General features: G+C 51.0%; 55 protein-coding genes, 1 tRNA gene and 1 pseudogene (1 of these 57 running past the window's edge). 14 read left to right on the forward strand and 43 right to left on the reverse strand.

The window, feature by feature from the left end; all coding sequences use genetic code 11:
* A pseudogene (locus tag I2H39_RS23990) lies at positions 1-338 on the reverse strand (transposase); the annotation flags it as partial.
* 412 nt (positions 339-750) lie between these two features.
* Here I2H39_RS23990 and I2H39_RS23995 point away from each other — a divergent pair.
* Positions 751-822: transfer RNA gene (locus I2H39_RS23995), tRNA-Gly, on the forward strand.
* 187 nt (positions 823-1,009) lie between these two features.
* On the opposite strand, the gene I2H39_RS24000 is transcribed toward I2H39_RS23995, so the two are convergent.
* The 6 genes from I2H39_RS24000 to I2H39_RS24025 form a co-directional block, all read right to left on the reverse strand.
* The gene (locus tag I2H39_RS24000) at positions 1,010-1,723 is read right to left on the reverse strand and encodes an N-acetylmuramoyl-L-alanine amidase (RefSeq protein ID WP_138306387.1); all 714 of its coding nucleotides are present in this window, start codon (positions 1,721-1,723) and stop codon (positions 1,010-1,012) included.
* Positions 1,724-1,789: 66 nt separating this feature from the next.
* Positions 1,790-3,262, reverse strand: coding sequence for a metallophosphoesterase (locus I2H39_RS24005; protein WP_138306386.1), 1,473 nt, complete (start codon positions 3,260-3,262; stop codon positions 1,790-1,792).
* A gap of 28 nt (positions 3,263-3,290) precedes the next feature.
* Positions 3,291-4,973 (reverse strand): glycosyl hydrolase family 18 protein, encoded by a 1,683-nt coding sequence (locus I2H39_RS24010; RefSeq protein ID WP_195627693.1) that lies wholly within the window; start codon positions 4,971-4,973, stop codon positions 3,291-3,293.
* Positions 4,974-5,208: 235 nt separating this feature from the next.
* On the reverse strand, positions 5,209-5,481 hold the full coding sequence (locus I2H39_RS24015; protein ID WP_138306384.1) for a hypothetical protein: 273 nt from the start codon (positions 5,479-5,481) through the stop codon (positions 5,209-5,211).
* Between the two features lie 104 nt (positions 5,482-5,585).
* Positions 5,586-6,212 (reverse strand): hypothetical protein, encoded by a 627-nt coding sequence (locus I2H39_RS24020; protein WP_227147406.1) that lies wholly within the window; start codon positions 6,210-6,212, stop codon positions 5,586-5,588.
* Complete coding sequence (locus tag I2H39_RS24025; protein WP_227147404.1) at positions 6,113-7,660, reverse strand: serine/threonine-protein kinase; 1,548 nt, start codon at positions 7,658-7,660, stop codon at positions 6,113-6,115. Before I2H39_RS24025 ends, I2H39_RS24020 begins: the two co-directional genes overlap by 100 nt.
* Positions 7,661-7,926: 266 nt before the next feature.
* Between I2H39_RS24025 and I2H39_RS24030 the strand changes: the two genes are divergently transcribed.
* The gene (locus tag I2H39_RS24030; RefSeq protein WP_195627694.1) at positions 7,927-8,676 is read left to right on the forward strand and encodes an adaptor protein MecA; all 750 of its coding nucleotides are present in this window, start codon (positions 7,927-7,929) and stop codon (positions 8,674-8,676) included.
* A 60-nt stretch (positions 8,677-8,736) separates the two neighbouring features.
* Here the strand turns inward: I2H39_RS24030 and I2H39_RS24035 are convergent, their stop codons facing one another.
* The 4 genes from I2H39_RS24035 to I2H39_RS24050 form a co-directional block, all read right to left on the reverse strand.
* Positions 8,737-9,420, reverse strand: a complete 684-nt coding sequence (locus tag I2H39_RS24035; RefSeq protein ID WP_138306382.1) for a GntR family transcriptional regulator — start codon at positions 9,418-9,420, stop codon at positions 8,737-8,739.
* 39 nt (positions 9,421-9,459) lie between these two features.
* The gene (gene yiaK / locus I2H39_RS24040; RefSeq protein WP_240305734.1) at positions 9,460-10,494 is read right to left on the reverse strand and encodes a 3-dehydro-L-gulonate 2-dehydrogenase; all 1,035 of its coding nucleotides are present in this window, start codon (positions 10,492-10,494) and stop codon (positions 9,460-9,462) included.
* A 4-nt stretch (positions 10,495-10,498) separates the two neighbouring features.
* Positions 10,499-11,566: a mannonate dehydratase gene (gene uxuA / locus I2H39_RS24045; RefSeq protein WP_138306380.1), complete on the reverse strand. Its 1,068-nt coding sequence runs from the start codon at positions 11,564-11,566 to the stop codon at positions 10,499-10,501.
* 191 nt (positions 11,567-11,757) lie between these two features.
* Positions 11,758-11,964, reverse strand: a complete 207-nt coding sequence (locus I2H39_RS24050) for a DUF1858 domain-containing protein (protein ID WP_347563790.1) — start codon at positions 11,962-11,964, stop codon at positions 11,758-11,760.
* A 338-nt stretch (positions 11,965-12,302) separates the two neighbouring features.
* Between I2H39_RS24050 and pflB the strand changes: the two genes are divergently transcribed.
* The 5 genes from pflB to I2H39_RS24075 all read left to right on the forward strand — a co-directional run bounded on the left by pflB (position 12,303) and on the right by I2H39_RS24075 (position 16,711).
* Complete coding sequence (gene pflB / locus I2H39_RS24055; RefSeq protein WP_138306378.1) at positions 12,303-14,411, forward strand: formate C-acetyltransferase; 2,109 nt, start codon at positions 12,303-12,305, stop codon at positions 14,409-14,411.
* 37 nt (positions 14,412-14,448) lie between these two features.
* Positions 14,449-14,703 (forward strand): autonomous glycyl radical cofactor GrcA3, encoded by a 255-nt coding sequence (grcA3, locus tag I2H39_RS24060; protein ID WP_279232796.1) that lies wholly within the window; start codon positions 14,449-14,451, stop codon positions 14,701-14,703.
* Positions 14,704-14,866: 163 nt separating this feature from the next.
* Complete coding sequence (gene pflA / locus I2H39_RS24065; RefSeq protein ID WP_195627695.1) at positions 14,867-15,619, forward strand: pyruvate formate-lyase-activating protein; 753 nt, start codon at positions 14,867-14,869, stop codon at positions 15,617-15,619.
* Between the two features lie 108 nt (positions 15,620-15,727).
* The gene (locus tag I2H39_RS24070; protein ID WP_195627696.1) at positions 15,728-15,898 is read left to right on the forward strand and encodes a 4Fe-4S binding protein; all 171 of its coding nucleotides are present in this window, start codon (positions 15,728-15,730) and stop codon (positions 15,896-15,898) included.
* Positions 15,899-15,994: 96 nt separating this feature from the next.
* Complete coding sequence (locus I2H39_RS24075) at positions 15,995-16,711, forward strand: gamma-glutamyl-gamma-aminobutyrate hydrolase family protein (RefSeq protein ID WP_195627697.1); 717 nt, start codon at positions 15,995-15,997, stop codon at positions 16,709-16,711.
* Positions 16,712-16,818: 107 nt separating this feature from the next.
* On the opposite strand, the gene I2H39_RS24080 is transcribed toward I2H39_RS24075, so the two are convergent.
* Together I2H39_RS24080 and I2H39_RS24085 are read right to left on the reverse strand one after the other, a co-directional pair.
* On the reverse strand, positions 16,819-17,616 hold the full coding sequence (locus tag I2H39_RS24080) for a hypothetical protein (protein WP_138306374.1): 798 nt from the start codon (positions 17,614-17,616) through the stop codon (positions 16,819-16,821).
* Positions 17,613-18,179 carry an RNA polymerase sigma factor gene (locus tag I2H39_RS24085; protein ID WP_195627698.1) on the reverse strand — a complete coding sequence of 189 codons (567 nt, stop codon included), beginning with the start codon at positions 18,177-18,179 and terminating at the stop codon, positions 17,613-17,615. Before I2H39_RS24085 ends, I2H39_RS24080 begins: the two co-directional genes overlap by 4 nt.
* A gap of 271 nt (positions 18,180-18,450) precedes the next feature.
* On the opposite strand from I2H39_RS24085, the gene I2H39_RS24090 reads away from it, so the two are divergent.
* Positions 18,451-20,007, forward strand: coding sequence for an ABC-F family ATP-binding cassette domain-containing protein (locus I2H39_RS24090; protein ID WP_195627699.1), 1,557 nt, complete (start codon positions 18,451-18,453; stop codon positions 20,005-20,007).
* Positions 20,008-20,096: 89 nt separating this feature from the next.
* Here the strand turns inward: I2H39_RS24090 and I2H39_RS24095 are convergent, their stop codons facing one another.
* Genes I2H39_RS24095 through I2H39_RS24115 form a run of 5 tightly spaced genes read right to left on the reverse strand, consistent with a single transcriptional unit; the run spans position 20,097 to position 24,676 of the window.
* Entirely contained in the window at positions 20,097-21,368 is a 1,272-nt protein-coding gene (locus I2H39_RS24095; protein WP_138306371.1) for a Glu/Leu/Phe/Val dehydrogenase, read from the reverse strand.
* A complete protein-coding gene (locus I2H39_RS24100; RefSeq protein WP_138306370.1) occupies positions 21,365-22,135 on the reverse strand; it encodes a 5-oxoprolinase subunit PxpA in 771 nt (256 codons plus the stop codon). Before I2H39_RS24100 ends, I2H39_RS24095 begins: the two co-directional genes overlap by 4 nt.
* 51 nt (positions 22,136-22,186) lie before the next feature.
* Entirely contained in the window at positions 22,187-23,212 is a 1,026-nt protein-coding gene (locus I2H39_RS24105) for a biotin-dependent carboxyltransferase family protein (protein ID WP_195627700.1), read from the reverse strand.
* A 3-nt stretch (positions 23,213-23,215) separates the two neighbouring features.
* On the reverse strand, positions 23,216-23,935 hold the full coding sequence (locus tag I2H39_RS24110) for an allophanate hydrolase subunit 1 (RefSeq protein ID WP_195627701.1): 720 nt from the start codon (positions 23,933-23,935) through the stop codon (positions 23,216-23,218).
* A gap of 57 nt (positions 23,936-23,992) precedes the next feature.
* Complete coding sequence (locus tag I2H39_RS24115) at positions 23,993-24,676, reverse strand: RraA family protein (RefSeq protein ID WP_138306367.1); 684 nt, start codon at positions 24,674-24,676, stop codon at positions 23,993-23,995.
* A gap of 162 nt (positions 24,677-24,838) precedes the next feature.
* On the opposite strand from I2H39_RS24115, the gene I2H39_RS24120 reads away from it, so the two are divergent.
* Both I2H39_RS24120 and I2H39_RS24125 read left to right on the forward strand, forming a co-directional pair.
* Entirely contained in the window at positions 24,839-25,765 is a 927-nt protein-coding gene (locus I2H39_RS24120; protein WP_195627702.1) for a LysR family transcriptional regulator, read from the forward strand.
* Positions 25,766-25,871: 106 nt separating this feature from the next.
* On the forward strand, positions 25,872-27,050 hold the full coding sequence (locus I2H39_RS24125; RefSeq protein ID WP_138306365.1) for a pyridoxal phosphate-dependent aminotransferase: 1,179 nt from the start codon (positions 25,872-25,874) through the stop codon (positions 27,048-27,050).
* Positions 27,051-27,079: 29 nt separating this feature from the next.
* Here the strand turns inward: I2H39_RS24125 and I2H39_RS24130 are convergent, their stop codons facing one another.
* From I2H39_RS24130 to I2H39_RS24210, 17 genes are all read right to left on the reverse strand, one after another.
* Positions 27,080-27,886 carry a DeoR/GlpR family DNA-binding transcription regulator gene (locus I2H39_RS24130; RefSeq protein ID WP_138306364.1) on the reverse strand — a complete coding sequence of 269 codons (807 nt, stop codon included), beginning with the start codon at positions 27,884-27,886 and terminating at the stop codon, positions 27,080-27,082.
* 66 nt (positions 27,887-27,952) lie between these two features.
* Positions 27,953-28,780: a class II fructose-bisphosphate aldolase gene (locus I2H39_RS24135; protein ID WP_138306363.1), complete on the reverse strand. Its 828-nt coding sequence runs from the start codon at positions 28,778-28,780 to the stop codon at positions 27,953-27,955.
* A 13-nt stretch (positions 28,781-28,793) separates the two neighbouring features.
* Positions 28,794-30,161 carry an ABC transporter substrate-binding protein gene (locus I2H39_RS24140; RefSeq protein ID WP_138306362.1) on the reverse strand — a complete coding sequence of 456 codons (1,368 nt, stop codon included), beginning with the start codon at positions 30,159-30,161 and terminating at the stop codon, positions 28,794-28,796.
* A gap of 31 nt (positions 30,162-30,192) precedes the next feature.
* Positions 30,193-31,065, reverse strand: a complete 873-nt coding sequence (locus I2H39_RS24145; RefSeq protein WP_138306361.1) for a sugar phosphate isomerase/epimerase — start codon at positions 31,063-31,065, stop codon at positions 30,193-30,195.
* A gap of 12 nt (positions 31,066-31,077) precedes the next feature.
* On the reverse strand, positions 31,078-31,719 hold the full coding sequence (locus tag I2H39_RS24150; RefSeq protein ID WP_138306360.1) for a class II aldolase/adducin family protein: 642 nt from the start codon (positions 31,717-31,719) through the stop codon (positions 31,078-31,080).
* A gap of 42 nt (positions 31,720-31,761) precedes the next feature.
* On the reverse strand, positions 31,762-33,261 hold the full coding sequence (locus I2H39_RS24155; RefSeq protein WP_195627703.1) for an FGGY-family carbohydrate kinase: 1,500 nt from the start codon (positions 33,259-33,261) through the stop codon (positions 31,762-31,764).
* Between the two features lie 34 nt (positions 33,262-33,295).
* The gene (locus tag I2H39_RS24160) at positions 33,296-34,015 is read right to left on the reverse strand and encodes an ABC transporter ATP-binding protein (RefSeq protein ID WP_138306358.1); all 720 of its coding nucleotides are present in this window, start codon (positions 34,013-34,015) and stop codon (positions 33,296-33,298) included.
* A complete protein-coding gene (locus I2H39_RS24165; protein ID WP_195627704.1) occupies positions 34,008-34,739 on the reverse strand; it encodes an ABC transporter ATP-binding protein in 732 nt (243 codons plus the stop codon). Before I2H39_RS24165 ends, I2H39_RS24160 begins: the two co-directional genes overlap by 8 nt.
* Before the next feature lie 2 nt (positions 34,740-34,741).
* On the reverse strand, positions 34,742-35,755 hold the full coding sequence (locus I2H39_RS24170; protein WP_138306356.1) for a branched-chain amino acid ABC transporter permease: 1,014 nt from the start codon (positions 35,753-35,755) through the stop codon (positions 34,742-34,744).
* A 2-nt stretch (positions 35,756-35,757) separates the two neighbouring features.
* Positions 35,758-36,618 carry a branched-chain amino acid ABC transporter permease gene (locus I2H39_RS24175; protein WP_138306355.1) on the reverse strand — a complete coding sequence of 287 codons (861 nt, stop codon included), beginning with the start codon at positions 36,616-36,618 and terminating at the stop codon, positions 35,758-35,760.
* Between the two features lie 318 nt (positions 36,619-36,936).
* The gene (locus tag I2H39_RS24180; protein ID WP_138306354.1) at positions 36,937-37,698 is read right to left on the reverse strand and encodes a DeoR/GlpR family DNA-binding transcription regulator; all 762 of its coding nucleotides are present in this window, start codon (positions 37,696-37,698) and stop codon (positions 36,937-36,939) included.
* Between the two features lie 99 nt (positions 37,699-37,797).
* Entirely contained in the window at positions 37,798-38,778 is a 981-nt protein-coding gene (locus tag I2H39_RS24185; protein WP_138306353.1) for an aldo/keto reductase, read from the reverse strand.
* Between the two features lie 2 nt (positions 38,779-38,780).
* On the reverse strand, positions 38,781-39,785 hold the full coding sequence (locus I2H39_RS24190) for a sugar kinase (protein WP_330641105.1): 1,005 nt from the start codon (positions 39,783-39,785) through the stop codon (positions 38,781-38,783).
* The gene (locus I2H39_RS24195; RefSeq protein WP_138306352.1) at positions 39,775-40,629 is read right to left on the reverse strand and encodes a class II fructose-bisphosphate aldolase; all 855 of its coding nucleotides are present in this window, start codon (positions 40,627-40,629) and stop codon (positions 39,775-39,777) included. The genes I2H39_RS24190 and I2H39_RS24195 overlap by 11 nt, the downstream gene beginning before the upstream one ends.
* Before the next feature lie 35 nt (positions 40,630-40,664).
* The gene (locus I2H39_RS24200) at positions 40,665-41,708 is read right to left on the reverse strand and encodes an NAD(P)-dependent alcohol dehydrogenase (protein ID WP_138306351.1); all 1,044 of its coding nucleotides are present in this window, start codon (positions 41,706-41,708) and stop codon (positions 40,665-40,667) included.
* Positions 41,709-41,728: 20 nt separating this feature from the next.
* The gene (locus I2H39_RS24205; RefSeq protein WP_330641106.1) at positions 41,729-42,811 is read right to left on the reverse strand and encodes a zinc-binding dehydrogenase; all 1,083 of its coding nucleotides are present in this window, start codon (positions 42,809-42,811) and stop codon (positions 41,729-41,731) included.
* Positions 42,812-43,000: 189 nt separating this feature from the next.
* The gene (locus I2H39_RS24210; protein WP_138306350.1) at positions 43,001-43,984 is read right to left on the reverse strand and encodes a D-2-hydroxyacid dehydrogenase; all 984 of its coding nucleotides are present in this window, start codon (positions 43,982-43,984) and stop codon (positions 43,001-43,003) included.
* Positions 43,985-44,271: 287 nt separating this feature from the next.
* Here I2H39_RS24210 and I2H39_RS24215 point away from each other — a divergent pair, with 287 nt between their 5' ends.
* Genes I2H39_RS24215 through I2H39_RS24225 form a run of 3 tightly spaced genes read left to right on the forward strand, consistent with a single transcriptional unit; the run spans position 44,272 to position 47,407 of the window.
* Positions 44,272-45,324, forward strand: a complete 1,053-nt coding sequence (locus tag I2H39_RS24215) for an LCP family protein (protein ID WP_195627705.1) — start codon at positions 44,272-44,274, stop codon at positions 45,322-45,324.
* A gap of 11 nt (positions 45,325-45,335) precedes the next feature.
* Positions 45,336-46,079, forward strand: coding sequence for a LytTR family DNA-binding domain-containing protein (locus I2H39_RS24220; RefSeq protein ID WP_195627706.1), 744 nt, complete (start codon positions 45,336-45,338; stop codon positions 46,077-46,079).
* Positions 46,076-47,407 (forward strand): sensor histidine kinase, encoded by a 1,332-nt coding sequence (locus tag I2H39_RS24225; RefSeq protein ID WP_195627707.1) that lies wholly within the window; start codon positions 46,076-46,078, stop codon positions 47,405-47,407. The genes I2H39_RS24220 and I2H39_RS24225 overlap by 4 nt, the downstream gene beginning before the upstream one ends.
* 27 nt (positions 47,408-47,434) lie before the next feature.
* Here I2H39_RS24225 and I2H39_RS24230 read toward each other — a convergent pair whose 3' ends face one another.
* A complete protein-coding gene (locus I2H39_RS24230) occupies positions 47,435-47,806 on the reverse strand; it encodes a DUF6465 family protein (protein WP_195627708.1) in 372 nt (123 codons plus the stop codon).
* A gap of 147 nt (positions 47,807-47,953) precedes the next feature.
* Positions 47,954-48,778 (reverse strand): RluA family pseudouridine synthase, encoded by an 825-nt coding sequence (locus I2H39_RS24235; RefSeq protein WP_138306345.1) that lies wholly within the window; start codon positions 48,776-48,778, stop codon positions 47,954-47,956.
* A 256-nt stretch (positions 48,779-49,034) separates the two neighbouring features.
* On the opposite strand from I2H39_RS24235, the gene I2H39_RS24240 reads away from it, so the two are divergent.
* A complete protein-coding gene (locus I2H39_RS24240) occupies positions 49,035-49,706 on the forward strand; it encodes a hemolysin III family protein (RefSeq protein ID WP_138306344.1) in 672 nt (223 codons plus the stop codon).
* Positions 49,707-49,780: 74 nt separating this feature from the next.
* Here I2H39_RS24240 and I2H39_RS24245 read toward each other — a convergent pair whose 3' ends face one another.
* The 6 genes from I2H39_RS24245 to I2H39_RS24270 all read right to left on the reverse strand — a co-directional run.
* Complete coding sequence (locus I2H39_RS24245; RefSeq protein WP_195627709.1) at positions 49,781-51,607, reverse strand: hypothetical protein; 1,827 nt, start codon at positions 51,605-51,607, stop codon at positions 49,781-49,783.
* A gap of 135 nt (positions 51,608-51,742) precedes the next feature.
* Positions 51,743-52,378, reverse strand: coding sequence for a sortase (locus I2H39_RS24250; protein WP_195627710.1), 636 nt, complete (start codon positions 52,376-52,378; stop codon positions 51,743-51,745).
* Complete coding sequence (locus I2H39_RS24255; protein WP_195627711.1) at positions 52,368-53,444, reverse strand: Cna B-type domain-containing protein; 1,077 nt, start codon at positions 53,442-53,444, stop codon at positions 52,368-52,370. Before I2H39_RS24255 ends, I2H39_RS24250 begins: the two co-directional genes overlap by 11 nt.
* The gene (locus I2H39_RS24260; RefSeq protein WP_195627712.1) at positions 53,413-54,294 is read right to left on the reverse strand and encodes a class C sortase; all 882 of its coding nucleotides are present in this window, start codon (positions 54,292-54,294) and stop codon (positions 53,413-53,415) included. The genes I2H39_RS24255 and I2H39_RS24260 overlap by 32 nt, the downstream gene beginning before the upstream one ends.
* 173 nt (positions 54,295-54,467) lie before the next feature.
* On the reverse strand, positions 54,468-56,360 hold the full coding sequence (locus I2H39_RS24265; protein WP_195627713.1) for a SpaA isopeptide-forming pilin-related protein: 1,893 nt from the start codon (positions 56,358-56,360) through the stop codon (positions 54,468-54,470).
* An 88-nt stretch (positions 56,361-56,448) separates the two neighbouring features.
* A protein-coding gene (locus I2H39_RS24270) for a SpaA isopeptide-forming pilin-related protein (protein ID WP_195627714.1) crosses the window boundary here: on the reverse strand, positions 56,449-57,671 show its final stretch. 5,614 nt of this gene lie beyond the right edge of the window; 1,223 of the gene's 6,837 nt are visible here — the last part of the coding sequence; its start codon lies off the right edge, out of view — the gene reads right to left on this strand; the stop codon is at positions 56,449-56,451.

The raw sequence follows: 57,671 nt of genomic DNA on the forward strand, positions 1-57,671 counted from the left end.
GTTGCCGTCTGCATCAAGTCCATATATTTTTTACAGCAGAGAGCGTCGTTAAGATTTTTCAACGGAAAATAGCCCAGAAGTTTTTCGGGAGATTCCTCCGATATCTGACGCTTTTTTTCCTGGTGTTTATTCTTGTGGTATTCCTGATTAAGTTTGCGAACCTGTTCGCTGTAAAAAGCAATCGGATCCTCAATCCCATTCTTCATAAGTTCGTTTACATAGCCGATGGCTTCGTGGGACCTGTGTGCAGTCTGCTTTTTTGCAGAGTCATAAAAACTCTCATAAATCTGAAGGTAAATCCCCTTCTTAAGATTGGATTTTTTTAAAAAGTAAGCCATAAGAATCCCTCCTCATACATTATAACACCATAACACCATTTTATAAAGAGAAATAAAACAATTTAGTCAAATTTTTAAAACACAGAAAAAAGCCAGCAACTATGCTGACTGTAAATATATAATGTGTTGAATTGCCCCTAAAGAATTATGGTGTTAAAGCCCAAAGACGGGGCTTCATTCATCGAAGGAGCTACCTGCAGCAGAATTGAGGCACCTCAAAGGTAAAAAGTGCAGCCAGATAACAAAATAGATGGGGAACCGTCCGGAAAGACAGGAATTGCATGTGCTGCCTTTCCGGATAAATTTTAATCAGGTTTCAAACGAGCGGCCCAAAAAACCTGGCAAAAACCTCTTGATTTATCAGCAGAAATATGATAGACTATACCACGTCAAAGTAATATCATTCTAGTATGCGCGAGTGGCTCAGGGGTGGAGCACCACCTTGCCAAGGTGGGGGCCGCGGGTTCGAATCCCGTCTCGCGCTTTTTTTATTGCCTTCAGGTGCATAAGCTGCATATTGAAATATTATACCAATACCATACCTCCTTCCAGACAGGAAAGGTCCCCCTTAACATCGCGCCCTTGCGTTCACTTTTTAAATTCCATCCACAGTAATAGGCATTTTTTAAGGGCTGCCCGGATTATCAAAATCCACGGCAGCCCCTTTGGCTTTATTTCTTCTGTTTTACGGTATTAAGGTATTCCATGATTCCCATATGTATGGTCCAGGCCATCCTGTCCTGGTATTCCTCATCCTCCAGTCGTTTGGCTTCCTTTCCATTGCTCAGGAATCCGCATTCCACTATGACGATAGGCTCCTTTACATGAAGCAGGAGATAATAATTGTCATTGGCCTTGGCCATCCTCTTGTTGGCCTCTCCCAGCACATAGTCGAAGCGTTTCTGCAAAATTTCTGCCAGATATTTCCCCTTCTCCGATGTCTTATAGTAAAAAACCTGGCCTCCGGATACATACTCCTCATGGTAGCTGTTCTGGTGAATGCTTACCACCAAATCCGGTGCTGCCTCATTTATGATTTCACACCGTTTTCTCATGTCCGCCATCTTCTTATGGCTGTCCCCGGAGCTGTACAGCCCCTGGTCTGAATCCCTGGTGAGGACCACCTTTACGTCGGAGGCCTCAAGATATGCTTTCAGCTGCTCTGATATCTTCAGGTTAATATCCTTTTCCAGCTGACCATTTATCCCCACCTTACCCGGGTCACTGCCTCCGTGTCCGGCGTCAATAACCACCACTGGCTTTGCCTTGTCTGCCTCTGCTGCCTGATTATGGACAGCCACCAATGTCCCTGCCTGCCATGATATCAGTGCCACGATACAAAGCAGCAGAATCCCCATCACTGTCTGCCATGCTGAATGCTTCATCAATGGGCGCTCCCTGATAACCTTTATTCCAGTATATTCACCCGCCTGATGAAAATGAACCTGATTTTACTCCATACTCAGAACGTTATAATCCTGCACCGCGTCCTCTATGATATATTCCAGGTATTCATACAGGATACTGGGATAGCAGTACTCCTTCCACATGGCGTATCCGGGCTGCTTCACAGCCTCCTTTACCACCTCATATGCCCTGCCTCCGTAGCAGGCAGCATTGAGGTCCCCGTATACCTTGGCCATCTGCTGCTTCTCTGATTCGGTCAGCTTCACAAATATGCTTCCCGTCTCCTCCTCCGCAGAATCCTTCATGGCATCGTAGGCCTGGTTATAGAATATCTGCTTGAGCACAGGAGGGCTGTATGTATTGAAATTCAGCAGGTTCTCATCCGTGCTCTTGTTTTTCCTGGCCCACTTTTCCATATTTACCTTGCGTGTATAGTAATAAAATGTCTCGTCTTCCATATAATCCAGCACGCCGTACTGGCAGGGAGGCGTGGACAGGGAGCTGGTTACCACCTCATAGATGCCGATATCATTATTCCTCATAAAATGCTGCACATGCAGGTGTCCGCTGAGAAACAGAGGGATATTGTCCCCTTCCAGCATCTGTATCAGCTCCTCACTGTGCTCAATGGTGCAGTCATCCGCATATACCTTGCTCTCTTCCAGCAGGTTGTGATGAGCCACAGGCAGAAGAATCACGCTGTCCTGGTCAGCCTGCTCAAGCTGCTTCTTTATCCACTCATATGTCTCTGTCTTTATCATTCCCCCGACCTTGTTGCGGGGTTCATACTGACAGGTATCCAGCATGAGAAGGCGCATGGAGGGTCCCAGGTCATAGGTGTAGCTGAGGGAATCCGTATCCCTGCTGCTGGCCTCTGAGTATCCGAACTCCTTATAGATGCGTTCAAAATCCTCGGGCGTGGTAGGCTCTGCCGGATACCGGTCTCCTCCGGAATACACCGAGGCGCTGGGATTGTTAATGTCATGGTTGCCCGGTATGACTACCACCGTGATACCGGCCTTCTCCACTTCATCCAGCTTTTCCGCCAGCTCCTCATGGCTTTTCTTTTCCCCCTGAAGACTTAAGTCCCCGCTGATAATCAGGACATCCGGGCTCAGAAGCTTGATTTCCTCCAGGGCTGCATCGGTTATCTCCCATACGTAATTGGTCAGTTTTCCGTCGCCGTGCTCCACCATGGACCGGAACATATCCCCCTGGTCTGTCAGGGATTCCGCCAGATAATGTATATCCGTCATAAGGATGATGCGTTTTCCTCCAATCAGCGGTTCTGCTTTTGTCTCCTTCTCAACATCCGGAAAAGGCTGTATCTCTGAGGGCGCAGGATGGGTGGGCTTTTGCAGCTCTGTTTCCTGAACTTTTTCCTGTACCGTTTCCTTTGTCTGCTGTTTTCCGGCGGTGGCGTCCGCCTGTTTTCCAGTCTGTACGCTGCACCCCGCCATGACTCCGGCCATTATGACCGCTGTCATGATTCCCGTTATCCTTGCTCTTCCTCTCATTTCCTTCCTCCGGTGTCACCCATTTCGTTTATTTAACCTCAGACACGATATCCCATATGTCCGCTGGCTCAAATCCCAGTTTCCAGCAGGCAACCCCTGCCAGGTCAAACTCATTAATCAGGTCAATCTTAAGCTTCATGGAGTCTTCTTCCTCCATCCATATATACTGCTGGCCGCTTCCGCTCACCGTCTCACCGTAATACTGCCCCAAGAGCTTATCCCATGTAAGCTCCACCTGGTTCTCCTCCACCCACTTCCTGGCATCTGATATGCCGTATGCCTTGGACGAGGTCTTTCCCTCATTCACAGTCCATACCCTGGTATAGAAGGGGACTGCATTGATAACCTTTTCCTTCGGGACCTCCTTCAGGGTATTCTCAATCCCCTCCCTCACATAGGGAATGGAAGACACGGAGCCTGCTTCTCCCCCTGCATAGTGTTCGTCATATCCCATAACAATCACATAATCAGCCACGATTCCCTGCTCCTTCCTGTTATAAAACGCGGTGTAGGAAGAAGGTACATAGTTGTCCACAGACAGTACAAGTCCTTTATTGCGGCAGGCAACCGACATTTCCCGTATAAACTGGACATAGTGGGGTCCTGCCTCTGCCTTCAGGCTCTCAAAATCCAGATTGAAGCCGTCAAAGCCGTAGGTATCCGCCTCATTCATCAGTTTTTCAATGAGCTTTTTTCTGGTGCTGGTGGAGGACATCAGGGTCTTTGTGTTAAGGTTCTTGACACTTTCCTCTGTACTTACATTCTCAACCATGGCCCACACCTTCAGTCCCATATCGTGGGCCTTATCCACATAATCCTTACTGGCCAGCGACGTATAGGTTCCATCACTGGACACCACATTGAACCAGGTGGGCACAATCACATTCATCCCTTTGGCATCGGAGGCATAGTCCTCAAGGGTGCTGTTTCCCTCCTGCCGCGTGACCTGATGGAATCCCAGCCTCACCTTGCCATCCATGGAAATGCTGGTATACACAGGCGCCTCAAAGGTGCTGACAGGCGCAACCTGCTCTCCCGGCTCCAGTTTCCGGTTCTCCACATATCCGATATAACCATCCGAGGTCCTGACTCTGGACCACTTTTCCAGAGTCTCCAGCACATCCACCGTCTCCCCGGCAGCTGCCTCTGTGATAATCTGGCTCTTGACGCCGCCCTTCACCCTTACCTGGCCTGCCTTTTTCAGTACGGCTGTGTCATAGGGCTGCCAGGAGGTGTCGATGAACACCCTCTTAATCTGGCTTGTGGCAAAAGCCTGCGTACGGATATCCGTATAATTCACCACAACGCCCAGGGACAGATACATCCCACTATCTGTAACCTTAAAGAGAGGGCCCTTTTCGCCCTGCGTACTCTCGTCCGCATATACAATGGAATCGGGCAGTGCGTACACAAGCAGTTTTTCGCCCTCGTCCCAGTAGAAACGCTGGTTCAGATATTCATTCACCCAATCCACCGGCAGGTACACCTGGCCATCCTCATAGATTCCCTTGGCCTCCTGCACCTGGTTATCCAAAATAAGGGCCACCTGACTGCCCTTAATCCCAAATATCCTGCTCTTATCCGCCAACTCACTGCTGGGCATGTATTTCCTGGCAAAAAGCAATCCCAGACCACCGCCTGCCAGGATAAATATGAACAGCAGAACCAGCACCGTGATTCCGCAGCCGTGACCTTTTCTTCTTCTGCTCATCCTGTCCTCCAGTTTCCTAATGATTGTATTTATTCTACCACAAAATAGAGTGTATGTACCAATTAATTGCTTACAATTTACAGTCATTAAGGAGGAAACAGGAACAAAAGCCCGGTATGCGCTGCCTGCTTTGGCTGCACAGGCTGAGACGGTACTCTTGGCCGCGCATGGGCCGGGCTTTTGTTGTCTGCTTTTATTATCTGCTTTTGTTATCTGCTTTTGTTATCTGCCTTGTTTATGAATCCTGGCTTTTTTTCTCTTTGGGAGGGTCACTGAGATACACTTTGTCAAATCTGATTTCCTTCAGACAGCCCTGCTCGGCGCCCACATAGTCGCCCATGTAAAAGCCCCCGTCTTCTCCCATCTCGAATATCTTCTCCCATTCCTTTTCCGGGCACTCGACTCCGTCAATGGTTATCCGAACCCCTTTGTTCTTGTATCTCTTCAATCCGTCCAGATAGGTTCTCTGATGTTTCTTCCGGTCTCCATATTCGGCACTTCTTATCATACTGATAAGTCCTCCCCATTACCACGGGACAGCCGGCCGGCGGCACCAAGGAGTTGTTTCCGTGACATACGCTTGCGCGCCGGTTCCCTCTGTCTCTTTTTTCTTCACAAAATTCTCTCAAACCACTGCATGGCGGCGTAATCCACTGAAAATGCATCTACTGAAAGAGGAACCCTGACCAAAGAAATCCCAAACCGTCTCTCTATCTGTTTTCTGGTGTCCTCACTGCCAAAGGCAGCCGTATATATCCACCCTGTCCTGGGTCCTTCCTCCTCTGATAAAAGCTCCAAAAATGCCTCCAGTTTCCACTCACTCAGCGCAGCCATGATAATCCTCACTTCGCATCTGAGCCACTCCGCCCGGATGGACGGTCTTAATTCCCCAAAATCAATTATGATTTCATCATAGGTTCCGTCCAGGCAGGACGCCAGCACGCGGGGGCCTCCCTGCATATAATATGTAACCCCGAAAATCTTGTATCTGTAATCCGCAGAATCTGCCTGCTTTCCGATATGACTCCGGCATATATCCTTCATGGTTTTCCATCCGCCGTGGTCATTCCACTCAATCACCGCAGTCCTGCGCTGCAGGGCACTGGCCATATAATTGGCCGTCAGGATGCAGAGATGGGTCACCCCGGTTCCCCGTCCTGTCCCTGTGATTCCGATGACCCTGCACCCTTTTGCAGGTTCGCGGCTGTGTTTAAAAAGATTTCTTTTAGAAAATCCCATCTCTCTAACCAGCCTCTTGCTCCGCCCTGTTCCCTGCCGCTGCCGGTCACGGCAGACCAGAGCGACTGAAAGAAAGCCTCTTCTTCCCGTTTCTGCCGGAAAGGATTTCCATAATCCGGCGAGACAAACAGCTTTATTCCTTTTAGGGCCCTGTCTGATTTGGCCGCGGCCCTTAATTCCTTTTGGCATACGGTCCGCGTTCCGCGCATTATAAAACCGCGGTTTCCGCCGCACCGGCCGGCCCAAACCCGGTTCATCCAGGTTATGTAATGCCGGATGTACGGCCCCTCCCAGATACCGGCGCTGCCTGTCCCTAATAAATCCGCCTTTGACGCCTTTAATTCCAGTTCCGCCTGCTGCCAGTCCGTTCCATAGTCTTTTACTATGACGTCAAATCCTGTCCCTTCATCCAGCTTCACGCAAGGTCCGTACCGCGGCCTTAAGAAACAGCCGTTCATGGCATAGATTCCAAAGCAGTCCGGGCGCATACCTGTCCTCCCGGCCATGGCGGCCACTGCCTGCGAATCGTTATGCTCCTCATAAAGAGCCCGGTACCCGTGCCTGTTCAGGAAATGTACCAGCCCCAGGGCCAAATGCGTGGTGCCTGTACCAGCCTTCATTCCGGTCAGTATCAAAATATGAGATGGTATCGCCTTGTGTTTCTTTTCTACTGTCAGTTCCCTGGTACACAGCGCCCGGAGGGCTGTCTCCACCTCCTTGGCGGAAGCGTACCGTTTCTCCATATTGGGTTCCATACATGTTCTGATAATCCGCTCAAACGCATCCGACCGTCCGGCAGGCTGTCCGGTCCCCTCCCTCAGGGTTCCCGCTGTCATAAAACGGAGGACTGCACCAATGGCATAAATGTCGGTCCTTTGGTCCAACAAACGGTCAGAAGCATACTGTTCAGGGGCCGCGCATCCCGCCGTACCGAATCGCTTTGAGGCAATGTTTGCCCGCCGGCTGCCTGCAGCATGATCAAAATCAATCAGCTTTACAGTGCCGTTGCAGATAATCAGATTGTTAGGTTGTAAGTCTAAATGTAATATGGGTATTTCACATGCAGAGTGCATGTAAGCCACAAGCCCGCAGACCTGCATCCCATAACGGGCTGCCTCTGCCTCTTGAATAGGACCCTGACTTGCAATCAGGGCATATAGAGAATATCCTTCAAGATACTCCTCGATTAAATAAAAAAATTCGGAATCTTCTTCTAAGTCATAAATCATGGGAATCCCCGGATGACGCAGTTCTTTTAACACCAATGCTTCCCTTTGGAAGGTGTCATAGTCGGCATCACTCCTGGAGATGCGCTTAATGGCCCTGTATTCCTCCAGGCCAATGTGCTCTGCCAGCCATACGGTTCCTGTCCGTCCGGTTCCCAGTTTGCGCAGCAGACGGTATTTGCCAAATAAAATGGTATTCCTTATCCACCCCTCCTTTGTCACAATATCATCTCATATTCCAATTTTACCCTTTTTTATGTCACCTGTCTATGGTCGTTATATCTTCCATGGCTTTCCGTATGTCATTTATACAACTTAAAAGCATCCTGCGGGCTGATATTTTTTAAATTTTTATGAAATGATTGATATTTCCACCTGTAATGTAGTATATTTAAAGTGTAGAAGTCTACTTTCGGCCTGAAGTACCCAAAAACACCCTGGTCCAAAGCAGATGCCACCACATTTGACACAGAACAGGAAGTGATTCTATGAAGATAGAACGTATCAATGATAACCAGATTCGCTGTACATTGACCAGCTTTGATTTAAGCGCGCGCAATATTAACCTGGTTGAACTGGCCTATGGAACAGAAAAGGCCAGAAAGCTGTTTCGGGAGATGATTCAGAAAGCCTCCAATGAGGTCGGCTTTGAAGCGGAGGATATTCCGCTCATGGTTGAGGCGATTCCGCTGTCCAGCGAAAGCATTATGCTGGTCATCACCAAAATTGAAGACCCGGAAGAACTGGATACCCGTTTTGCCAAGTTCTCACCTTTCACAGACGACAACCAGAATTCTCTTGTGTCGCAGTTAGCCAGTGAGTTCCTGGAGGGCGCACCGGATTCCCTGAATTACCTGGAGCCCGGCTCCGTGGAACAGGTTGGAGATGAGGACAGCACGGACAGGTCCCCTGAAACCCCTGCCAAGAAAAATATCGGCGCTGTTGCCAGCAGCCGCATTTTCCGTTTCAACAGTCTGGACCGCATCAGCGAAGCGTCCAGGGCCGTATGGGGAATCTATAACGGTGTCAACACCCTGTATAAGAAGCCCGGCACCAGACAGTACTATCTGATTGTAAAACGCCTGGACTGCGGCGACCTGGATTTCTCCCGGGTATGCAACATATTGGCGGAATATGCCACCAAGCTGTCAGGTGAAGCAGCCAGTGAAGCCTATTTCAGGGAACACTATGAGGTCATGATTCAGGATAATGCCCTTCAGAATCTTGCAAAAATCTAGCCTGCATATATAGATGGATACAGTTAAAACACCCCTGCGGCCAGGCGGACCGCAGGGGTATTATATTGCCTTAAAATATGCCGGGTACTGGCTTCTGAACATCTGCTCATTCATCATCCACCGGTTCAGGTGGAGGTCCATTGTCTCCGCCGCCTGATTTTTATCCCGGCGCCGTATTGCCTCCAGCAGTTTCTTATGGTCCTCTATTATCTTATGGTCCTTTACCGTTGCCACGGACAGGCTGCGGATTCTGTCATAGTGAATCGCCAGCCTCTGGCACATCTCATAGGTCAGCTCCTTCCGGCAGATGGAAAACAGCTTCCGGTGCATCTCATTGTCCAGCTCCAAAAGTTTCCGGGATGAGCCTCCCTCCAGATAAAATTCCTGAAGTCTGATGTTCTCATCCAGCCACCGCAGGTCCTCCTCATCCGCCTGCTGGCAGACCAGCTCAACAGCTGCCTTTTCCAGTACCAGACGGAGAAAACGCGCCTCCTCCACCAGCTCCACATCAATCAGCGCAATGCGCATACCTCTCTGAGGGAATATTTCAATGATTCTGGATTCCTCACTGAGCTGTATGACTGCCTCCCGCACAGGGGTGCGGCTGATGCCTATCATCTGCGACATCTCCACATCGTTAAAAGGCGCTCCCGGTTCCAGCTCCAGTGAAATAATGTTCTCCCTCAGGGTCCGGTATGCATACTGTCTGGCAGTCTCTCCATGTCTCTTTTCCTCTATCTTCATGGGTAAAACCTCCTAATACCAGTCCTCAGTCCTGAAGACCTACAGGGACTGTATCTCCTTCCAGACCTCATCGTCCACGTAAATCCCCAGCCTGTCATGCTCCTCATGGAACCGGGCGCTGCCCTGGCCCGGCGCCCTGACACTGCCGCCTTCCTCTGACGGAGCCGAGCTTTTTACGTACCGGACCGCCGTATCCATGATTTCCTTCATATGGGCATCCGTGGTGGTCCTGCCCGGATTCACCACAATCATGACCTGGGAACAGCCGCCGCAGCTGCCGCAGCCTTTCTCGTCCATACCGGCAGCGCCCATGCCGTCCGTGAGCACGGAGCCCAGGATATCCAGCATGAAGGAAAAGGCCGAACCCTTCCAGTACCCCACAGGAAGCACACGGCGGGACTTCTCAATGGCGCCCGGGTCGTCCGTCAGCTTGCCTTCTTCATCAAACCCTCCGGGATACGGCAGCTTTTCCCCGGCCAGCCGCGTAACCTGCAGCTTTCCGTAGGAGTACTGGGACATTGCCATGTCCAGCTGGAGAGGTTCTCCCCCGCCAGCAGACGGCACAGCCATGACAAAGGGATTGTTGCCCAGACGGCATTCCTTTCCGCCCCACGGGGGCATACAGGACTCCGTATTGGTCCACATGATTGCCGCATACCCCTTTCTGGCGGCGTACAGCCCATAGGTGCCTCCCCGCATCCAGTGAGTGGTATTGCGGATTCCCACCATGCCGATGCCAAACTGGTCCGCCAGCTCCATGGCCCGGTCCGCGCAGTAAAGGGCGTTCAGGATGCCGGGGCCCATGTTTCCATTGTAAACCCTGAGTGCGCCGAATTCCCGCTCCAGGGATGGCACGGCATTTACATCCACCCAGCCTTTCTTAATGTAGTTCACAAACCTGGCCACCCGGTTGGTGCCATGAGAATATACCCCGTCATAGGTAGTCTCCGTGTGTATGCGGGCGCATATCTCCGCCTTTTCCTCAGACATCCCGTATTTGACCAGCACCCTCTTTATCTCACTCTTAATTTCATCAAAGGTTAATCTCACCGCACCCATCCCTTCCTGCTGCATCGTCCTAGCGGTTCTGCTTCCGGATGGCCTCCCACAAACCATTTAAGTAGCATGCTCCCAGGGCCCTGTCGTAAAGGCCGTATCCCGGCATGGACACCTCTCCCCAAATAGCCCTTCCGTGGTCAGGGCGCATGATTCCGTCAAAACCAATGTCATACAGCGCTTTCATTATCTCATACATATCCATGCTGCCGTCTTCTGAGAGATGGGCAGCTTCCTGGAAATCTCCAGGAGCATTATACTGCAGATTGCGCACATGTGCAAAGGGAATCCTTCCTTTTAAGGACCGGATGATATCCGGAATGTCGTTTTCCGGATTGCTTCCCAGGGAGCCAGTGCACAGAGTGACGCCGTTAAAGGCTGCATCCACGGCCTTCATCAGCTTAAGGAGCTGCTCCTTGCCGGTAATAATTCTGGCCAGTCCAAACACGGGCCACGCTGGGTCATCCGGGTGAATGGCCATCCTGATATCATACTTCTCGCATACAGGCTGGATTGCCTTCAGGAAATACACCAGGTTGTCAAAAAGGCGGTCCTCATCCACATCCTTATACATGTCAAACAGTTCCTTAATGCGGGCCATGCGCTCCGGCTCCCATCCAGGCAGCTCAAATCCATTGGACTTTTCTCCCATGGACTGGAACATGTTCTCAGGGTCAATCCTGTCAATCTCCTTCTGACTGTAAGCCAGCACCGTGGAGCCGTCCGGGCGCTCCTTAGCCAGGTCGGAACGGGTCCAGTCAAAGACCGGCATGAAATTATAGCACACCACATGGATATCAGCCTGGCCCAGACGCTCCAGGGTAGTAATGTAGTTGGCAATGTACTGCTCCCTGTCAGGGGTGCCCACCTTGATTGCATCGTGGATATTGACACTCTCAATCCCCAGAACCTTTAATCCCCTGGACTCCACCTGTTCCTTCATCTGAAGGATGCGCTCCATGGGCCAGACCTCCCCGGCCGGAATGTCATACAGGGTGGTAACCACGCCCTTCACACCCGGTATCTGCCTGATTTGCTCCAGAGATACAGAATCCACGCCCTCACCGAACCAACGCAATGTCATATCCATAACTAATTTCCTCCTTGAACTGTATGTGCAGTGCTTTTGTGTTTTTCCGTTTATGCGGAAATAAATATCTTAATATACTAATATATTACTATTTCCCAGACAATCTGTCAATACCATAGAATATAAAAAGAACCCGGCTCAGTCACATATCCCCTGAGCCAGGTTCCTCCAATCACTGTTTCAGATATTCATCAGGCTTTTGCTGCCAGAATTTCGTTAATCTGGGAAACAAGTGTATCACAGTCAATACCGTGTACCATACAGGCCTCTTCCAGAGACTCTCCTTGGGATGCCGGTCAGCCAAGGCAATGCATTCCGGCACGCATCAGGATTGGAGCAATACTGTCATCTACATGGATTAACTGTCCGATGAGCATGTCTTTACTAATTTCCATTATCGTGTCCTCCTTATATTTCTGCTATCAGTATACCCAATTTATCGGTCTACCACGCTTCTACCATCATAATACGTTTTTCGACATTTTACAAGTCCAACCTGGACATACATATTTTTCATATTAACCATAATTATCAAGGCTTGTTAAAAAATATTATCACTAAGCCCTCTTGACGTGTATACAATGTGCATAATATAATAAGTGTTGCAAAAGCAACAGCACAAATCCTGTTTTTTTAGTAGACTATGGATGTCCGGTAAGACCGGTATGGCTGTGAAACAATTGGTTAACAATAGTTTTTATATAAAGGTTCACGCATTTCACAGGAGGAAAAATCTATGAGAACAGAGTGGAACACATTTAAAGGCGGTGTATGGCAGCGGGAAATCAATGTACGCGATTTCATACAGAAAAACTATACCCCCTATGACGGAAACGATGAGTTTCTGGAAGGTCCTACCCAGAATACCACAGAGCTGTGGGACCAGGTCATGGAACTGTCAAAAAAAGAACAGGAAGCCGGCGGAGTCCTGGATATGGATACAAAAATCATTTCCACCATTACCTCCCACGGCCCGGGATATTTGAATAAGGACAAGGAAACCATTGTAGGCTTTCAGACCGACAAACCCTTTAAGCGTTCCCTTCAGCCTTACGGAGGTATCCGCATGGCCATGAAGGCCTGCCAGGATAACGGTTATGAGGTTGACCCTGAGATTGTGGAATTCTTTATGAAGCACAGGAAGACCCACAATGCCGGTGTGTTTGATGCATACACCCCTGAAATGAGGGCCTGCCGTTCCAGCCATATCATCACAGGGCTGCCGGATGCCTATGGACGCGGACGCATCATCGGAGACTACCGCAGGATTGCCCTTTACGGTGTGGACGCCCTGATTCAGGAAAAAAAGGAAGAAAAGGATTCCACGCGCACCATCATGTATTCGGATGTTATCAGGGAGCGCGAGGAGCTGTCTGAGCAGATTCGAGCCCTGGAAGACCTGAAGGAGCTGGGACGTATCTATGGTTTTGACATTTCAAAGCCGGCTTCCGATGTGAAGGAGGCCATACAGTGGACCTACCTGGGCTACCTGGCTGCTGTCAAGGAGCAGAACGGCGCCGCCATGTCCCTGGGACGCACCTCCACCTTTCTGGATATCTACGCTGAGCGCGACCTGGCGGAAGGACGTTATACGGAGAAAGAGATTCAGGAATTTGTAGACCACTTTATTATGAAGCTGCGTCTTGTAAAATTTGCCAGGACGCCGGAATACAACGAGCTGTTCTCCGGGGACCCCACATGGGTTACGGAATCCATCGGAGGTATCGGAATCGACGGACGCCACATGGTGACCAAGATGTCCTTCCGTTATCTGCACACCCTTCAGAACCTGGGCACTGCCCCTGAGCCGAACCTGACCGTACTCTGGTCCACAAAGCTTCCTGAGAACTTTAAGCGGTTCTGTGCCAAGACTTCCATTGAGTCCTCCTCCATCCAGTATGAGAACGATGATTTGATGAGGGTAACCCATGGCGATGATTATGCCATTGCCTGCTGTGTATCCAGCATGCGCATCGGCAAGGAAATGCAGTTCTTCGGCGCCAGGGCCAACCTGGCCAAGTGCCTGCTCTACGCCATCAACGGCGGGGTGGATGAAATCAGCGGCAAGCAGGTAGGCCCCAAGTACCGCCCCGTAACCACGGAATATCTGGATTTTGACGATGTAATGGACAAATACAAAGATATGATGAAGTGGCTGGCCAAGGTATATGTCAATGCCCTGAACATCATCCACTACAATCACGATAAATACTGCTATGAAAGGCTTCAGATGGCGCTCCATGACAAGAAGGTGACCCGCTGGTTCGCAACCGGCATCGCAGGCCTTTCCGTTGTGGCAGACTCCCTGTCCGCCATTAAGTATGCCAGGGTCAGGGTTGTCCGCAATGAACAGGGCATTGTGACCGACTATATTGTGGAGGGAGACTTCCCTAAATATGGAAATAACGATGACAGGGTAGACCAGCTGGCAGCAGACCTGGTACACACCTTCATGAGCTATATAAAGGGAAACCACACCTACCGCGGCGGCATTCCCACCACCTCTATCCTTACCATTACCTCCAATGTGGTATATGGAAATAACACAGGCGCGACCCCGGACGGCCGGAAGGCCGGCCAGCCATTTGCACCGGGGGCCAACCCAATGCACCACAGGGACAGCCATGGGGCGGTTGCATCCCTGGCCTCTGTGGCAAAGCTTCCATTCAGGGATGCGCAGGACGGTATCTCCAATACCTTCTCCATCATTCCCGGCGCTCTGGGCAAGGATGACCAGATTTTCATGGGCGACCTGGAAGTAGAGCTGAACGGCTGCGGAGGCGGCTGCGAAGCGCCCACCCTCTTTGAGGGACTGGACTCCGAGGCCGACATCGAGGAATCCTGATTAACAGCATATAAACCATTTTCTTGAGAAAGCGAGGATTAATGTTATGGTAAAAGCAAGCGAATCACAGATTGATAACCTGGTGGCCCTGTTAGACGGCTATGCCCAGGAAGGCGGACACCATCTGAATGTAAATGTATTCAGCAAGGAAACCCTTCTGGATGCACAGGCCCATCCTGAAAAATATCCCCAGCTCACAGTCAGGGTATCCGGCTATGCGGTAAACTTTAACAAGCTGACAAAAGCGCAGCAGGACGAGGTCATTTCAAGGACCTTCCACGGCTCCATCTAAGCCCTGTCTGACAATTACTCCGGATGCCGTCTTAACAGGAAGCACTTCCGGCTGGGGCGGCATCCATGTTTCCTTTTATCATTTTCCTTATTTTAAATATCTTTACCCGCGGCTGGTCCGCACTGCATGACATGTTGTGGTTTTCAGAAAGGAGCGCAGCCTTATGGTTGGACGTGTACATTCCATAGAAAGCTTTGGCACCGTGGACGGCCCCGGTATCCGCATGGTAATCTTTTTAAGCGGCTGCCCCATGAAATGCCTCTACTGTCATAATCCCGATACATGGGACCCCAAGGGAGGAACGCCCATGCTGGCGGACGATATATTAAACCAGTACGAGCAGGCCCGCCCCTTCTATAAAAAAGGCGGCATCACGGTCAGCGGCGGCGAACCCCTGATGCAGATTGGTTTTGTGACAGAGCTTTTTGAGAAGGCCAGGCAAAAAGGAATCCACACCTGTCTGGATACCTCAGGTATTACGTTCAACCCCGGTTCGCAGGCAGTTATGGCACTTTTTGACCGCCTTCTGGCCTCCACGGACCTGGTTCTCCTGGATATCAAGCATATTGACCCGGAGGAACATGTAAAGCTCTGCGCCCAGCCCCAGGACAACATACTGGCCTTTGCCGGATACCTGGAAAAGAAGCAGATACCTGTCTGGATTCGCCATGTGGTGGTTCCCGGCATCACGGACCGGGAGGAATATCTGTACCGCCTGGGACGCTATCTCGGCACGCTTAAAAATATAAAGGCGCTGGATGTGCTGCCCTATCACGACATGGGAAAAGCTAAGTACAGCCAGATGGGAATCCCCTACCCCTTAGAGGATACGGCGCCCCTGCCTCCTGCAAAAGCTGCAGAGGCCCGCAAAATCATTCTCCGGGGAATGCGCGATGAAAGGGCCCATTGCTCCTAAATTTATACAATATTAGCGGGCATAGGAACGATTTTCCTCTTGAATAATTAGACGTTATAGTATAAAATAAAATAACAATGTAGACAAATATTAAGGAGGTATTTTATCATGGCATATGTAATTAGTGATGCTTGTGTAAGCTGCGGCAGCTGTGCTGGCGAATGTCCAGTCAGCGCTATTTCTGAGGGAGACAGCCAGTACGTTATCGACCCGGATACCTGTATCGACTGCGGAACCTGTGCAGCTACCTGCCCAACCGGAGCTATTTCCGAAGGCTAATGTAGTATTACATAAGGGCCTCTTCCTGACGGAAGGGGCTCTTTTCGTATATTCAGCATATATTATTCACAGAACACATGGAGGAATCCAAATACCATGAATAAACCAGTAATCGGCATAACCCCTTCCCATAATACAGAAAACGACGACATAAGCGTGCGCCCCACTTACCTGCGGGCCATTGAAGCGGCAGGAGGCCTGTCCGTCCTTCTTCCCCTGGAGGCGCCGGAGGAAGACTTAAAACAGCTGTCAGGGCTGTGCGACGGCTTTCTCTTTTCCGGCGGTCCGGACATTCATCCCTTTCTCCTGAAGGAGGAAACACACATGCACTGCGGCAATGTGTCCATGGCCCGGGATACCATGGAACTCTCCCTTCTGAAGATTGCCATGGAGGCCGGCAAGCCGGTGCTGGGAATCTGCCGCGGAGCCCAGATGATTAATGTGGGACTGGGCGGCGACATCTACCAGGACATTCCCAGCCAGGCCGAAACCGGTTTTCCCATTGCCCATAAGCAGCCCTATTCCTGCAGCCTGCCTTCCCACCATGTGAATGTGCGCCGGGATACACTGCTGTACGAAATCGCAGAAGGGAAACCGGAAATCGCGGTAAACAGCTCCCACCACCAGGCAGTGCGCAGAATTGCCCCCTGTCTCATAGCCAGCGGCCATGCGCCCGACGGTATTATTGAAGCTCTGGAGATGCCGGATTATCCTTATCTCCTGGCCCTGCAGTGGCACCCCGAGTATATGTGGCAGACCGACGCGGTATCCGCCAATATATTCAAACACTTTGTGGATGCCTGCCGGAAATAAAAGAAACGGCTGACCCGGCAAAGGCCCGGCGCGATTCAGGATATGGAATGCTTCCTGAATCACGCCGGGCCATTTACTAATCTGCTTTTCTGTCTGGTTATCCGCACCTACTCATTGTCTATCAATTCCGCGGCCATCTGAGCCATCTCTTCTGCTGTTATGGGATTATCCATGGTTGTTATGATATAAACCCTTTCCCCGTCCTTCCATACCATGCTCTGGGCAGCCTTATCCTCCACCTTATCGCTTCCGTATGATATATAGAGTTCTCCTGCCGCCTCTCTTGCCTTTTCCTCCTCGGAAACCTGATAATCCGGGGGAACAAAACGGTACTGGTCCCTGGTGTAGTTCAGGGTAATCCCGTTGTGGTCAAATGTCTGGTGCGGCCGGCCTTCCTCCTCATACAAGCCTGAGCCCTGTACACTGACAAATATATCCGGGCTTCCGCCCTTTTTGTACTGCAGGGAAAAGCTTTCCGTGGACTTTATCACATTTCCGTCCTCATCATGGGCCTCATCATGGGTGGGCATGCCCAGTTCAAACCGGTACCCGTTGCCGAACGTCTCAGGGGCCTTGGTGGCAAAGCCCAGCTTTGTCTCCATCTCCCCCAGCTTATCATAGGTAAAATCATCCAGATGACTGCCTCCGCTGCTTGTATATGCCGCCTTTCCGGCAGCAACCGCTGTTATGGTACCCAGTACGCAGATGGCTGCCGCCACCACAAATACCCGCTTCATATTCCATTTCTTCATTCCTGATTCCTCCTCTATTTTCCGGTGAACAGAGCGCCGCATCCTCTCTGTATCTGCGGAAGTCACCTGTATGGACTCTGCCCGGCTGCAAAGAGTACGGCTTATCTGCTCTTCCAGTTCCTTTTGTGTCACCGGTCCGTCTTGTCTGTTCATAAGGTTACCTCCCTTCCTACCCTCTTGTTTTCTTCCGTCAGCTCCTGTTTTAAATTCGTCCTGGCCGTATACAGCCTGGACTTAACGGTTCCCTCCATACAGCCCATGATACCCGCAATCTCTCTGGTGGACATCTGGTTAAAATAGTACAGGACTACGGCTGTTCTCTGTTTCACCGGAAGATTCCTTATGGCTTCATAGAGCTCCTTTTCCCGGGAGCGCATCATGACTTCCTCCAGCACAGAGGCTGTTTCAGGCTCTTCCGTCCCAAATACCTCTTCCACCGGCTGTTCCTTCCTGTTTTTCCTGCAAAACCTCCAGGCTTCCCTGGTAAGGGTCTTATAAAGCCAGTTCCCAAAATACTCCGGTTCTTTGATTTTCTTTCGGTTCGTCCAGCACAGCACAAAGGTTTCCTGCACAATATCCTCACTGTCTGCATGACTTCCGGATATGAGATATGCCACGCGCAGCAGTTTGGAATAATAATGCTCCATCAACCGGTCAAATGCCTGGCTGTCTCCTTCCGCCATACGGCGTACCAGACCTGCTGTCTCCTGCTCCATGTCCATCCGCTCCTTCCATCGTCCGCTGCTTATTTGGAACCATCTGCTTATATGGAACCATTATATATCCCTTTTGGCTTAACTGCCAGAAGGGTTTGTTAATCGGTGCACCTGCTATATAGAGAAAGTTGGCAGGCAGATGGTTCATTTTATTTAGAATTATTTTTTCCCTTGTCAGAACAGATTATGTCATGTAGAATAATACTGCTGCACAAAACCAACGGAAGCACCTGTAAAATAAAGGATTTTTATAAAAGGAGTCTGCAACAGTATGAGCATTTTAAACGTAGAGCATTTGAGCCATGGCTTTGGGGACCGGGCCATTTTCCAGGATGTCTCCTTCCGCCTGTTAAAGGGCGAGCACATTGGCCTTATTGGAGCCAACGGGGAAGGCAAATCCACCTTCATGAACATTATTACCGGCAAGCTCATGCCCGATGAGGGCAGGGTGGAATGGGCCAAAAACGTAAGGGTCGGGTATCTGGACCAGCACGCAGTGCTGGAAAAAGGCATGACCATACGGGATGTGTTAAAGAGCGCCTTTGCATTTCTCTTTGAGATGGAAGAACACATGAACCAGATCTGCGATAAGATGGGAGAAGCCGGCGAGGACGAAATGAACACCATGATGGAGGAGCTGGGAACCATACAGGACCTTCTCATGGCCCATGATTTCTATATTATTGATTCCAAGGTGGAGGAAGTGGGACGGGCCCTGGGCCTTTCTGAGATTGGCCTGGACAAGGATGTGACGGAGCTGTCCGGAGGCCAGCGCACAAAGGTGCTCCTGGGCAAGCTTCTGCTGGAGAAGCCGGATATCCTGCTTCTGGACGAGCCTACCAACTATCTGGACGTACAGCATATTGACTGGCTGAGGCGCTACCTGCAGGAGTATGAGAATGCCTTTATTCTCATTTCCCATGACATTCCCTTCCTCAACAGTGTTATCAACCTGATTTACCATATGGAAAACCAGAGGCTGGACCGCTATGTGGGGGATTATGACAAATTCCAGGAGGTATACGCGGTTAAGAAATCCCAGCTGGAGGCTGCCTATAAGCGCCAGCAGCAGGAGATTGCGGAGCTGGAGGATTTTGTGGCCAGGAACAAGGCCAGGGTGGCCACCAGAAACATGGCCATGTCCCGCCAGAAAAAGCTGGATAAGATGGATGTCATTGAACTTGCCAGGGAAAAACCCAAGCCGGAATTTCATTTTCTGGAGGCCCGCACTCCGGGAAAGTATATATTTGAGACAAAGGATTTAATCATTGGCTATGACGAGCCGCTGTCGCGCCCTCTTAACCTGGTGATGGAAAGAGGACAGAAAATCGTGCTGGTAGGAGCCAACGGCATCGGCAAAACCACGCTGCTGAAAAGCATCCTGGGCCTTACGCCTGCCCTTGGCGGCACCGTGGAGCTGGGAGACTACCTGTCCATCGGCTACTTTGAGCAGGAGATGGCCCCCGGCAACACCACCACCTGCCTTCAGGAAATATGGGCGGAATTCCCTGCCTATACCCAGTACCAGGTCCGCTCCGCCCTGGCAAAATGCGGCCTGACCACGGAACACATTGAAAGCCAGGTCAGGGTGCTCAGCGGAGGCGAACAGGCCAAGGTCCGGCTGTGTAAGCTGATTAACCGCGAGTCCAATGTACTTCTTCTTGACGAGCCCACCAACCATCTGGATGTGGATGCAAAGGAGGAGCTGAAGCGGGCTCTGAAGGCATATAAGGGCAGCATCCTCTTAATCTGCCATGAACCTGAATTTTTTGAGGGACTGGCTACGGATGTGTGGGATTGCAGGGAATGGGCGCTGAAGCTGTCTTAATCAGGATAAATCCGAAGCAGTTAAAAAGGAACCCCCGGAAAAACCATTCCAGGGGGTTCCTTTTTAATTTCCAGTCCGGGGATTTTCTTCTACGCCATGGAGATGGGCCCGCCTCTCATCTTACCCGCAGTACAAATGCGGTTAATTGCCACCATATAGGCGCCCATGCGCATGGTTACTTTGTTATTCTTTGACATGGCGTCCACCTCGTCATAGGCCTTGTTCATAATTTTCTTAAGGGTCCGGTTCACTTCCTCCAAATCCCAGGCCATGCTCTGGATATTCTGAACCCACTCAAAATAGGATACAACCACGCCGCCTGCATTGGCCAGGATATCCGGCACAACCACCACGCCTTTTTCCTCCAGTATCTTATCCGCTTCCACGGTAGTAGGACCGTTGGCTGCTTCAATAATCACCCTGGCCCGGACGCCGGCTGCGTTATCGCCGGTTATCTGGTTCTCCAATGCAGCGGGAATCAGCACATCGCAGCAGCAGGTAATAACCTGGTCATTGGTTATGTGTTCCACATTATCTGACACATAATCAATCAGGGCCTTTGTCTTGTCCGACAGGAATGCCCGGATAGCAGGGATATCCAGTCCGTCTTCATTGTAAACACCGCCGGAATAGTCGCTGACAGCCACTATCCTGCATCCCTTATCATACAGTATCTGGGCTGCGGTGCCTCCTACATTTCCCATGCCCTGGATGGCATAGGTGGAATTCTCGTAGCTCATGCCCAGGTGCTCCAGGCACTGGCGGGTAATGATGGTCACGCCTCGTCCTGTTGCTTCCGTCCTTCCGATGGAGCCGCCAATCTCAATGGGCTTTCCGGTGACAACACCGGGAACGCTGTGTCCCTTGAACATGCTGTATGTATCCATAATCCAGCCCATTACCTCGCCGTTGGTATTTACATCCGGGGCAGGTATATCCTGGTCAGGCCCTATAATCGGCAGTATCCTGGTGGTATATCTTCTGGTCAGGCGAATCAGCTCATCCCTGGACAGCTTGGAGGGGTCCACCTTGATTCCTCCCTTTGCCCCGCCGTAGGGGATGTTGACGATTGCGCATTTAAACGACATCCAGGCCGCCAGCGCCTTTACCTCATCCAAATCCGAGTTCTGATGGAAGCGGATTCCCCCCTTATAAGGGCCTCTGGCACTGTTGTGCTGTACCCGGTATCCTTCAAATACCTTCATCTCGCCATTATCCATCCTCACTGGAATGGATACAATCATTTCCCGCTCCGGATAACGCAGGGTTATGTAATCTGCTTCCTTTAACCCCAGCCTGGATGCCGCCTCATCCAGTACCGCCAGCATATTTTCGTATGGATTATACGTGTTCTTATTCATGACCTGCCTCCCATAAAATTGTTTATTTGAATACCTTCTGCTTCAAACGCTGTTCGGATTCTGCTGACAAAGGCCAGCGCCTTTGCCCCGTCCCCGTGGACACAGAGCGTGTCCCCCTTTATGTCCAGTTCCTTTCCATTGACGGACGTGACCTTTCCCTCTTTAATCATTTTAACGCACCGCCTGATAGCCTCGTCCTCATCTGTAATCATGGCCCCTTTGGTACCCCTGGGAACCAGGGACAGGTCATCCATGTAGGCCCGGTCCGCAAATATTTCCGACAGGGCCTGAAGGCCCATTTTCCCGGCCTCCTCCCCCAGAACCGCGCCCGCGCAGTAATAAATCCGTATGGACGGGTCTATCTCATATACCGCCTGGCAGACGGCCCTGGATACCTCCCTGTCATACTGGCACAGATTGCCCAGCGCCCCGTGGGGGGCCACATGCTGAAGCTTCATGCCGCAGCCGGCAGTAAAGGCCATAAGCGCGCCCACCTGATACTTTACGTAGTTTTTGATTTCGGAGGGCTTTAATACCATCTTCCGCCTGCCGAATCCCATGAGGTCAGGATAACCCGGGTGGGCGCCCACAGCCACATTCCTCTCTGCTGCTGCTTTCACCACCCTGTCCATAACCATGGGGTCCCCTCCGTGCCAGCCGCAGGCAACATTGGCAGATGTGACGTATTTTATGATTTCATCGTCATTCCCAATGGTATATGCCCCAAAGCTCTCCCCCATATCGCTGTTTAAGTCAATCTGATACATGCTCCGTCTCCTCCCTGACTCTATTCTGACTGCTTCCCCTGGCTGCTGACCCTAACTGTGTTCTTCCACCTTCACCTGAAAGGAGGTCCCGCCCACATTTACCTGAAACAGCCTGGGCGGGCGGTAGGCCACGGGCGTCTCCAGCTTCGCCTTAAGCTGTTCCATTTCCCTGTAATATGCCGCATACGCCTGCTGTGCCTGCACAATATCCACAGGCACAAACCGTATCTCATCTCCGGCCCTGCACTGGCCGATTACAGGCAGGTCGGCTGTTATGACAGTGGCTATCTTCGCATAGCCGCCAATGGACTGGCAGTCAGCCATCATCACTATGGGCTGTCCTGATGTAGGCACCTGGACAGAACCCATGACAATGCCGTCTGAAATAATATTGCCGTCCGCCACATGCTCCGGACAGGGGCCCTCCAGCCTGTAACCCATGCGGTCCGATTCCCCGGTCACCTTATAAGTCCCTCCAAAGAAATCCTCCCGTCCTTTCCTGGTAAAGCAGTCATCCTGGGGGCCTTCAACCACCCGTACCAGACGGCATCCAGCCTGGCTGTATTCTGCCTGCATCCATCTTGCCGGCAGGTTTTCTATGGTATCCAGGTTCTGCCGGAGTCCGATTTCATCCCCCTTTTTCAGAGGCCGCCCCTGGTATCCTCCGATTCCGTTCTTTACAAGCGTGGACCTGCTTCCCATTACCACAGGAATATCCAGGCCCCCGGCAGCCGCCAGATAGGTCCGGCAGCCGCCGGAAGCTGACTGCATTCTGAGCACATCTCCCGCCTCTGCCGAAAACGCCCGGTACATACACACCGGAGCCCCGTTAAGCAGAGGACCCATATCCGCCCCTGCAAGGGCTATGACAGCCGGTCCCGTAAACCGGATTTCCGCCCCAGTAAACGTCATTTCCAGTCCTGCCTCCCCCATGTCATTGCCCACCAGGAGATTGGCTATATGGAATGACCGTTTATCCATGGGGCCTGCCGGGGATACCCCAAACTGTTCGTATCCGAACCTTCCTTCGTCCTGCACCGTTGTATAGATTCCCGGATTCACAATCACCATACCCATAAGCTACGCCTCCTTCACGTACGTCCGGCAGACATAGGTTCCGGCGTCTGCCTGGGCCTTAATCTCCTCATACCGGGCCCGGCTTACGGGAATATGGCGAATCCACTGTCCTGCCCTGAGCAGGAAGGGATTTTCCTTCCTGTAGTCGCACACCTTTATGGGGGTCATGCCGATGATGTTCCAGCCGCAGGGCTGGTCAAAGGGTATGATATCGCTGAGTCCCTGCTGCACCACGATGCTGCCCCCGGGTATGCGGACCCTTGGGCTCTCCCTGCGCCTGAAGGAAAAAGGATTCTCAAACCTGGCCGTATAGGGATGTCCCGGAGCAAATCCCAGCATATATACAAAGTAATCGCTCTGGCTGTGAATTTTTATGATTTCATCCACTGTCTTTTTCTCAATCCTGGCTATCTCCAGGATATCCTCCCCCTCGTAGAGGACCGGTATCTCGGTTATCACCGGCTTTGGCAGGTCAATCTCCCCCATACTGCCGGTCCATTCCTCCACCAGGCGTTCCAGCTTGTCATATGGTATCCTTAAAGGGTCATAGTGAATCAGCAGGGAACGGTATGACGGGACCAGTTCTCCTATTCCCGGAACATGCTCCCCCTCAATCCGGTACTTAAGGGCAATAACTTTTCTGTTTGTCTCAATGGATATCTCATTCTCAAATTCTACTGTAACCCCACAGTCTCCGCATAACCGCAACACAGCACCATTCATAGCATCACTGCTCCTATTTTTAAATCAATGCAACTGTACAGTCTCCACAATCACAAATCAGTCCACGTACTCCACGCCTATGCTCTCAAGTTTTGCGTCCACCCAGTCCCGGTTCAGGCCGGTTCCGGCTGCAATGCTGGCAAACTGCTTTGTCTCATCCTGGCTTACTTTCTTAGCTCTCTCCGCCAGACCAGCCGCTTCCTCAGGCTTGATAACCAAAAGGCCGTCCCCGTCCCCTACCAGGATATCTCCCGGGCAGATGACCTGATTTCCGCAGGATACAGGGAAATTGATTTCCCCGGGTCCATTTTTATACGGCCCGTTGGGCGTCACTCCCTTTGCATATACCGGAAAATCCGGTATCTCCCCGATTTCCGCACTGTCGCGGATACATCCGTCCACCACAAAGCCTGCCAGCCCCCTGGACATGGCGTACCGTGTCATAATTTCACCGCACAGCGACCTGCTCTGGCTGCCAAATGTGGCAATCACAAGCACATCTCCCGGCTTTGCCATATCAAGGGCCTTGTGGAACATCAGGTTATCCCCTGCCGGTGCCTTTACCGTAAACGCGGTCCCAAGAAGCCTGGCCTTATTCATGGGCTTCAGCTGGGAATCAACCGCCCCAATCCGGTTCATGCAGTCGTCAATATTCGCCACCGGAATATCCTTAAACGCCTCAACCAATTTCCTGTCCGGCCTCTCAAACTCTTTTCTGATTCTGCACCCTACATTTGCCATATACCTTCTCCTTCTCTCCATTATTTTGTAAGTCATAAACTGCATCCAGTTTCTGGCCTGAAAATGTTTCCTACACGCCTAGGATAACACAAGTGATAACGATTGAAAAATGAATAATATTAGTATATAATATTAATAAAATCTATATTTAAGGAGCTGCCTATGGACCTGTCTGAAATTGAAACCTTCCTCACCATCGTCAACACAAAAAGCATCACAAAAACAGCGGATATCCTGTTTCTCAGCCAGCCCACCGTAAGCCACAGGCTAAAGTCCCTTGAAAAGGAGCTGGGGTTCCCGCTGATTGTCCGCAAAAAGGGATTTAAAAATGTTGAGCTCACCTCCAAAGGCAGTGAGTTCGTATCCATTGCGGAGCGGTACATATCCCTGTGGAAGGAAACCCAGGCACTGGCCCGGGACAGGGACAGCACCCTGCTGTCCATCGGATGCACGGACAGCCTGAATATCGCCCTTTTTGCAGGCTTCTACCGGCAGATGGAGACATCGGACTGCCCCATTGACCTGGACATCCATACCCATCAGTCCTCGGAGCTCTACAGCATACTGGACCGCCACGACATTGACATCGGGTTTGTGTACTACCACCTGCACTATAAGAACATTCTTTCAGAGCGCATTTATCAGGAACGGCTGTACCTGGTGCAGTCAGACCAGCCGGCCATACGCAAGTCGCTGATTCACACCGATGAACTGGACCCCTCCCTGGAATTGTTCCTGAACTGGGATGCCAACTTCCAAATCTGGCATGACCAGTGGCTTACAGGGTATTCCAGACCCCGCATCATCGTGGACACCATCACCCTCCTCAATCACGTATGGACCGATAAGAGGAGCTGGATGATTGCCCCTGAATCCGTTATCAATGAGCTGTACCATTACAGGCGCCTCTATGTCAGCGAACTGAAGAATCCGCCGCCCGACAGGGTATGCTATAAAATCAAACACCGCTTTCCCAGCTCCGCCACCCAGACAGCCGTGGATTACTTTGAGCAGGCCCTGGGCGAATACCTCTGCCAGGTCAAATCCTCCCTCCATCTGGGGGAGATATGGGGTGACTGTGATATATAAAAATTTTCTATATTATACATTGAAATAATTCATTAGAAATATATATGTTTTCCGTTTATAATCCAATTATCAGTTAATGATTCACAGATGATTGGAGGGTTTATATATGCTTACAACTGCCGAACGTATGGAACACATGCCCTTTTCCGGCATAAGAGTGGTAATGGAAAAGGCAACCCAGATGGATGCCCGCGGAGAACATGTCATCCATCTGGAACTGGGACGCCCTGATTTTGATACGCCCCAGGTAATCAAGGAAGCGGCCTATAAGAGCCTGGAAAAAGGAAATGTATTCTACACCTCAAATTACGGCTCCATGGAGCTTCGCACCGCTGTTGCCAAAAAACTCCGGGAAGAGAATCACATTGATTACGACCCTTCCGAAATCCTGATTACGGTGGGCGTGGGCGAGGGAACCTTTGATGCCTTCGGCGCTTACCTGGCGGAAGGGGACGAGGTCCTGATTCCCGACCCTGTATGGCTCAATTACATCCATGTGCCTGAATACTTCGGCGCCAAGGCAGTGCCCTATACCCTGAAGCAGGAAAATGACTACCAGATTGACATGGAGGAACTGGAAAGCAAAATCACGGACCGGACAAAAATGATTGTCATTATCTCCCCCAACAATCCCACGGGAGGCGTCCTTGGAAGGGAAACCCTGGAAAAGCTGGCGGATATCGCAATCCGGCACGATTTGTATGTCATGTCAGATGAGATATATGAAAAACTGGTATTTGACGGCGAACAGCATGTCAGTATCGCATCTCTTCCGGGAATGAAGGAACGCACCATAACCCTGAACGGCTTTTCCAAAGCATATTCCATGACAGGATGGCGCCTGGGTTATATGGCTGCTCCCAAGGACATTATTGCCGCATCGGTCCGCCTTCACCAGCACATCAACACCTGCGCGTCTTCCTTTGTACAGGAAGCGGGCATCACCGCCCTTGAACAGGCTGAACCGGATGTGCAGAAAATGCTGGCCGAGTACCAGAGACGGCGGGACTATGTGGTGGAAGCCATCAACCGGATTGACGGACTAAGCTGCAATAAGCCCAAGGGAGCCTTCTATCTTTTCATCAATATCAAGGAGTTGGGAAAAAGCGCCATGGAAATGGCAGAGTATCTCCTGGAAGAGGCAAAGGTGGCCCTGGTTCCCGGAACTGCCTTTGGCGCGGCCGGAGAAGGATACCTCCGCCTGTCTTATGCAAGCAGCTATGAAAACCTGGTGGAAGCCTGCAGCCGCATCAGGGATGCCGTGGAAAAGCTCCGCGCACAATAAAACCAATCAGAACAGGGACAGCTTATTTATCAGCTGTTTCCTGTTTCTTTTATATATACATCCTCCGCCTCCGGATACAGGACGTGAATCTGATATTCCTCAAACAGCTCCATCCATTCATCCGCCGGCCGCCTGTCCGTTACCAGTATGTCTATCTGCTGGAAATTACAGTACTTTACAAACGAAGTCCTGTCAAACTTGGAATGGTCCGCCATCATGATGGTTCTCTGCCCTCTGGAAATCATGAGCTGCTTTATCTCAGTCTCCCCTTCCCTGGAATCATAGGCGCCCTCCTCCAGTTTTAATCCCTTGCAGCTGGTCAGGACAAAATCCACATGGTAATTCATGATGGTGCTTCTGGCTATGATTCCCTGGAGGGAGCAGGATACCCGGTTGTTTGCTCCTCCGGTGGACATGATGTTAAGCCCGGACTGGTTCAGGGAGCTTAAGACCGGGATGGAATTCGTGAGTACGGTAATGTCCTCCCGGTCAGCCATCAGGGTAAGGGCTTCCATCACCGTGGAGCTGGCATCGGCAAAAAGCGTTGCCTGCATGGGGATGATGGATGCCACAATCTGCGCAATCTTTTTCTTTTCTTCCACATTGGTCCTGCTCCTGTGTATATACCCCAGCCTGTCAAACATATTTTCCACCTTCAGCACCGCCCCTCCATGGGTCCGCGTAATAAGGCCTTCCAGCTCCAGCCGTTCCAAATCACGGCGTATGGTTTCCTCCGTCACATCGAATCTCTGGCTCAGCTCTGTCACCTTTACCTTTTTCTCAGTCCTGACAATCCCTCTCAGGTGGTCCAGCCTGTCTTTTAAAACCATTGTCATTCACACCTTTCATTATGGATATCCGGCAGCCAGAATGCCTGACTGCCGGATGCCATAAACACTTTATTAAAAGCCTAATAGTTCCATTTTTCTCCTGACTACCTGTTTCTCGTCCTCCAGCGGCCTCTTCAGAAGATCTATATAGATATAATCATTGGGCCGTTCCGCCAGTTCCGCCCTGAGTCCCCTGTCAAATGCAATCCTGAGGGCTGTTCCTATATTGACCTTGCACACGTGGTATCCGCGCATCTTAATCAGCTGGTCGTCCGGCAGTCCTGTGGAGCCGTGAATCACAAGGGGCACCTTAACTTCATTCTGAATGTTCTCCAGAAGGTCATACTGTATATTGGCAGTCTGGGTGCGCATCATATGGGTGGTGCCCACGGATACGGCCAGGCAGCCGCAGCCCGAGGCATCTGCAAACGCAGCAGCCTCCTTAGGGTCAGTAAGCTGGTCCTTGTGGCTGTCCCTTCCAAGATAGGCCACGGACCCAATCTCCGCCTCCACGGAAGCGTTGTAGCGCTCCGCCCGCTTTACCACCTGGTTGGTGATACGCACATTATCCTCAAAGGGAAGCTGGGAGCCGTCAAACATGACCGAAGAAAAACCAGCGTCCAGGGCTTTCCAGATAGGTTCCACCCTGTTGGCATGGTCCAGGTGCAGGACCACGTCTGCCGTTGACCTGCGGGCCATTTCCCCCGCAACCATACCCCAGTAATCATATCCCATAAATTCTGCCACCACAGGACTGATTTGCAGGATGACAGGGGCATTCATTTCCTCGGCCGCTTCAATCAGGACCCTTGTGTCCGGAAAAAGGGCAAGGTTAAAAGCGCCTACAGCTGCATCAGCCTCTATATATTTGGGCAATAATTCGTCCAGCGTTCTCAACATAGTCTGTTACCCCTTATCTTTCATTCCAGGCAGGCATAGGAAGAACCGGCTCAATTGCTGCATAATCAGAAGGATAAACGGTCTGGTACTTGCCGTCCCTCATCTGCAGCACAAACGCATTGGCGGACGTATTCTGGCCGTATTCATCCATGGTGATTGCATTCCACGGAATCGGCAGGGTGGAGGTATCCACTTCCAGGTTCCTCAGCGCCTGATTCAGGGCCTCCGGCTCCGTGGTTTTCGCCTGGTTGATGCCCAGGGCAATGAGAAGCACATTAATCATATCCTTGCAGTGGCCTTCGCTTAAGTCCGCGCCGTCAGGTGTGTACTGCTTATAAAGCTCAATCAGCTGCCTGCTTGTGTCCGTATCAATGTCAGCGGACCATCCGCCTGTGGTATAAATAAATTCCGTATCCTTGCCCATTGCATCCAGGAAATCAGTCTGGACAAATCCGCCGCGCTGTCCCAGCAGCATCTTGGGTACGTAATTCTGCTCCTTGAATGTCTTCAGATACAGGATTGCATCGGAAGCATAGGAGGACATCATGATTACGTCGGGATTGGCTGCCTTGATTTTCATGACCTCGGATGATACATTGGTTGCAGATGAGGAATATGTAATATTCTCAACCACCTCAATGCCGTATTCCTGGGCCATTCTCTCTTCCTCAATTCTGATATTGGCGCCGAACTCCGTATCCTCAGATACAAGGGCCACCGTCTTAAGGCCTGCATCCTGGTCTTCATTCAGCTGCTTGATGAATTCAAAGGAATCGCGGATATAGTATGTATCATTGGGACCAAACCTGAAATACCACTCAAGTCCTGTCTCCGGTGTTGTCAGTGAAGGAGATGAACCAGCTGTCAGAAGGGGGATGCCATAGGTTTCCGTCACAACAGCTACCGCTTTGGTGATAGCGCTGGTGTACTGGCCGGTAAGCGCCACAATTCCCTCTTCTGTAATCAGACGTTTGGCCTCTGATGTGGCGGTGGTGGGGTCTCCCTTGGAATCAGCAAACACAAGCTCAATCTTGGCGCCGCCCAGGGCAGGAATTCCGGCTGTCTTTGCCAGGGCCATGGCCATCTCCGGATGCTCCTCGTTGATTACATCCGCAATCATCTGTCCTGCGGCCTTGCACTGGGCGCCATAGGTTGCATTGTTGCCGGAAAGCGGGGTAAGGAATCCAACCTTAATCACAGTGGGCGCATCGGTTCCCTCTGCCTGTGCCGTGGTGCTCTCCCCTGTGGAGCCTGCGGGCGCCGCAGACGATTCCTTCGCCTGAGAGGACGGGGCCGCACTGCTGCCCGCGGAGCCACCGCATGCTGCCAGTCCCAATACCATGGTCGCTGCTAATGCTGCTGCTAAAATCTTTTTGTACATTTGTATAACCTCCCTGTTTTTAATAGTTTTCTTATATGAAGACGCCGGCTTCCTGTAATACCCCATTCAGGCACAGCGCTGCTTCCTGTACTGCTTCCTCCAATTTCATGGTTTCATAACGTTCTGTGGTGGGGGCCATGGGCTCCACGATGACAGGACCTTCATAGCCCTTCTCATGAAACGCCCGTACAATGGCCGTGGAATCAATGATTCCCCACTGGTTCGGCATAGCCCTCTCCCTGTCCTCCTGCTGGTCCGGCCCTCTTCCCGGGTACGCGTCGTCCAGGTGCAGGTTTACCACCCGTTCTATATTGTTCAGATACAGATACAGGTCATCCTTCCCGGCTCCGGATGTATACCAGTGGATACAGTCAAATACAAACCCTATATCGCGGCTTACACTGTCCGCCAAAGCCATGGTGCCGCTGATGGTCCGTATAAAAGGGTAACGGAACTTACTGCACACGGTCCTGGCTCCCATGAATTCCAGGCCATATTGGAATCCGTTCTCCTTCATGATGTGATAAATCCTCTGAAGGCGTTTGTGATGCCATTCAAAATTCTCCTCAAAATCACGTTCATCATTTCCGGGCCAGAAATGGTTGTATGCCCGGCAGCACCCCGCTGCCCCGGCCCGTTCAAGCCACCTGGCCCACTGTTCCAGGGCCTTGTCGAATTCCTCATCCCCCACCAGGAACATGTCGCACGGCCCCATCATCAGCCCCCACTTCATGCCGCGGTCCGCCAGCGCCTTTCCCGCCTCTTTTGCCTTCTCCACGCTTCCAAAGGCATGGGCAGGGACCTCGATGCCGCCGAACCCGCACCTGCCTGCCGCTGCAAGCAAATCCTCATACGGATGATGGTTCAGTCCCATGGTCCTGGGGTTTAAATTTGTATACATCATATTCCCACCTGCTTACAGCTCTAATTCTCTTCCCAGCAGACGGTATATTTCTGTCTCAGGGATATCCACAGGTTCTCCAATCTGCCTTGCAATGCACATAACCCTTGCAAACTTTTCAGCCGCAACCACCCTCTGGCATGCCAGTGCCAGGCTGGAGGCAATGCTCAGTACACCGTGGTTAGCCATCAGCACCAGGTTTCTGTGAAGCAGATAGGGCCTTGCATTCTCAATGATTTCATCCGACCCCGGCATCCCATAAGGGGCAACCGGTATATCCTTAAAATGAAACAGAAGCTCTGGATGACATTTAAAGTCCAGCGGCACATGGGTCACTGCATGGGCGGTCAGATAGGGGGCATGGCAATGGATAACCCCGTGAAGCCCTTCCTTCACCGTATAAGCGCCGCGGTGCATCTTAGTCTCCGAAGACGGCCTGCCGCCCCAAAGCTTCTCCCCGGTACTCTCATCAAACACGCAGATATTGTCATGGGTAAGCTTTTTCTTGCTGGTCCTGCCGGGCGTAATATAGAGCAGGTCCCCGTCCTTAATGGAAAGGTTCCCCTCAAATGTATTGACCAATCCCATGTCCTCCATAGACGCCCCAATCTCCATGATTTCGTCCATTACCTCTGTTTTAATTCGACTGTCCATCATTTTTCCTCCTCGTTATGAGCACTTAGTTTATGAACACTTAGTTTATGAACACTTAGTAATCATGCCCCCAAATAAACCTCTGTGTTCCACCTCCTGCAGCCATTCATCCCAATGCCCGGAATGACTGCTTTCATATACAACAGGCTCCCAGGTAGCGGATGCAATCTGTCCCAGCTCCCACAGGGACCCTGCCTCGCCTGCTGCATACAGCTGCATCAGGAGATTTCCCCCCACAGAAGCCAGTGGGCTTCCCGCCACCACCGCAATGCCGGCTGCGTCCGCCAGCATCTGCATCAGCAGCCTGTTCCTTACTCCCCCGTTCACCGCAACCAGCTCCCGGTATGCCACCCCTGTTATATGCGACAATCTCCTGATGTTCCATTTCAGGTACAGGGCGTAGCTCTCAAACAGGCACCGGCCGGTTTCCCCAATGCCCTCCACACACTTCTGCCCTGTCTCCCGGCAGTACTCCCTGATGGTTTCCGGCAGATTGCTGCCTGACACCCGGAACCGGTCATCGCTTATGTCAATAAAGGTCCGGTTATCCTTTATCCCTGCCGCTGCCATGCACACTGCATCGTAGTCCAGCCCCGGCGCCTGTTTCCTCCACTGCTCCATGCAGCGCTCCAGTATCCAGAATCCCGGGAAATCCTTGCACAGTGAGTAGGTCCCTCCGGCCCCTCTCATGTTCTTGAACCTGTCATTGAAGGTTTCCCGGTTTACCACCGGCGCAGCCACCCTTGCCCCGAAGATAAAGGATGTGCCCAGGCTGACAAACGCCTTTGTCTCATCCAGCCCCGGCGCAGCTATAAGGGCTGATTCCGTGTCATGGCCGGCCACACTGACCACCGGCACGCCTGTTATGCCGGCCCCGGCCGCAAACGAACGGGTTATGCTTCCCTTTCCCGTCCCCGGCTCGGACAGGGGGCCGAATAATTTTTCCGGAATGCCAAGCTTTCTGAATACCTCATAATTCCACTGCTCCCCGTCCTGTTCCAGAAGATACAGGACAGACGCTATGGTTCTCTCTGTGGCGGCCCGGCCTGTTATCAGGTATTCCAGCAGACTGGATAAGGGCAGGAACCGCTCCCCCCTCTGAATGTTGGGCGAATGGTCCAGCACATCCCGGTAAAGATGGAACAGGGCCCTGGTTTTTACCGGATAATTCCCCATCTGTTCATATAGCTGCCAGTCCGTGAAGCAGCGGTGGACCTGGTCCATGATTCCTTCGATTCTCCGGTCCCGGTAATGATACGGCTCCTGAATCAGTTTTCCTTCACGGTCCAGTATGCCGTAGCCGTTTCCGTAGGTGTCGATTCCCAGGGAAACAAACTGACCGTTCTCTCCGAACCAGCCCAGTCCGTCCCTTATGGTCTTAAGCATGTGCCCAATGTCGGCAAACTCATGGCCGTCCTTCACCTTGGGAAGGTTTGGCTCTGAGTATGTATCCGTTATCCTCAGCCTGCTGCCGTCGTACACGGCCGCCGCCATCTTGATTCCTGTGGCCCCGATATCAGCCGCCGCATACAAGGAATCCTTCATATGCTTCCCTCCTGCGTGAAAACCTCCTGCCGCATCAGCCGCCAAGGTAGGCCCGTTTTACATCCTCATTGCTCAGCAGGTCCTCTCCCCTGCCTTCGATTACCGATTCCCCGTTCTGTATGACAAAGGCGTAATCGCACAGCGCCAGTGTATCCACTGCATTTTGTTCCACAATGATTACCGTGATGCCGATATCCGCAATTTCCTTCACGAACTTGAATATCTCCTGCACCAGCTTGGGCATCAGGCCAAGGGAAGGCTCATCCAGTATCAGCAGCTTGGGGTCCGACATCAGCCCCCTGGCAATTGCCACCATCTGCTGCTCGCCTCCGGAAAGAGTGCTGGCCGTCTGCTTCTTTCTCTCCTCCACCCTGGGGAACAGTTCATAGACCAGCTTCAGACGTTCCTGTATGGCCTTCTTATCCTGGTTCAGATAGGCTCCCATCAGAAGGTTATCCTCCACCGTCATGCCGCCGAACAGCATTCTGCCTTCAGGCACCATGGCGATTCCCTTGCTGACCAGCTTGAAGGGGGGCATGCCCGTGATATCCTCTCCTTTATAGCGTATGGAGCCGCCCATGGGCTTAATGGTTCCTGTGATGGCCCTGAGGGTAGTGGTTTTGCCTGAACCGTTTGAACCAAGGATGGCCAGGATTTCGCCTTCCCGCACGCTGAAGGACACATCGTGCACAACAGCCATACCGTTATAACCTGCCTGCAGGTCAACTACTTCCAATAACCTCTCATCACTCATCCTTCTTTGCTCCTCCTCCCAGGTACGCATTGATTACTTCCTGATTCGATGTAACCTCATCCGGCGAGCCGACCACAAGTACCTTGCCCGATACCAGCACCACCACCCGCCTGGACACATTCATGACCACGTCCATATTATGTTCAATGGTCAATATGGCGACGCCCATGGTATTAATCTTCTTAATCAGATTGACTGCATCCTTTCGCTCAGTGGCTGTCAGGCCCGCCATTGTCTCGTCCAGCAGCAGAAGCTCCGGGTCCGTGGCCATGGCCCTTGCAATCTCCAGGCGCTTTTTCTGGGGGACATTCAGCTTGCCGGCATATACATACTTCATATCCAGCATCCCGCACAGCTCCAGAATCCGGTCCACATGCTCCATGGCCTCCTCAATGTTGTGCCGCTTGCACAGGGCTCCCACCAGAACATTTTCATAGACCATCATATCGTTTAAGGACTGCGGAATCTGGAAGGTCCTTCCGATTCCCAGCTTGCATATATCATAAGGCTTCATGCTGGTGATGTCCTTACCCTTAAAAATAACACTGCCTTCCGTCAGGGTATGGGCGCCGCTTATGGAGTTGAACAGGGTGGTCTTGCCTGCTCCGTTGGGTCCCACCACACCCACAATCTCCCCCACCTCCACATCAAAGGTAACCGCCTCATTTGCCACAAGTCCCCCGAAACGCTTGGTAGCATTCTTAATCTCTATTATTTTTCCCATATTCAGCCTCCTGCCACACTGCTCTTTTTCTTATTCCTGAGATAAGAGACTATCCGCTCATATCTTCCCTCCAGGATAGAAAGGATGCCTCCCGGAATAAAGAGAACAATCAGGATGACCAGTGTTCCGTAAAGAATCATGTCCAGTCCTCCGTATTGCCCCAGATACACCCTGGAGTACTCCGATATGCTGGTGAGCACGATTGCTCCCAGAACCGGTCCCAGGACCGTTCCCACGCCTCCCATGACGGCCGTAAGCACAATCATCATCGAGACATTCAGGGTCATAAGCATGGATGGGTCTATGTATAAAATGAACTGTGCATATAAGCTTCCCCCAATGCTTACAATGGCCGCGCTGAGCATATAAGCCTTGATTTTATAGGACGCTGCATTGATGCCAACGCTTTCCGCCGCCATCTCGTTTCCTTTTATGGTGCGCAGGTAATAGAAAAACTTGGATTTGTCCAGGCATTTAATCAGCACCAGGACAGCAACGGTAAAGATAAGGAACACATAGTAATAGTTAAGGGGATTCTTAAACTGCATGAAGGCCCATTCATTTACGCCCTTGGAATAGATGTAAACGCCGGTAGCGCCTCCGCACCATTTCCAGTTAATAAATATGATTCTGGTACATTCCGCCAGGGCCATGGTGGATATGGCGAATACATGGCCCTTCAGCCTGAGGAGGGGCTTGCCCACGATAAAGGCAATGAGCATGGAAATCCCCGCCCCAATCCAGATGGAAATCCAGGGGCTGATTTTAAAATAGGAAACGGAAAGTCCCACCGTATAGGCTCCTATGCCGTAGAACAGGCTGTGTCCGTTGGAAACCTGGCCGCAGTATCCTCCGATTACGTTCCAGCCCATTCCCACGATTGCCCAGACCAGAATCAGGGACAGCAGGTTCCATACAAACCGGATTCTTACCACCTGGGGGAAAATAATTGCCGCCAGCACTCCGATTCCCAATCCTATGAACCATCTCTTATTATCACGCAATGTCTTTTTCATATTTATTTACCTCCAAACAGTCCTTTTGGTTTGAACTGAACCAGCAGCAGGAACACCACGCAGATACCCACATACTTAAACGCCGTGTTCATATAAACGCCTGTGAAGGAGTCCGCCAGGCCCATAATCAGCCCTCCGAAGAAAGCGCCCGGTATGCTTCCGAAGCCTCCCATTACAACGGCGATGAATCCGAACAGCTGGAAATTGGCTCCCACATTGGGATAAATGTAGTAAAAGTAGGTCAGCGCGCATCCCGCTGCTCCTGCTATGGCGGCCGACAGGCCAAATGCAAGGGCATATGTCTTTTCCGGGTTGATACCCACCAGCCCGGCGGCTGTCTTGTTCATGGAGGTGGCCCGGATGGCTTTTCCGGTACGGGTCTTGTTGAGGAACAGGAACATAAAGCCCGCCACACAGACAGAGATGACAAATGGTACGATTTTCTGTTTGCTCAGCACCATGAATCCCAAATCAATGGACCCGCTGACAGCCACTTCCGGTATGGTCTTAAAATCGCCGCTGAACAGCAGGAGGGCCAGGTTCACCAGCACCATGCTCAGCGCGAATGTAATCAGACGCTGGGAGAGAACCGGTCCCCTCAAAGCCCTGGCAATAATCAGCTTATACACAATGAAGCCAATGCCAAACATGATTGCCATACAAATAGGAAGAGAAACGATTGGGTCAAGTCCGAAATACAGATTCAGATAAAAGGAACAAAACATTGCAATCATCAGGAATTCACCCTGGGTGAAACTCAGGATTCCCATAACCCCCCATACCAGGGCAATGCCCATGGCTACCAGCGCCAGGGTCGAGCCATTAATAATGCCTTCAAATAAGGCCTGCATGAACATACTCATTCACCGTTATCCTCCTTGTTTGTTGTTTTGTTATTTATTTTATTCAATATTACCATATTCTTTTCTAAATAGCAAGCATTTTTGTTTGTTTCAAAGATTTTTTATTTGTTTTAGGATTTTAATGTGGTATATTTTTATGTTTTTCGGATTTTTTTCAGACTAAACTTATCTTTTAAGTATATTTTCTTTGTTTCTAAAAGAAAATCGACCATCCCTTCTTCTTTTCTTTGTATTTTTGCGCACAACAAAAGGACGTCTTTGTGAAAATCACAAAAACGCCCTCTGTCAACTCATTCAATTAACATAATCAGCCTGCAATTATGGATAGTATACCTCTACGTGATTCCTGCTGAACAGCCGCATCCATTCATCCGACGGCTTCTGGTCCGTGACCACCACATCAATCTGGTCCAGGTCAGTAAGCTTCATAAACGCCACACGGCCAAACTTGGAGTGGTCGGCCAGAAGATAGACCTTATGCCCCCGTTCAATCAGGGACTTCTTCACATCCGCCTCCAATTCATGGGAGTCAAATATCCCGCCTTCCATGCTCATCCCCTTGCAGCTGATAAATACCATGTCCAGATGGTATTCCTGTATGGTGCTCCGGGCAACGCCGCCCTGCATGGAATAGGACTGGCGGTTAACGCGCCCGCCCGTGGACAGGATTCCAAAACGGCTCCTCTCCATCTCCCGGATGACTTTAACCGAATTCGTCAGGACCAGGATATCCTCCCTTTCACCGAGATACTTAAGCGTCTCCATAACCGTTGAACTGGCATCGCACCCAATGCTTGCATTAGGGGGAACCATCTCAGAAACAATGCCTGCAATTGCCCTTTTCTCCTCAACATTTGTCTCCGAACGTTTCACAAAATCAATCTTCTCAAAAGATTCTGTCTGATTTAAAACAGCCCCGCCATACGTCCTGACTACAAGCCCTTCCTCCTCCAATTTTTCCAAATCACGCCGTATCGTCTCCGGAGTAACCCCAAATTGGTTGCTCAGATTGGCAACAACTACCTTCTTCTCCAGACGTACAATCTGTCTTATCTGTTCTAATCGACCTTTCTGTGCCACACTTTGTTCCTCCACATGTCTTACTGGCAAAAAACCTTATAAATAAACGGTTTTCCTCGATTTCATTATAAAACAACCATGCAGGAATTGCAAGGAAAGTTATGAATCAAGGGCCTCCGCCATCTCCCTGATGGCCGCCACATCCCCGGAATCCAGCTCCAGCTCGTCCGCCCTGGTGTTCTTTCTAATCTGTTCTTCGGTTGTGGCGCCGCTCAGAAGAATCACCTTATCTCCCTGGGCCAGAACCCATGCCATGGCCAAATCAGCCACCGCACAGTCATATTTCCTGCACATTGGCTCCAGCTGGTCCAGGAAGTCCATAACCCTGGGCATGTTCTCAGGCTGGAACCATTTTTTATTGCACTGGGCGCCCACAGGCTTATAATCCCGGGGCAGGGCTCCGCTTAAAAGCCCCATTTCCAGCGGTGAATAGGCCTGCAGCACAATGCCGTTCTCCCTGCACAGGGGAAGAAGCTCATCCTCCACAGCCCGGTCCAGCACGCTGTATTTCGCCTGTACAATATCAAGACCTCCGTGCTTTATGTATTCCTCCACCTGGGATACCGTCACATTGGCAGCTCCCACGGCCCTGATTTTTCCTTTTTCCTTTAGCTCAGCCAACAAATCCATTGTTTCGGAAATCGGGGTGTAATATGGCTCCACCGCCTGCCAGTGCGACATATAGATATCAATATAGCTGGTTCCCAGACGCTCCAGGCTCAAATCAATTTCCTCCAGAATGGATTCCCTTGAAAGGTTTTTATAGAGCTGGACATCCCCCACCTTATTAAACAGGGCGCCTTCCCTGGTCCAGACAATTCCGAATTTTGTCATGACCACTGCCTTCTCCCGGTCCATGCCCTTCAGGGCCTCCCCCACGATCCGCTCGCTCTGTCCGAAGTTATAGCCCGGCGCCGTATCAATGAGATTCACTCCCAGCTCAGGGCATTTCCGGATAGTGGCAATGGATTCATCCTTTGACTTATCACCGCCCCAGGCAGGACCGCCGCCAATTGCCCATGTGCCCAGTCCGATTCTTGATACCGGCTTATCCAGTGTACCTATCTTTATTGTCTTCATACTCATCTCTCCATTTTCAAATATTCCTGATAACGGGCTTCCACCTGTTTCCTGTCCTGCACTCCCGTGGTGGCGCCAACGCACTCCACGGATACCGAAGCAGTGCAGTTGGCAAACTGTGCGCACTCCTTAAGTCCCTTCCCCTCCAGCAGGCCGCATATGAAGCCCGATGCAAAGTTATCGCCAGCGCCTGTGGTGTCCACGCACTGCGTACCGGAAAATGCGGGAACAGTGAAGGATTCCTCCCTGTTCCTGATGTAGCATCCCCTTTTTCCAATCTTGATGATTACGTTCCTGACCCCGCAGTTAAGCAGGGTTTCCGCTATCTCTTCCAGCTCCTGCCTGCCGGTAATCTCCGCCGCCTCTGCATAGTTGGGGAAAAAGTAGTCCACGTAGGAAAGGGCCTTCTGTATGTCTTCCAGACGTTCTCCTCTTTTGCAGCCCACAATATCGGCGCAGATTAACATGCCCTTTTCCCTGGCCCTCTCAAAAAGAGGAATCATCAGGTCCTCATCCAGAAGGGGATTGTTGAAAATGCTGGCAAAGGACAGGATTCTTCCATGGGATACGGACTCTTTCTCCACATCCTCCGGACAGAAGGTCCAGATGCTTCCGCTTTTGTTGTTAATAAATGTCCGTTCCCCATCCTCCCGTATAAGGCCCACATTGATGGAAGTGACCTTGCTGCTGTCCACCTTGATGTATTCGGTGCCAATGTTGTTCTTTCTGCAATGCTCCAGCACCAGGGAACCGATGACATCGTCTCCCACGCAGCTCACCAGCCTGACCCTGTGGCCCAGACGTGTTATGACCGTGGCCTCATTTAAGGCATCGCCGCCCACTGTAAGCACCATCTGCTTTACAGAGTAGGATGCAGTGTCCAGCACATCCTTTCCCACCGGATAAAGCTGCAAATCCGTATGGGCAGCGCCCACGATTACCACCTCACAGCATTCCCCGCGCTCCAGCGCATCCCCCTGCCTTTCACCCCATTCACTATTTTTCAAACCATCCCTCCGCCTTTCCGTTGCTGCCAAACAGCAGAATCTTTTCTTCCGCCCGCTTCTGGACCGCGTCCCGGACACGTATGTTAAGGGCCTGATATCCTTCTCCCTTTTCATGTGCCTCGATTGCCGACACGGCAGCCTCGCAGAGCTCTGTATGGATGTTGATTTTGGTGATTCCCAGGCTTATGGCATGACGGATGTCCTCATCCCCTATGCCGGATGCGCCGTGAAGCACCAGGGGTATGGATACGTCCCCGCGGACCTTTTCCAAGATTTCAAAATTAATCCTTGGCGGAGCCGTATAGGCGCCATGCTGGTTGCCGATGGCCACTGCCAGGGAATCAATCCCTGTCTTTTCCACAAACTCCGCTGCCTGGGACGGGTCCGTATACATATAGTGGTTCAGCGCCTCTTCATAGTCTGTCTCAGCGCCCACATGTCCCAGCTCTGCTTCCACGGGAATGCACATGGGATGGAACTTATCCACCACTTCCTTTGTCATCCTTATGTTCTCCTCAAAGCTGTAGGCTGAACCGTCTATCATCAGGGAATTATAACCGATGTCAATGGCATGGCTCACAATCTCAAAGCTGCGTCCGTGGTCCCAGTGGATGGAGCAGGGCAGCGAGGTCTGAGTTGCATAGGAACGCATCATGTTCACAAAATGGTTTATGTCCGTGTTCACAAGGAATCCGCTTCCAAATGACAGGATGACCGGGGACTGAAGCTTCTCGCAGGCCTTCATAACGCCAGAGAGCATTTCCACATTCCATATACAGAAGTTGGCAACTGCATAGTGCTCCTTCTGTGCCTTTACTAACATGTCCTTTGTCGATACTAACATATTGATACCTCATTCCTTTCCTAATACAATCTGGTTTAACCGCTGATTCTAATGACGCCCTTAATGATTTCCGCTTTGCGGCTTATGGATTCCTCAAAGGCCTTTTGCACATCCTCATAAGCGTATTCATCCGTCACCATGGTCAGCACGTCGAATCTTCCTGATGATATGGCCTGGATGGTCATGGGGAAATTATTGGCATACCGGAAAACGGTCTGCACCTTCACCTCACGGTTGATTTTAAGGAAGTCCACAGGCGTCTCCCCCGGTATGGTTCCCACTATCATGACCTCACCGCCTCTTCTGACAGATGCCAGTGCCTGCATGGCAGTCACCCTGCTTCCGGCTGTCTCAAAGACAATGTCAGCCCCGTCCCCGCCCAACAATTCCCGGCTGCGGTCTACCGTATCCTCTTCCCTTCCGTCAATCACATGCCACGCTCCCAGCTGCAGTGCTTTCTCCAGCCGGCCGGCAATTACGTCAACCACCACAATCCGGTCCGCTCCCATGAGAACACAGGCCTGAAGCGTCATGAGCCCAATGCAGCCGGCTCCCAGTATAAGGACCTTTTTTCCGGGCTTTACCCCGGCCAGCTCCGCCGCATGCATCCCCACCGCCGCAGGCTCCACCAGCGCTCCTTCCACCATGTCCATATGGTCCGGCAGGTGGTATGTAAAGCTTTCCGGGTGCACCAGGTAATTGGTAAGGGCGCCTTTGTAGTTAGGCTGGGTTGCCATAAAATCCACCTGGGGACAAAGGTTATAGTGTCCCCCCAGACAGTATTCGCATTTGCCGCAGGGAATCCCCGGTTCACATAGTACGCGGTCGCCCGCCTTGAACCGTGTCACATCAGCCCCTGCCGACACCACGGTGCCTGAAAACTCATGTCCCAGCCCGATTTTCTGCGAAGGGTCCTTTGGCGGTATGAAGGGTCCGCACTCAAATCCGTGCACATCCGAGCCGCAGATTCCCACATATTCCACCTTAATCAGAACCTCGTTCCCTGCCGGAACCGGCACAGGGCATTCTTCAATCCGCATGACTCCGGGCGTAACTAAAATCGCTTCCGTATTCTTCATTTCTCCCCGTCCTTTCGGCTTCAGTCAAAATCATAAGTCAGGATGACCTTGATTGCCTCTTTATTTGCCATGGCCTCAAACCCTTCCTCCCACTGGGAAAGGCCCAGCCTGTGCGTAATCATGGGTTTTACCTGAATCCGGCCGGCCTCCAGAAGGTTAAGGGCGTTCCTCCATGAGGTGGCGTCATACGCCATGTGTCCGATGATGGATACCGCCTTCATGGATATATCATTGATGGAAAATCCCAGGGGATTAAATCCCATGCCGACCCGGACGATTTCCCCGTTGCAGCGCACCATCTCAATGGCCTGCTTCAGGCATATATTAGCGCCGGCGCAGTCCACCACCAGACCGATGCTGTCCCGGCCTCCGCATATCTCACGGCAGCGTTCCACCACGTCCTCAGCGGAACCGTTCACCACTGCCGTGGCTCCCAGCTGCCTGGCCACACCGAACCGGACCTTTACGTCCTCCTCCAGGCCGACCACCACAATATGGAGGGCTCCCATTAATTTTGCAATCTGCACGGAGAACAGCCCTAGAGGCCCTGTTCCGAATATGACCACGTTCTCTCCCGGCAGGAGGCCGGAACGCTGGGCAATGGCCTTATACGCATTACAGATTGGGTCCATCACAGCCGCTTCCTCATATGTAAGCCCCTGGGGAATCTCCCAGACAGCTCTCTTGTGAATGGCAAGTATCTCCCCCGGAATCCTGCAGTACTTTGTGAAGCCTCCGCTGTACCCGTATCCCAGGCCCAGGTTAACCTTTTCCGAACAAAGAAGATAATCTCCCCGTTCGCAGGCCGGGCATCTGCCGCACACATGCCCTGTATTGTCCGATACAATCCGCTGTCCCGGCCTCCAGTCCTTCACATTCTTACCCACCCGGACAATCTCTCCGGCAAACTCATGGCCGCGGACAGAGCCGAATTCATCCGAACCATTATCCACTTTGTAATGCTTCATATCCGCCCCGCAGATTGCAGCTGCCTTTACTTCCAGGATGATATCATCGTCGCCGCATTCCGGCTCCGGAATGTCAATCAGCCTGTAGGTCCCGAAATCACTGGGACGGCCAAACTTTGCCAATGCTTTCATCATTCGCCCTCCTGACTATTTTATGTAATTATAATATCACCATTTTTTATTAAAATCAACATTTTTTATTTGTTTTAATCATATTTACTTTTGTTTCAAAGATTTAATATCTGTTTATACAACAAAAAAGACCTGCAGGCGGATGCATTTTACCGTCTGCAGATCTTTTCCAATCATTTGTTTGTTCACATCTTACTTTCCCGTAACCTGCTTGTTCACAACATTTACAGGACTTCCGTCCATAAATGACTTCAGGTTCGACACTGCTATGTCCATCAGCCGCTGCCTGCTCTCCCTGGGAGCCCAGGCAATATGGGGCGTAATAAAGCAGTTCCTTGCCTGGAGCAGGGGGTTATCTCCCCGGATAGGCTCAGTGGACACCACGTCCAAGCCGGCAGCCCCCACTTTGCCGGAATTCAGCGCCTCCTTCAAATCCTCTTCCACAATCAGAGGGCCTCTGGAGTCATTGAGGATGATTACCCCGTCCTTCATCTTTGCAATGGAATCCCTGTTAATCATTCCCGCGGTATCGGGAAACAGAGGACAGTGAAGGGCTATCACATCGGACATACGGTACAATTCATCCAAATCAGCGTAACGGCAGTTTTCATTTTCCAGGGCCTCATTCCGGTAAGCATCATAGGCCAGGACCTTCATGCCAAGGGCCTGGGCAATGCGGGCCGTTCCCTGCCCAATCCGCCCAAATCCTATGATGCCCATGGTCTTTCCCGCCAGCTCAATCAGCGGATAATCCCAGAAACACCAGTCCGGACAGCTCTCCCACCTGCCTTCACGGACAGCCTGGCTGTGATGGCCGATATGATGGCAGATTTCCAAAAGCAGTGCAATGGTATACTGGGCAACTGCATCCGTCCCGTAGGAAGGGATATTGCATACAGGAATCCCCCTGGCTGACGCTGCATCACAGTCCACCACATTATATCCGGTAGCCAGCACCCCCACAAAGCGGATATGGCCGCATGCCTCAAACACTTCCTTTGTAAGAGGCGTCTTGTTGGTAAAGACAGCCTGGGCATCGCCAATCCTCTTTATGATTTCTCCCGCATCCCCCACAGGAGTCCTGTCATAGACCGTAAGCTCCCCCAAATCCTTAAGCCCTTCCCAGCTAAGGTCCCCTGGGTTTTCCGTGTACCCGTCCAGAACAACAATTTTCATGTCAAACACCCCTTCTTTAACGTGAATTTTTAATGGTATATGATTTATAATAAGCTGTTTCATATTTGTTGTCAACATTTTTATGTTTATTTCAAATATCTTGATATCAGATACAGTTATTTCGGACTCTTCCCTCCAATGGCTGATTACACATTCAGGCCCCAAATCCTTCCATTGGCGGACAAAACCAACACTTCTCCCCATTCAATGCTATAATAGAACCATCAGTACTGAGGTCAGCGGCGAACCGGGAACCCGCATCACTCTCACCGAAAGGAGCTGTACCCATGAACTTTAACTGGAAATCCATATTGAAAAAAGCAGGCATCATGCTGCTGTCCACACTGCTCTTTGCACTCTGCTCCGGCCTTCTCTATATCACAAAGACGGCCGGCTCCCTTACCATTATCCGGCCGGAGGACGAACCGGAGCTGGCCTCTGCCATGACCAATGAGAACCTGGACATACAGACCCGGGAAAAACTGGGCGGATACTGGACCATTGCCGTCTTTGGCGTGGACAGCCGCAACGGAAAGCTTGGCAAAGAAAGTAATGCGGACGTACAGATGCTGTGCTCCATTAACCGGGATACAGGGGAAATACGCCTTGTATCCTTATACCGAGACACCTTCCTTATGAACGACACTGCAAACAGCGGCTACGGAAAGCTGAACCAATCCTATTTCCTCCAGGGGCCCTCAGGAAATATATCTGCCATCAACACAAACCTGGACATGAAGGTGGAGGACTTCGTATCCTTTAACTGGAAAGGTGCGGCTGATGCCATCAACCTGCTGGGCGGCGTGGACATAGAACTGTCCAAGGAGGAATTCTATTATATCAATGCCTTCATCACAGAAACCGTGGACGCCACCGGAATCCCTTCCACCCATCTGGACGGACCCGGCATGCAGCATCTGGACGGCGTCCAGTCGGTTGCCTATATGCGGCTCAGGATGATGGACACTGACTTTAAACGGACCGAGCGGCAGCGGATTGTTGTTGAACAGGTATTTGAAAAGGCCCGGCAGGCTGATATTGCCACATTGGTCCAGGTAGTGGGAACCGTACTGCCCCAGGTTATGACAAGCCTCAGCGAGGATGAGATGCTGGATATTGCATACAATTTAAAGAATTACCGCATCAGCGATACGGCTGGTTTTCCCTTTGATCTGACCGGTGCAAGCCTGGGAAAAATCGGAAACGTAGTCATTCCCAGTACCCTGGAATCCAATGTGGAGGAACTGCACCGTTTCCTGTACGGCGATGATTCCTATACCTGCTCCGGCCAGGTACAGGATATCAGCAGGGAAATCATAAAACGAGCTGTCAGGAATTAAGGAGTCCATGTATGATACGAATTGCTGTCTGTGACGATGAACGCTGCTTTGTAGAGCAGATGAATCATATTATTACAAACCATGCCAGAGACATTTCCCAGCCGCCGGAGACATCTTTTTACACCAGCAGCAGCCAGCTGCTTTACGATGTGGAGGAAGGCGCGCACTTTGACCTTCTGCTGCTGGACATTGAAATGCCGGAAGGGGACGGGATGAGCCTGGCCGCATCCCTCCGCCGCCATCTTCCCATGGCCCTGATTATATTTATTACCTCCCACACACAATATGCAATTAAGGCGTATGAGCTGTCTGTTTTCCGTTACATCCCAAAGACGGAGATGGAAACCTGTCTGCCCCTGGCCCTTAAGGATGCCGTCCAGATTCTGAAGCGGAATTCGTCTGATGCTTATATCATTGAATCCCCCAGGCGGGTCCAGAAAATAGCTCTGGAGGATATCTTCTATGTGTATAAGCAACAGAAAAACTCTGTCATGGCTGCCAGGAGCGGTGAGGTTCCTGTCCGCAAACCCCTGGCCCAGGTATTGGAGGAGCTGAATGCAATTCCAGCCGGAGTAACCGGCGGCAGCGGCAGCTTTCTCATGGTGGAACGGGGATATATCGTGAACCTGTTCCATGTGGATAAGCTGGAGGACGAGCAGATTTACCTGGACAACGGCAGGGTCCTTCCGGTCAGCCGGAACCGGCTGAAGGAGACGCGGGAGGCCATAACCAGGTATTGGAGGGAAATGCTATGACGATGAACCAATGGTATCAATCCATATATCAGATGTTTGAAGTACTCTCGGACTTTATCGAAGCATGGCTTTGCTACGGATTTGTGGGACTGTTTCTGCCGGACCGCGTCAGAGGAAAAGTACCGTTTTTCATCCTTTCCCTGATTCTGGTGGGTTCTGTCCGGACCATGGACGGGCTGGGCATGGACCCAATGATATCCACTCTCTGGTTTGTATTTTTTATCTGTATGACCACCGTGGTGCTGTTTCAGGTAAATCTGTTTTATGCGGTGTCCCTTGTAAGCTTTTATATCCTGTGCCTCTATGTCATCAATTACTTCTGTATGTCTGTTATGGGGGTCATTGCGGGCAACCGCCAGTTTGCACAATTCATCCTGAACCAGCTGTCCCTGCTGCGCTGTATTTATCTGGCTGCTGATACCGCGCTTCTGCTTTTGTTATACATGCTCGTCAGACGCGCCTTTAAGGGCGGGCTGCTCTACAGTCCCCGGATGCTGTTTGCCATATCCCTTCCGGGCATTCTGGGCGTTACCTTCCTGTCCCTGATTACACTCCAGGATATTTCCGTGGTCACCCTGTTCAGCTGGGGCCTGTGCCTTATCATGGTGCTGTGCTTCATCTTTCTCCTGCTCTTCTATTCCAATTACATGAAGGAGCACGAACTCAGAAGCATCCTGGAACTGAAGGACCAGATGGTGCGCCAGGAATATGAGATGGTCAAGCAGCTTCAGACTGAGCAGCAGTCCCTTTCCCATGATATGAAGAACCACCTTCTGGTCATGGATACCATGCTGAAGGAGGGAAAATACCGGGAAGCGCAACAGTATATCAGCCAGCTGGGCATTCCCCTGGAACGCCTGTCTCCCTCCATCTGGACCGGCGCCTCCACCCTGGATGTACTGCTGAATCATACCCGGAACCGCTGCAGCCAGTTCCATATAGGGTTTACCGTACAGGCTGACGCCGTTGATTTGCGCCCCATGAAGGACCAGGATATATGCAGCCTCTTTGCCAACCTCCTTGACAATGCCTTCGAAGCAGCCCGCCAAGTGACGGAAGGCCAGGGCTGGATTCTCTTTAAAATGAGGAAGGCCAGGGAAATGCTCTTCATAGACCTGTCCAACCCGGCAGCAGCGCCTCCCCGTGTCAGAAACGGCGCCCTGGTTTCCCGCAAACAGGATGGCCAGCTTCACGGCCTGGGTCTTAACAGGGCAGCGGCCACTGCCCGGGAATACGGCGGCCAGCTCACCTATGAGTATAAAGACGGCGTATTCACGGCCGCTGTCATCTTCCTGGGTGGGATAAAAGGAAATGCAACAAAAAAATGACCCTATTATATAAGGTCATTTTTTATGCTACAGTTCAATTCTGAATTCGTCTGAACCCTCACCGTTTACAACGTAATAGGCTGCATTCTGCTCCGGTGATATGTACAGCTCTATGGACTTGATTTCCGTTCCCGGATGAGCCTTCGCATATGCCTCCTCTGCCTGGGCCAGCACATCCTTTGCCGCTACCTGTCTGCCTCCGAACTCCACTACGACGCTCTTCTCAATCTCTGTCTTTGCAGTTTCCTTCACAGCTTCCTTCACGGCCTTTTTTGCTGTTTCCTCTGCTGCCTTAACTTCCTCTGCCTTATTAACCTCTGCCTTATTAACCTCTGCTGCCCTGGTCTGTACAGCGCCTGTCTGAGCAGCTGCAGCCATAGTCCTCTTTGGTCTTGCCATGATAGTTCCTCCCTTTTTCAATCCGGTTTCCAGTGTCAATGGGGATTATACGGCAGTCCCCTTTTTTTGTCAATGTCGCGGATATGGAAATTGGACAGCGAAACAACCGCCTTTATGGAGATTTTTCAAGCATAAACTGACAGACTGTCATACTTCTTTATGGCATTTGCCACAATCCTGCCCGGAAATCAGTTTCTCCGCCCTGTCCGGGAACCAGGCAAAGGCTCCGGACGACGGAACTATGGCAAATTCCATCCTTTCTCCGGTAGTGGGATGAGGAAATACCAGTCTGCGGGCGCACAGGGCCAGAGCCCCACGTCTGTCCCCAAAGCCCGGCCGTTTCCTGCCTCTGTCCACAGTACCGGTTGTGGATTTTGTGGATAACCCGCCGCCATAACGCTCATCCCCGTACAACGGCGTATCATGTCCGGCAAATTGTACCCTTATCTGGTGGTGCCTTCCTGTAAGCAGCTCTATATCTATTAGGGATAACATCTGCTCCTGATTACCAGGGTTGTTGATAACTTCCAGAACCCTGTAATTAAGCACTGCTTTTTTGCTGTTTCCGTCTGACTTATCCACAATCCTTGATGTGTTGTTTTCCCTGTAATGGCGCAGATAATCCACATACGTCCCCTGTTTATCCACAGGTTTTCCACAAACCACTGCCAGGTAGGTTTTTTCCATCTTTCCGGCCTGCAGTGCAGCGCTTAAGGATGCTGCGGATTTTTGGTTCAGCCCATATACCATGATTCCCTCCACCGGCTTGTCCAGTCTGTGGATAACTCCCACATAAGGAGGCTGGACTGTGGATGTTCCCTGTGGACGGCTGTGGATATCCTGTGGATTATGTAGATAACGGCGTATCTCGCTTACCATATCCGGCGCAAATCCCCTGGAAACCTGTGACTCCAATCCCGCTGGTTTGCGCACTACTATAATATCTTTATCTTCATATAATATTGGTACCATACATTAACCCCGCTTATCTGTCTGTTCCCTGTACAGACGATTCTAAAGGAACGCTTTTGATTATACCATAGTTTTGACCCCATACGGTTGATTATATTCAGAATTTAGCTTTATCTTCAAAGTGGTTTTTAAAAAGTATTGCATATTTTTAATCTTAGGTGTATAGTATATAATACAAATAGATGTAGTATTGAAAACTACATAGCAGGGTTTCAATTAAATTATATTGTATTTTTATAAAAGGAGGCTGGATACTATGACGGCAAACATAAAACGTGGGATAACAAAGGTTAAGGACCCCGGCAGCGCATTGACTCATTTCATCGCCATGATACTGGCTATCATCGCAGCCATACCGCTGCTGCTAAAGGCGGGGCGTGATTCAGGCCATATGCATATCAGCGCACTGACCATCTTTATACTAAGCATGATTGGCCTTTATGCGGCCAGCACCATATACCACACCCTGGATATTTCCCCGAAAATCAATAAACTGCTCCGCAAGATAGACCATATGATGATTTTCATTTTAATAGCAGGCACCTATACGCCTGTGTGTATGATTGTCCTGGGCGACAGGACCGGCTGGACTTTGCTGACCCTGGTATGGGGCATTGCCATTGTGGGCATCCTCATCAATGCGCTGTGGATTACATGCCCCAAGTGGTTCTCTTCCTTGATTTACATTGCCATGGGATGGGTATGCATACTGGCTATCACCAAAATATTAAGCTCCCTGCCCAAAGCCGGTTTCATGTGGCTGCTGGCCGGCGGCATCATCTATACGGCAGGCGGTATTATCTACGCCATGAAGCTTCCATTTTTCAACTCCCGCCACCGGTATTTTGGTTCCCACGAAATTTTCCATCTCTTTGTCATGGGCGGAAGTCTCTGCCACTATATAATGATGTACCGTTTTGTTGCTTAATACAGAAAACACTGCTTCCGGCATGAAGTCATGGATTTCCATGCCGGAAGCAGCGTTCTTTTCCTATTATCTCTCTATTCCCCCTTCATGGCCTCCAATATGGCCAGCGTATTTTCTCCCCAGCTATAGTTGGTCATGTAATGGTGATGGAATAATCTTTTATATTTCCTGTCTCCGCCCAGAAACTGGTACAGGTCACAGTCAAACCTGGATTTATCCACGGTTTTCCCGGTCCGCCTGGATATGATGATATCTCCGATTCCTGCTTCCTCCAGGGTCTTCTTCAGCCGCAGCGCAGTCTGGCGGTATCTTCCCGCCATAGCCTTATCCATGGGTTCGTTCTCCCATAAAATAGAGACAGCCTCCTCCGCCGTACACAGTCCGCCATTCCGGTCCACAAGCAGGGCCAGGAGCTCCTTTCCCTTCTTGGAAGTAAATTCAAGTATCTTTCCGTCTACGAACACATCAAAATAACCGAAGGTTCGTATATATACCTTGGGGGAATGGAGCGCATCCGGTTGTTCCGGCAGCTCCATGGCTGCCGATAGCTGTTCTGAACCTGCATCCGGGCTCACGGCCTCCAGCACGCACCACATATGGACATAGCCTGAATATGGACTTGTAAAGAGAATGGCGTTTTCCTGTGCCGCCTGCTTCCCCCTTCCATACTCATGCCGGTTGATGCTGTAGGTCCGTTTTATATTATGGACGCCCGAATCATACATACACAGAAGTCTGCTTCGGTCGTTGAATTCCTCCCAGGACATTCTGTCTTCAGCAGATATCCATTTCTCCTTAATAAACTCCATGACCTGGTCCATGTCTCCCGTGCTTTGGGCATGGCCCTCCAGATTAAATAATCCGCCCCTGATATCCTCTATCCGGTCTTCTGACAGGATACAATTTAATATCGTGTATTGGTCGTCCGGTTTGGAATCCATCAGCTCCTGTATCATGGCGTATATCATTCCGCTCATATACTGCCGTTCAATATCCTGGCAAAATATCAGAGCGTGCTCCGGCTTACCGTCCTTATCAAAAACAGTGGCGTAATCCAACTGATAATGTGTCCAGCCCTGTATGCTGCTTTTTTTATGTATGACTGCCTTTCCGTCCGGACTTCCGCTTCGGATGTCGCGGAACATCTCTTCATAGCTTTTTCTGGACTCAGCCGCAATCACTCCTGCCTCAATCAGGTCCCAGGGCATATGGTCTATGGTTTCCGGCAGTCCGAACTCACGCATGGCTTTACCGTTGATTGCGGCATTTCCGGCCCCCACATCATATTTGAATATCTTCACGTCTAAATAATCCGTCATGATGTTTTCTATAAAAAAATCATACATTTCCTCCCGCGAAAACGGAATCGTCCCTTCCATGGTGTGCGACAGATACAGCAGGGATAAATCCATAGAGGATTGGATGATTGCCTCACACATGCTTCTTTTATCAATCAGGCACTGATGATAAATCTGCCGGTCCAATTCCCGGTTTACCCGTTCCAGGGAACTGGCTGTCTCCTCCAGCTGCATTTTCGTCATAAGCACATCCGTAACATCCTCTGCCACAGCAATGTAAACAGGCGCGCCATCCATTTCCTCCAGATAAGATGCTCGCACATGAATCCAGCTGGTTCCCGGATTCCTCCGCAGCGCTTTTCTGTAATACACAAACTCTTTCCGCTGTTTGGCCTTACTGTAAATACTTGTACATAATGTAGTCTTCTCTGTGGCCGAAAAACCGCAGAGCACGCTCTGGTTTTCATCACCGCAGTCCAATGCAAAAAAATCCCTGTACCTCTTTCCTGCTTCTATCAGATAAATATCCTCTTCCTTAATCAGAATTAATGCTGCATAACCAGGAATATGGTCAATCTCTATTGTTGTCTTTCTGTGAGTCATCTGTCATTCCTCTAATCCCTTTCCCAATCATCCATACCCGGAATGGCCTTTTCTAAGTACACCCACTAAAAAACGCCTGCAACCCTCACCCGGCACTATCTGCTGATTTTGTGACTGTTCCGATATATTTTATCCTTAATCCTGCTTATGGTCCTGCCCACGCTCCTGCTTATGTTCCTGGCCATAGTCCCGCACACAGCGCACAGCCATACGGTCCTGTCCCCCATAGGTGCAGGTGAACAGGGTCAAATCCCACGCTCCTGCTTCCATGCCTTCCACATCCGTGCCGCGTATCCTCTCCAAATCCTCCACCGTATACCGGTAAATGGTTCCATTTACATCGGTAAACCGGACAGCATCCCCTTGACGCATATTTTTAATTCCGCTGAAATGCTTCCTGTAATTATGTCCGGCCACAATCATGGAATCATCCTGGAAGGAGCCGCTGTAACGGCAGGGCGCTTCCTTCAGCAAATCATAGCTCCACTGGTACAGCACAGGCAGGTCCAGTCCCAGTGAGGGAATGGATAATACGCCAATATATTCGCGCCCGTCAATCTCCACGGTCTGCATCTGTGAGGCTGTTGTCCCATACCCATCCCCGCCTTCGCCGGATGGAGCCGGAATCACATCTCTTTCCAATATCTGTTCCGCTCTGCGGGCAGCTATCTCCCCATGATGTTCCTCCAGCCTGTTGGCTGCGGAAAGTACTGCGGCGGCCAGCAGACAGACTCCCCCTGCCAGCATCAGCAGGACTCCTCTACTCTTCATTGTCTTTTCTCTTTCCGGAATAATATTCTTTATATCCCATTCCCAGCAGCAGCAATCCTGCCATGGACAGAAACGGAACCGGCCACCAGAGAAGTCCTGTCTGCGGAAGTCCTGACTTTGGCACATCCTCCTCCGGAATCTCTATATTGGACCGGGGTACGTCTTCCTCAGGAATGTTCACTTCGGCCGGAGGGGTATTGTATCTGCGGCCTCCGCCGCCTCCTCCTCCGCCTCCGCCTCCTGTTTTCTCCGTGGAGTTGGTGACGGTATAGACACTGCCTTCCTCTGTGTATGTCACTGTATAGGGACTAGGCACACTTTCTTCAATTATCTTCCAGACGTGCCCGTTTTCCAGTCCCTTCCAGGTGTGGCGCCAATAGGTGCCGGAGGACAATGTGGCCCTGCTGTATTCTTCCCCGTCCCTCAGCAGGATAACGGTGATTTCCTGAGGACGGTAAATATGGCTGGCTCCGTCGTTCCACACCTTTACCACTGTAAGCTCTGTCCCCGGGCCTGTTTCCTCTGTGGTTGTCTTTGGACTGACCTGGGGGGCGTAATCCCAGATGTCATCCTCTCCAAGGGACGGCAGGCTCACAAGAAACGGAGCCGACCTGTAAGTAGTGCTGTCAATGGTAAGGTCGTCTGCCTTCACCAGATAAAGGCCCGCAGTAAGACCGTCATAGCACAGCATTCCCTGGCTGTCTGTTGCCTCTGCGCGCTGTGGTTCCAGTTTATGGGCTGCTGCATATATATCCATTGTATTGGCAGCAGCCATCCAGCCAGCGGCATCCAGCCCCCTCAGGTCCACCGGGCAGTCCTCAAAACCGCCGGTCAGGACATAACTGCCTGACACTGTCATATCGGCCGTCCGGTAAAGCCGGAACCCTGCGCCCGGCAGGGGCTGGCCTCCATAACCATAGGCAATGGTCAGCTGGGTATCCTTATGGATGTCCACCCTTTTGGCGGCCCATGCATCGGTTGGTACGGCCATCAGGATAACAGCTGCAAACAATACCCACAGCAGACGTTTTACTCTATTCCTGTCTTTTATTGTGTTTAACATCATTTTCCCTCCCCGCCTTTCCGGTCTTTTGTCCTTCTCCTTCCTTTGAAGAGGTCCTTCCTGTGCTGACAATCAAATAGATAAGCAGCATAAGCAGCATGGGGGCCGCCACCGCCGGCGCCACCAGAATGGGGTCAATCTGAATTGCATCCGCGGGAATGTGCATGACCGCAGGCGCGTCAATCCTCACTCCCCTTACCAGGAGCCGGTGGGTGTTGACCGCATACGGCGTACATGTCACCAGGGTTACATAATCCTCCCCGGGAACCGCTGCCAGCTCCGACACATCCTCGGGTTTTACAATGGATATCCTGTCCACCTGATAGGTCATGGATTCGTTCAGAATATTAAGGGTAAATGTATCTCCCTCATCCAGGCGGTCCAGGTCTGTAAACAGCTTGGCAGTGGGAAGGCCTCGGTGTCCTGTGATGACAGCGTGCGTGCCCTCCCCGCCCACGGGAAGGGAAGAGCCCTCCAGGTGTCCTGCACTGTGCTGAAGCACTGCCTCCGAGGTTCCATGATAGACAGGCAGGTTCACCTTCAGTTTCCGTATCTCAATGTATCCCATCATGCCGTTTCCCGTTACATTTAAAAGGGAATTATATCGTTCGTCACCGGGAGGGCCATTTAAAAAGGCCCCGTAATCCATCTGCCTGTTATACTCATGGGCATCCGCCAATATACGGTCATAATCTTCCTGGGACATATCCCCTAATACCTCCACGTATTGTGAGATGGCATGGGAAGCACTGAACTGATTGACATAATCGCTAATGGTGGGATACATGAGCACTCCAAGGCCGGTTAGGAATACGATACCAAGTATGATATTCGATAGCCTGTGTTTTTTCATAACTCCCTTTCTCTTTGCCTCATTTCCTGTAAAAACGTACAACAGTACGGAGAGAACAACGAAAACCCGGGCATGTTCTTCTCATTCTTTTCTCCCTGCTGTTGTATCGGTCTTATAATAAGGTTATGGGGAGAGTGGGGTTTCCACCCTCCCCCTTCCTTACTGCATCTTTCTTAGTCCCTGCCTGTCATACGGCGTCTTGTAATCAGCACGATTGCCGCGCCAACCATGAGACACAAGCCCACTACGGTAAAGATTGTGGTGCCCATGCCGCCGGTGCTTGGAAGCTGTGCGCCCTGGTTATTGGAAACTCCTGCCTTGTAAAAGCCGTTAGCGCCTTCTGCATCCCTGTTAATCTCAATTACATTGGTAACTGTCTTTGTCTCTGCCTTCACATAGGCTGCTGAGAATCCATCCGGTGCTCCCTCGCCTGGAGCGGTTGTCATAACCACGCCGGCTTCATTCATCCATACCAGGTTTCCGTTTATCTCAGCCTGTCCCTCATGGCCGGACAGCGCTTCGCCGGCATTGATTGTATAGGTATAATGGGTTACTTCCTTCTCTGTCTCAATATAGTATGGGATAGTGGATGCATCGATTGTAATAATGACCGGCTCGTCCATCAGGTTGTATCCGGTTGGGGCTTTGATTTCCTTTAAGTAGTATGTCCCCTGCTGAAGTCCCTTGTAAGCGGCTGCACCATTTTCATCTGTAGTAAGGGTAATGATAGCTCCCTTCTCATCTACAACAGGCTCTGAATACACACCCTGTCCTGCCTCTTCGGAATACGTTCTGTACAGCTCAAACACTGCATCGGAAAGCTTTTCACCTTCATGCTTTTCCTCAAACTTGTCAATTACCAGTGCATATGTATAGACGATTTCCATATCCTCATCCTGGCCAAATCCCTCGCCCGGGCCCGGACGTTCTCCATCCTCCGGTTTCCATGTGCTGCCTTCAAACGGGGTGTTGCTGTAAATCAGGTCCGCATTGTTAGGGTTGCCTGCAGTGGTGCCAAGCTCTGCATCCTGATTTAAAACAGCTTTGTACTGGATTACAACATGGTCATATCCGGCAATCTTATCAAAATCAAAATCCACGTAAAGGCTTGTATTAAGTCTGTTTTCAGTACCTTCTTCGTTGTTGACTGTGATGGCAGCGGTATATACCTCATCCTTTGCCAGCATGGTTCCTTCCTCAGACCCTGCGTGATAACCGGTTACAATGATACTGTCTTCCCTCAGGTCCAGACCCTTTGACAGAATATCTCCTGCATAGAATGTCTTGTTGGTGGAGCCTTCCGGATAAGTTGGTACGGATATATTCAGTTCATAGGTGATTTCCTTACCAATTTCAGAGGTCTGCTGATGCTTGTCATGCTTATCGCCTGACGGCTGCGCTGTGGTTTCGATTTTTTCATCTGTAACCGTACCCTCTTTAATGGTTTTGCCAATGGAGGGCTTGCTGGTTTTCATTGCTACCGTATATGCGCCGTTGAGCTGATACTCATTTCCATTTATCTCAGGCTCAATCTCAGCTGTCACGGTCTGGTAAATCTTGGCTCCGGTAGAAGTTCCGTCGCCTACAATAATGTACTGGCCCATGGCTACCCGGCCAAAATCCGCGATTCCATCCGTATCAGCTGTTGCCTTATAATCTGCTTCCGGTTTTGGTTCCTGGTTCCTGATATAGGAAGTAAATGCACCCAGCAGTTCCTTCAGTTCTCCATCTTCTATATTGCCATATCCCTTTGGATTCAGGCTGTTCCAGGAATTTCCTTCCTGAGCCTGAAATGCCTGAAACAGTTGGGTGAAATGATAGGTAAGGTTGTTGCTGCTTTCATCGTATCTGATATCCACAACCTTATACGCCAGAAGATTATCGCCTCCGTTTGCTGAGGTATCATCTGCAGATGATACGCCTACTATCAGGTTCGCAGTGGATTCAGACGTCACCTTCCCCCACTCTCCCTTTGCTTCACTGGCAGCAAAGGATGTCATGCACATGCCTGTTACCATGGCTGCTGTCAGCAGGAATGCCGACATTTTTTTTAACAGCTTTTTCATTTAATTATCCTCTCTTCTCTTTTTTATTTTCCCTCTCGGTACTTTGAGATATCTATCTATAAAAACGCTTTCTTCCTTGGTCCGGGCCTTACCGGCTCCCCCTTCCCCAAGAGCGTCTTTTTACATAACATACGGCTGACGCTGCCATCAGCAGAAATCCTGCTGCCGCGCAGAAGCCGGTACCGGCTCCGCCGGTGTGAGGCAGTTCAAACCCATTGGTGTTTTTGATTACCAAGATAGGCGGCTGCCCGCCGCTTTCCGGCGGCAGTACCCTGACCATGCCAAGGTCGGTTCCCTCTCCTGTTACGTCCACACCAGCCTGCTTTAATATAAACCGGACCGGTTTTTCCAAGAGCTGGTATCCGGCAGGTGCTTTTGTCTCCACCAGATAGTAGGTGTCCGGTACCAGGGAGGCTATGTAAATCTCTCCTTTTTCATCTGTGTAAAGCATGTCCTGATTTATTTTAATGCCGTATACCGGGCTGTTTTCCTGTCCGCCTTCCCCACTGGCTCCCGGTATGGCCACTGCTCCTTCCTGTCCCTGCTGCGCCTCTTTATACAGGTCGAACCCTGCTCCCTGGAGAACTTTGTCCTGGCTCAGTACATCTGTCTTGCGCAGCCTCAGGCTGCAGGCTGCAACCTGGACAACCGGGTGGTCATAGTCCTGCGTATAATGCAGCTGGTCTATGATATAACCTGCAATTGCATTATGGTTGGAGCGGAACCCGGGATAACCGGAACTGGTGTCATTGGTCCCATAGTCGGTTTTTGCATCTCCCTTTACGCCTCCGTAACCATCCATCTGATTGTTGCGGTTCTCAGAGTATTTATCATAGGCTGTCCGGGTGGTCTTTACATTAAATGACAGGGTGTATGTCACCTCAGGTTTCAGGACATATCCCGGATTAAAGATTACTTTTACGGTTCCTGTGGTTGTATCCCGGCTGCCCGGTGCAGGTGTAAAGGTCACATCCCGGATGATTGGACTGCCGTCCTCCGCGGTGTTGCCCTCCTGGGCTTTACCCACCGTACCGCCGGTCTCGCTTCCGCTTCCCTGCCACAGTTTAGTGAACCTTCCCTTCTTATCCTTCATGGTTACCAGTACATCGGGCTGCTCGCCGTACCATTCCACATACTGGCTCAATTCATCCTCAATGGATACCCCGGTCACCGGGAGCCCATACATGATGGAGTAAAATGCATCGTTTAACGCATCTGCATCCGTGGCAAAATAATAGTTTTCCTCTGATGTGGCGATTTTCTTCAGGGTGTCCGTCATCAGCGGACTGTCCTTATCCTGTTTCGTTCCCA

Source organism: Clostridium sp. 1001283B150225_161107_B6 (genome assembly GCF_015556325.1).
In the GTDB taxonomy this organism is placed as follows: Bacteria; Bacillota; Clostridia; order Lachnospirales; family Lachnospiraceae; genus Enterocloster.

Coding starts and splice junctions, on each gene's coding strand:
- I2H39_RS24000 (WP_138306387.1), bottom strand. CDS start 1,723: ATGAAGCATTCAGCATGGCAGACAGTGATGGGGATTCTGCTGCTTTGT.
- I2H39_RS24005 (WP_138306386.1), bottom strand. CDS start 3,262: ATGAGAGGAAGAGCAAGGATAACGGGAATCATGACAGCGGTCATAATG.
- I2H39_RS24105 (WP_195627700.1), bottom strand. CDS start 23,212: ATGGGTATGGTGATTGTGAATCCGGGAATCTATACAACGGTGCAGGAC.
- I2H39_RS24085 (WP_195627698.1), bottom strand. CDS start 18,179: ATGGAGCAGGAGACAGCAGGTCTGGTACGCCGTATGGCGGAAGGAGAC.
- I2H39_RS24240 (WP_138306344.1), top strand. CDS start 49,035: ATGACGGCAAACATAAAACGTGGGATAACAAAGGTTAAGGACCCCGGC.
- I2H39_RS24150 (WP_138306360.1), bottom strand. CDS start 31,719: ATGATGGACAGTCGAATTAAAACAGAGGTAATGGACGAAATCATGGAG.
- I2H39_RS24170 (WP_138306356.1), bottom strand. CDS start 35,755: ATGAAAAAGACATTGCGTGATAATAAGAGATGGTTCATAGGATTGGGA.
- I2H39_RS24245 (WP_195627709.1), bottom strand. CDS start 51,607: ATGACTCACAGAAAGACAACAATAGAGATTGACCATATTCCTGGTTAT.
- I2H39_RS24155 (WP_195627703.1), bottom strand. CDS start 33,261: ATGAAGGATTCCTTGTATGCGGCGGCTGATATCGGGGCCACAGGAATC.
- I2H39_RS24195 (WP_138306352.1), bottom strand. CDS start 40,629: ATGTTAGTATCGACAAAGGACATGTTAGTAAAGGCACAGAAGGAGCAC.
- I2H39_RS24205 (WP_330641106.1), bottom strand. CDS start 42,811: ATGATGAAAGCATTGGCAAAGTTTGGCCGTCCCAGTGATTTCGGGACC.
- I2H39_RS24120 (WP_195627702.1), top strand. CDS start 24,839: ATGGACCTGTCTGAAATTGAAACCTTCCTCACCATCGTCAACACAAAA.
- I2H39_RS24185 (WP_138306353.1), bottom strand. CDS start 38,778: ATGAAGACAATAAAGATAGGTACACTGGATAAGCCGGTATCAAGAATC.
- I2H39_RS24030 (WP_195627694.1), top strand. CDS start 7,927: ATGAAGATAGAACGTATCAATGATAACCAGATTCGCTGTACATTGACC.
- I2H39_RS24080 (WP_138306374.1), bottom strand. CDS start 17,616: ATGAACAGACAAGACGGACCGGTGACACAAAAGGAACTGGAAGAGCAG.
- I2H39_RS24075 (WP_195627697.1), top strand. CDS start 15,995: ATGAATAAACCAGTAATCGGCATAACCCCTTCCCATAATACAGAAAAC.
- I2H39_RS24250 (WP_195627710.1), bottom strand. CDS start 52,378: ATGAAGAGTAGAGGAGTCCTGCTGATGCTGGCAGGGGGAGTCTGTCTG.
- I2H39_RS24165 (WP_195627704.1), bottom strand. CDS start 34,739: ATGGGAAAAATAATAGAGATTAAGAATGCTACCAAGCGTTTCGGGGGA.
- I2H39_RS24130 (WP_138306364.1), bottom strand. CDS start 27,886: ATGACAATGGTTTTAAAAGACAGGCTGGACCACCTGAGAGGGATTGTC.
- I2H39_RS24215 (WP_195627705.1), top strand. CDS start 44,272: ATGAACTTTAACTGGAAATCCATATTGAAAAAAGCAGGCATCATGCTG.
- I2H39_RS24235 (WP_138306345.1), bottom strand. CDS start 48,778: ATGGTACCAATATTATATGAAGATAAAGATATTATAGTAGTGCGCAAA.
- I2H39_RS24200 (WP_138306351.1), bottom strand. CDS start 41,708: ATGAAGAATACGGAAGCGATTTTAGTTACGCCCGGAGTCATGCGGATT.
- I2H39_RS24100 (WP_138306370.1), bottom strand. CDS start 22,135: ATGTATCAGATTGACTTAAACAGCGATATGGGGGAGAGCTTTGGGGCA.
- I2H39_RS24035 (WP_138306382.1), bottom strand. CDS start 9,420: ATGAAGATAGAGGAAAAGAGACATGGAGAGACTGCCAGACAGTATGCA.
- pflB (WP_138306378.1), top strand. CDS start 12,303: ATGAGAACAGAGTGGAACACATTTAAAGGCGGTGTATGGCAGCGGGAA.
- I2H39_RS24140 (WP_138306362.1), bottom strand. CDS start 30,161: ATGTACAAAAAGATTTTAGCAGCAGCATTAGCAGCGACCATGGTATTG.
- I2H39_RS24125 (WP_138306365.1), top strand. CDS start 25,872: ATGCTTACAACTGCCGAACGTATGGAACACATGCCCTTTTCCGGCATA.
- I2H39_RS24255 (WP_195627711.1), bottom strand. CDS start 53,444: ATGATGTTAAACACAATAAAAGACAGGAATAGAGTAAAACGTCTGCTG.
- I2H39_RS24230 (WP_195627708.1), bottom strand. CDS start 47,806: ATGGCAAGACCAAAGAGGACTATGGCTGCAGCTGCTCAGACAGGCGCT.
- I2H39_RS24265 (WP_195627713.1), bottom strand. CDS start 56,360: ATGAAAAAGCTGTTAAAAAAAATGTCGGCATTCCTGCTGACAGCAGCC.
- I2H39_RS24220 (WP_195627706.1), top strand. CDS start 45,336: ATGATACGAATTGCTGTCTGTGACGATGAACGCTGCTTTGTAGAGCAG.
- uxuA (WP_138306380.1), bottom strand. CDS start 11,566: ATGGATATGACATTGCGTTGGTTCGGTGAGGGCGTGGATTCTGTATCT.
- I2H39_RS24160 (WP_138306358.1), bottom strand. CDS start 34,015: ATGAGTGATGAGAGGTTATTGGAAGTAGTTGACCTGCAGGCAGGTTAT.
- I2H39_RS24145 (WP_138306361.1), bottom strand. CDS start 31,065: ATGATGTATACAAATTTAAACCCCAGGACCATGGGACTGAACCATCAT.
- I2H39_RS24115 (WP_138306367.1), bottom strand. CDS start 24,676: ATGGCAAATGTAGGGTGCAGAATCAGAAAAGAGTTTGAGAGGCCGGAC.
- pflA (WP_195627695.1), top strand. CDS start 14,867: ATGGTTGGACGTGTACATTCCATAGAAAGCTTTGGCACCGTGGACGGC.
- I2H39_RS24010 (WP_195627693.1), bottom strand. CDS start 4,973: ATGAGCAGAAGAAGAAAAGGTCACGGCTGCGGAATCACGGTGCTGGTT.
- I2H39_RS24020 (WP_227147406.1), bottom strand. CDS start 6,212: ATGGGATTTTCTAAAAGAAATCTTTTTAAACACAGCCGCGAACCTGCA.
- I2H39_RS24135 (WP_138306363.1), bottom strand. CDS start 28,780: ATGTTGAGAACGCTGGACGAATTATTGCCCAAATATATAGAGGCTGAT.
- yiaK (WP_240305734.1), bottom strand. CDS start 10,494: ATGCAGCAGGAAGGGATGGGTGCGGTGAGATTAACCTTTGATGAAATT.
- I2H39_RS24175 (WP_138306355.1), bottom strand. CDS start 36,618: ATGAGTATGTTCATGCAGGCCTTATTTGAAGGCATTATTAATGGCTCG.
- I2H39_RS24210 (WP_138306350.1), bottom strand. CDS start 43,984: ATGAAAATTGTTGTTCTGGACGGGTACACGGAAAACCCAGGGGACCTT.
- I2H39_RS24225 (WP_195627707.1), top strand. CDS start 46,076: ATGACGATGAACCAATGGTATCAATCCATATATCAGATGTTTGAAGTA.
- I2H39_RS24260 (WP_195627712.1), bottom strand. CDS start 54,294: ATGAAAAAACACAGGCTATCGAATATCATACTTGGTATCGTATTCCTA.
- I2H39_RS24070 (WP_195627696.1), top strand. CDS start 15,728: ATGGCATATGTAATTAGTGATGCTTGTGTAAGCTGCGGCAGCTGTGCT.
- I2H39_RS24110 (WP_195627701.1), bottom strand. CDS start 23,935: ATGAATGGTGCTGTGTTGCGGTTATGCGGAGACTGTGGGGTTACAGTA.
- I2H39_RS24015 (WP_138306384.1), bottom strand. CDS start 5,481: ATGATAAGAAGTGCCGAATATGGAGACCGGAAGAAACATCAGAGAACC.
- I2H39_RS24095 (WP_138306371.1), bottom strand. CDS start 21,368: ATGAATAAGAACACGTATAATCCATACGAAAATATGCTGGCGGTACTG.
- I2H39_RS24090 (WP_195627699.1), top strand. CDS start 18,451: ATGAGCATTTTAAACGTAGAGCATTTGAGCCATGGCTTTGGGGACCGG.